This window comes from Actinoplanes couchii (genome assembly GCF_016862075.1).
GTDB classification, from domain to species: domain Bacteria; phylum Actinomycetota; class Actinomycetes; order Mycobacteriales; family Micromonosporaceae; genus Actinoplanes; species Actinoplanes couchii.
Map to the genome: position 1 here is coordinate 1 of NZ_BOMG01000030.1, position 51,591 is coordinate 51,591.

Genomic DNA, 51,591 nt, shown 5'->3' on the forward strand with positions numbered 1-51,591 from the left:
CTCACAGGTTGGAAACCACCTCAGGCGTCACCTCAGTGATCGCCTTGACTACCAACTTCGCTCCGGCCAGAGCATCCTCGGCCGCCGGGTAGACGCCGTGCGGGACGGCGATCACGGTCAGCCCGGCCGCGGCCGCCGAGCGCAGCCCGTTGCTGGAGTCCTCGATCGCGGCGCAGACACCAGGGGTCAGGCCCAGTTTCGCGACTGCCTCCAGGTAGACGTCCGGAGCCGGCTTGCCGCGCGGCACCTCCTCGGTGGAGAGCGTCACCTCGAACTCATCGGTCAGCCCGGCGGTCGCCAGCACCTGGTCGATCAGGATCCGCGCCGACGAACTGGCCAGCGCCAGCCGGTAGCGGCCACCGAGCGCCCGGACCGTGTCGGCCGCGCCCGGGATCAGCGGGAGGTCCTGCCGGTACCGCTCGGCCATCCGGCCCAGCACGTCGGCGGCGACCTGCGGCGCGGTCCGCGGGACGCCCACCTCGTCGGCCAGGTGCGCCGACCACTCCCCGGTGCTCATCCCCATCATCCGGTCCTGGGAGTCGGCGAGGAACTCCCGGCCGTGCTCGGCGACGTACCCCCGCCGGACCTCCTCCCACACCTCCTCGGTGTCGATGATCACGCCGTCCAGGTCGAACACCACCGCTTCGATACTCACATCGATCACCCTACCCTCTCTTACCTGTACGCAAAGTAATCAACACACGATGAAAACCCGGTAGTCGGCCACCCTCATCCGAAGGGCCAGGTTGCCAAACGGTTGCTGGACGGTAGCTTCGGCCTCAGCAAAGACGCCGAACCGGGGAGCTTCACCACATGCCGACGCCGCACCGACCCGGAGAACGCCAACCGTCACCCTCCGTGAGTGTGGTGATCCCGGCCGCACCCGCACCGGACGAGCACCTGCCGGTTCTGGTCGCCGGGCTGCCCCCGGTCCACGAGGTGATCGTGGTGGTCGGGCCGGGCGAGGACGTCACCCGCGCCCTGCCCCGGCCGGCCCGGGTGATCCGGCAGACCCGCACCGGCCACGGCAACGCCCTGGCCTGCGGCGCCGCCGTGGCCACCGGCGACGTGGTGGTGACCCTGCCCGGCGACGGCTCCGGTGACCCGGCCGACCTGCCGCGGCTGGTCGAGGCGCTGCGGACCGACGCCGACGTCGCCGAGGCCACCCGGCCCGCCGGACGGTTCGGCCTGGTCCTGCTCTGGTTCATGAACGTGCTGCTGGGCTGCCGTCCGCACGGCGCCGCCACCGGGTACCGGGCGTTCTGGCGCCGGCACACCGGCCGGATCGGCCTGCCCCGGGTCGCCGGTGTCGACCCGGTCCGCGGCGACGGGCCGGACGGCGAACCGCTGATCGCCGTGCGGAGCCGGACCGCCGGGCTGCGGGTGGCCGAGGTGCCTGTCGACGGCCGGGCCCGGACCGACCTGCTGTCCGGGGTCCGCGCGGTGGCCGGCGAGTGGCGTGCGCGCCGGCAGGACCGGCGGGCCGCCACCGAGGAGAGCATCGTGGTGCTGACCGGGCGGTCGGCCGGCCCGATCCCGGCCCCGATCGTCACCGGTCCCGGCGCGACCGGGACGCGGAGCCTGGACCTGCGGCTCGGTGCCGTCCGGACGGCCGGCGCCCCGATCAACCCGCCGCGTGCCATGGCTGCCGACCGGCAGTACTTCGAGCAGGCGCTGCAGCGCTGGCCGGCCCCGAACCGGACCGCCACGCCCCGGCTCGAGCCACTGAACGGCACCATGCCGGCCGTCACCCCGGCGATCGCACCGGCCGGTGAGCTGATGAACCGGCGGCGCTGGCGGGACAACCGCGGCGACCAGGACCGCACCCGGCCGCGCACCCAGGGCCGCCCCAACCTGCGGGTGATCAACGGCGAGGGCGGCGACCCGGGCGGCGGCCGGGGAAACCTGCGATCGGTCTAGGACCTGTTGCGCAGCTGCGGCAGGATCTGCTCGGCGTAGAGCTTCAGGAAGCGCTCCTGGTCCGGGCCGGGCGCGTGGAAGACCAGGTGCTTGAAGCCCATGTCCAGGTACTCCGCGACCTTGGCGGCGTGCTCGGCCGGGTCGGAGGAGACGATCCACCGGGTGGCGGTCCGCTCCACCGAGAGGGCATCGGCGAGCCGCTGCATCTCGATCGGGTCCTCGACGCCGGTCTTCTCCTCCGGCGACAGCGCGAGCGCGCCCCAGTAGTGGGTGTCGTTGCGGGCCCGCTCGATGTCGTCGTCGAACGAGACCTTGACCTCGATCATCAGGTCCACGTCGTCGATCTTGCGACCGGCCTTCTCGGCGCCCTCGTTGACCGCCGGCAACAGGGTGTCGGTGTAGAGCCCGTGCCCCTTGCCGCTGGTGGTGATGAACCCGTCGGCGATCCGGCCGGCCAGCCGGGTCGCGGCCGGGCCGGACGCGCCGATGTAGATCGGCACCGTCTGCTCGGGCTTGTCGTAGATGGTGGCGTTCTCGGTCTTGTAGAACTGGCCCTCGTAGGTCACCCGGTCCTCGGCCCACAGCTTCTTGATCAGCAGGACCGCCTCCTTGAGCCGGGCGAACCGCTCCTTGCCGTCCGGCCACCGGGTGCCGAGCAACACCTCGTTGAGAGACTCGCCGGAGCCGACACCGAGGATCGCGCGGCCCGGGGCCAGGCAGCCCAGGGTGGCGAACGCCTGCGCGACCACCGCCGGGTGGTAGCGGAACGTCGGCGTCAGGACGCTGGTCCCGATCAGCACCCGCTCGGTCCGCGCGGCCAGGGCACCCAGCCACGGCAGCGCGGCCGGGGCGTGGCCGCCGTCGTGCCGCCACGGTTGCAGGTGGTCGCTGACGAAGACCGAGTCGAAGCCCAGCTCCTCCGCGAGAATGCCGTACTTGAGCAGCTCCGCCGGCGCGAACTGCTCCGCCGACGCCTTGTACCCGAACCGAATCATGCTCGAAGACTAACCCGCTTCGCGGTACGCCTCACCCGCCTCGGTGGGGCTGTCGCCGTCGGTGTACAGGCCGAAGTCCACGCTGTCGCCGACCGCGGGCAGGCCGAACCAGGCGTACCGCTCGACGTACCGGCGCTTCTCCAGCCCGGCGGTCGCGCCCTTGATGAAACGGACCTTCTGGGCGTCGCTCGGGTATCTCGGTGAGCCGCCGAAGTTCATCAGGCCGAACTCGGTGATCCAGATCGGTTTGCCGTACCGCTCGTGGACGGCGTCGACGTACCCCAGGAACTGGTTCACCGACGCGGCACTGAAGTCCGAGCCGTACCAGTGCAGGGCGATCGCGTCGACCGTCAGGTTCTTCGCCTTCGCCCCGGTCATGAAGCGGTCCAGCCAGCCGCCCGCGGTGTCCCCGCCGAACGCGACGGCCGGGCTGACCAGCTTCATCCCGGTCGCCTGCAGGCGCGGCCAGGCGGCGAGGGCGTCCTCGACGGACATGTTCGACTGCTCGGCCAGGTCCGGCTCGTTGAAGCCGAGCAGCACGTCGCCCTCGGACTTCGCCTTCCTCAGGGTGGCGTCGGTGAGGTCCTTCGCGCCCCAGATCATCGGGACGAACTCGACACCGGCCGGGCCGGGCACCTCGTCGTCGTGCGGGGCCCAGTCGTAGTACCAGCCCGCGCCGACGTCCTTCAGCGCGCCCTCCGAACCGGCGAACTTCCAGACCCCGACACCCTTCTTGGCCGAGGTGGTGGCGGTCGCCGGGGCCGGGGCGGCCTTGGGTGTCGCGGAGGGCGGGACGCTGCGGGAGGCGGACGGCGAGATCGGCGCCGAGGGCGACGGAGAGGCCGCGGCCGATGCGGCAGGTGAGGTCTGCGGGGCCACCACGGCGGCCGGCACGCTCGGTTCACCCGGATTGCCGCGGTACGCCGAGACCGCCACGCCCGCACCCGCGACAGCAGCCGTGGCGAGCACTCCGGCCAGCAGTTTCGGCATCAGCGAGACACCGGTCTTCACCCCGGCGGCGGTGCCCCCGCCCCCGCTCGCACCGGCGGCGCTCTGCACCGGCGTACCGGCGGCAAAGGTGTTGATCGTGAGGTCGCCGACGGCGGAGCCGAGGCCGGGCGGCAGGGGGACCAGCGCCATGCCGGCCAGCAACCGCTCCGCCTCGACCAGGTGCTGCCAGGCCGGGGCGCACTCCCGGCACTCGCGGGTGTGCCGGGCGATCCGCTTGCGCCAGAGCGCGCCGGGCCGGCCGTCCCAGCCGGTGAGCACCAGGGAGAGCTCCGGGCAGGGCGGCGTCCGCTGGAGCGACCGGACCACCGCGCGGGCCGTCTCCAGCTGCGCCTTCATCCGCTGGATCCGCACCGCGGCGTGCTGGCGGCCCAGCCCGGAGGCCTCCACGATCTCGTCCCGGGTGAGTTCGCCGGACGCCTCCAGCCACCAGAGCGCGAGCAGCTCCCGGTTCTCCTCGTCGAGCCAGCGGGTGGCCTCGGCGGTCTCCCGGCGTTGCCCGGACAGCTCCAGCCGGGTGATCGCCAGGTCGGTGAAGTCGGCGCCGGGATCCCGCAGGTCCGGGTCCAGCCGCTCGGCCGGGGGCCGCCCGCGGAACCGCTCGCGCACCTGGCGCACCGTGATCGCCACCAGCCAGGACCGGAAGGCGGCCGGATCGCGCAGCTCGCCGAGATTGCGCAGGACCCGGATCATCACCTCCTGGACCACGTCGTCGACATCCGCGTGCCCCTCCAGGGCCCGGCCGACGATCGTGTAGACCAGCGGCAGGTAACCGGCCACCAGCCGGTCGATCGCCACCGGGTCGCCGGCCCGCGCGGCCACCACGGTCGCGACGTCGGGTTGTGCCACCATCCGCCTGCTCTCCTCCTGGTCCGGGCGCCGTCCGCGCCGATCAGGGAGACGGAACACGGGGCACATGGATAACACGAACCCACCGTGTGATCACAGCCTCACGGTTAGGCCGGGCCCGGAGAGGGCAAGAAAAAGGCATGCGTATGTCGGTCCGGCTCAATCTGCCCCGTGAGGTGGACAGCGTTCCCGCCGTGCGCCGGTTGTTGCGCTGCGCGCTGACGATCCTGCGAGTGGATCGCCAGGCCGGCACCGATCTGGAGATCGCCCTCACCGAGGCGTGCGCCAACGTGGTGAAGCACGCCGACGGGGCCGAGAAGTTCGAGGTCCACCTCGACGTGGCCGAGGACCGTTGCTCGATCGACGTGGTCGACGACGGGTCGGGTTTCGACCCGGCCGCGGAGGCGGTTCCCTCCGCGACCAGCGAGCGGGGGCGTGGGCTCTTCCTGATCAGGGCGCTGGCCGAGAACGTGCGCATGCACTCCAGCCCGCGCAGCGGAAGCCTGATCCACTTCGAGAAGTCCTTCGCCTGAGAAGCTCGAAAGATCACCACCACCATCGCTTGAGAGGGCACGCCGGAGCCGCCCCTCGGGTGGGGGGTGGCTCCGGCGTGAATTTGCTTGCCGTATAACAAATATCTGCGGTTGGTGTCGCTTGCCCCTGGAAGGAGTCCGTCATGTCCGATCAACCGGTTCCCCTCGGCTCCCTGCTGAGGGCCGCGCCACCCGACCGGCTGCCCGAGGTCGCCGCCGAGCATCTGCGACGGCAGTATTCAGCCGACGTCGTCGACGTCCTGGTGCCCGATCTGACCAGCACCCGGCTGCTGTCCCTGCTGCCCACCGGCGAGGCCCCCGCTGAACAGGCCGTTCGTTGCTTCGCCAGCCAGCGCCTCGGCGCCGAGCAGCACCCGTCCGGTTCGGCCCGGCTGCACCTCCCGCTGAACTGCTGGGGCGAGCGGGTCGGCGTGCTGCGCCTGGACCTGCCCGCACCGCCCGGCGCGGAGACCGTCGAACGACTCGGTGTCGACGCCGACGACCTGGCCCTCGCGATCCGCGCCGCCCGCGGCGCCACCGACCGGTACCACCGGGTTCAGCGTCAGGCCCGGCTCACCATGGCCGCCGAACTCCAGTGGGACCTGCTTCCCGGCCGGTCCCTCGGGGACGAGCGGTTCCTGGTCGCCGGGCAACTGGAACCGGCGTACGACGTGCACGGCGACCACTTCGACTGGTCCCTAGACGGCGACCGGCTGACCCTGACCGTGCTCAACGGGCACGGCGACGGGATGGAGGCGGCCCTGCTGACCTCGCTGGCCGTCAACGCCATGCGCAACGCCCGGCGCTGCGGCGCCGACATCGTCGAACAGGCCGAACTCGCCTCGGACGCGCTGCACACCAGGTACAACGGCGAGGCGCACGCCGCCACCCTGCTCCTGGAAGTCGACCTGGTCAGCGGCGAGGTAGCGGCGGTCGACGCCGGTTCGCCGCACTGCTTCATCGCCCGGGCCGGCGAGACCGAGCGGGTCATGCTCGAACAGCAACTTCCCCTCGGCATGTTCGGCGAGGCCCACTACGAGATCCAGCGTTTCGCTCTGGAACCCGGCGACCGGATGCTCGTCGTCAGCGACGGCGTCCACGCGGCCGCGCCCGGAGGACTCCCCCGTTACGGCGAATCTGCGCTGCTCAGCACGCTTCGCCGGACACGGCTGCAGCCCGCCACCGAAGCGGTCGGTACGGTGATGCGGGGCCTTCGTGACTACCATGCGGGCACCGAGCCGGGGGACGACGCGGTCATGGTCTGCCTTGATTGGCGGCGTTGACGTTTGCCGAGCCCCCGGCCGGGTATGCGTTCAGGTTCACAGGTCCGGCACCGGCTCCCCGGTGCACAGGCCCGCGATCCGCGAGAACGACGGGAAATCGGGATGGAGCGTGCCACCGAGGTCGCCGCGGCTGTCGAGTCGTCGGTCGATGCGCTCGTGGCTGTCCTGGAACGGGCCAGGACCGCCCAGCAGCCCGCGCTTCCGCCCGCCCAACTCCGGGTGCTGACCATCGTCGCCGGCAACCGGCACACCAACATGAGCCGTCTCGCCGAGGCCCTCGACGTGGTGCCCTCCTCCGCCAGCCGCCTCTGCGACCGGCTGGAGGCCACCGGGCTGCTGCGCCGGGTCGCCGACCCGCGGGACCGGCGGGAGGTCCGGCTGCTGCTCACCTCGGCGTCCCGGCGGCTCCTCGCCGACCTGCAGGAGCGCCGCCGGGACGCGCTGGCCGAGGTGCTGGAGAGGATGCCGGCCGGGGCCCGGCAGGACCTGCTGCGGGCTCTGCAGGCGTTCGAGGCGGCCGCCGCGCCGGACGCGGTGACCGAGGCCGACCGCCGGACCGCCTGAGCCCTTCTCCGGCCGCCCTTTTCCTACCGCTGGGCTGCGGCTCGGCTGCGGCTTTCCGGGCGCTAGGCTGCGGCGATGCGTATCGGCATCGTGATCCTTCCCGACCAGCGCTGGGCCGAGGCGAGCCGGCGCTGGCGGCTCGCCGACGAGTGGGGCTTCGACCACGCCTGGACCTACGACCACCTCGGCTGGCGCGACCTGATCGACGGACCCTGGTTCGACGCGGTCCCGACCCTGACCGCGGCCGCCACGGTCACCTCCCGGATCCGGCTCGGGACCTACGTGGCCACCCCGAACTTCCGGCACCCGGTGCGCTTCGCGCGGGAGGCCACCGCCCTGGACGACATCTCCGGCGGGCGGCTGATCCTGGGCCTGGGCGCCGGCGGCACCGGCTTCGACTCGGCGGTCCTCGGGGATCCGGAGATGACCCCCCGCGCCCGCGTCGACCGGTTCTCCGAGTTCCTGCAGCTGTTCGACACGATCCTGCGGCACCCGGCGACCACCTGGTCCGGCGAGTGGTACTCGGCGATCGACGCCCGCAGCATCCCCGGCCCGGTCCAGCAGCCGCGGCCGCCGTTCGTGGTGGCCGCCAACGGCCCCCGGGCGATGCGGCTGGCCGCCCATCACGGCGACGGCTGGGTCACCACCGGGCCGCAGGCCGACACCGCCGGACAATGGTGGGAGGCGGTCGCCGGGATCCGGGACCGTTTCGAGGCGGCCTGCGAGGCGGCCGGCCGACAACCGGAGTCGATGGACCGTTATCTGAACCTGGACACGTCACCGATCTTCTCGATGAGCAGCGTCGAGGCCTTCACCGATGCGGTCGGCCGGGCCGCCGAACTCGGCTTCACCGACGTCATCACGCACTGGCCGCGGAAGTCGAGCTGGTACGAGGGTGACGAGAAAGTGCTGGAGGCGGTGGCGGCAGAACTGCCCCGTCTCCGTGGGGTTTTCGGGTAAAGGCGCTTTCCGTCCAATTCGGAGTGGGATTTCTCACCCCGGCCACCGTCCACCGTGCCGGAGCAGTCGCCTCCGGCACGGTGAGAACCGCACCGAATCAGCGCCCGTGCGCCGCCCGGTAGGCGCCGCTGACCTCGGCCGGAATGCGGCCCCGCTCGGAGATTTTGTGCCCGTTGCGGGTCGCCCACTCACGGATCAGCCGGTTCTCGTCACGCGAACCGGCGGTGCGGACCGGCGCCGCGCCACGCGACGGGATGCGGCCCGAGGTGGTCCGGCCCAGACGGGTGCCCGCGCTGATGAACGGGTCCAGAGCCTTACGCAGCTTTCCGGCATTGGCCTCGGAAAGGTCGATCGTGTAGCTGACGCCATCGAGACTGAACTCGACCGTCCGATCCGCCTTCTTGCCGTCCAGATCGTCGATCAGGGTGGTGATTACCTGCCGCGCCATAACGACTCCCGAGAAGAATAAATCAACCGCGCCCAGTCTTGCGCGCGATCGGTCCGCGGCGCAACTCCTGCCCGCGATCCGGCAATTCTTTCTACCCGGTTATCGGAATGGCGCCCAGCAAAAAAGGAGCAGAATCCCGGAAAGCCCGGTTGACCGGTGCCCGGAGTCTCGCGTTAGGGTCGGCGCCATGCAGGACGAGCAGGCCGCCTGGCGGGAAGAGCAACGGCACGCCGTCGCGGTCCGCGCCGCCGCGCTCGAGGCGGACCGGGCCGCGGAGGCACGCAAGGCCGGCGCGCTGCTCGACGACTTCGTCCGCCGGGCCGCCGAGGCCGGTCTCCGGCCGCATCCGCTGGTGGCACGCAGCCTGGACGGGCGCTCCACCTACAAGACCCACGCCCGCGGGTGGTACCTGAAGTCGGACCGTTCGGTGGCCGTCGGCGAGGACGGGGACTATCTCGTGCTCACCGTTCCGCCGTCGCTGCGGGCCCGGTTCACCGGCGCCGACCTGTCGCCGAGCACTGCCCGGCTGATCGTCGGCGCGGGCGGCGGCGACGGTGAGACGATCCCGCTGGAGACGCTGCTGGAGCGGCGCCTGACCGCCGGGGACCACTGGCCGTGAGAACCCCTCTGACTCCTCTTGCGGCGATGACCGCGGCGGTCCTGGCCTTCTCCATCCCCGGTACGGCGGCGGCCGCCTCCCCCACGCGCTCCGCGTCGGCCTCCTCGGCACTTTCCGCGGCGTCGTCCTTCTCTGCGCTCTCCGCGAAGCCGGCCGCCGCCTTCTCTGCGCTCTCCGCGGAGTCGGCCGCCGCCGAGGTGCCCTGTCCCAAGCCCAAGATCGCCAAGCCGAGCGCCCCGCCCCGGCCGGTGCCCCCGGCCGACGTCGCCGCGGACATGGCGGTCGGTGGCGCGGCCCTGGCCACCCACGGCCTGGTCGTCCCGCCCGGCAGCCCGGCCGCCCCGGCGCTCACCGCCACCACCTGGATGGTCACCGACCTGGACACCGGTGAGGTGCTCGGCGCCTGCGGCCCGCACGTCCACCAGACCCCGGCCAGCGTGCAGAAACTGCTGCTGGTCGCGACCGCGATCGACAAGCTGGACCCCACGCAGCGGGTCACCATCACCGAGGGCGACCTGAACATCGAGCCGAACAGCTCGGCGGTCGGCATCGTCCCCGGCGGTGTCTATCCGATCTCGACGCTGTGGCTGGGCCTGCTGCTCAACTCCGGCAACGACGCCGCCAACGCGCTCGCCCGGATGGCCGGCGGTGGTGGCGACGACGGGCTGGCCAGGACGGTGGCCGCGATGAACGACAAGGCGGCCTCGATCGGCGCCCGGCAGACCCACGCGGTCACGCCGTCCGGATTGGACGGCAAGGGCCAGTTCACCAGCGCGTACGATCTGGCCCTAATTGCCCGGGTCTGTTTCGCCAGCGCCGATTTCCGTAAGTATGCGCTGACCGAGATCGCCAAGATGCCGGCCCAGAAGAAACCGAAGGTCGGCGGTTTCCAATTCCAGAACGAGAACAAGCTGATCTACAACTACCCGGGCGCGCTCGGCGGGAAGACCGGATTCACCACCGTCGCCCGGCACAGTTACGTCGGCGCGGCCACCCGCAACGGGCGGACCCTGGTGGCCACCCTGCTCGGCGCCGAGGCCCGGCCGAAACGCGGCTGGGAACAGGGCGCGGCCCTGCTCGACTGGGGTTTCTCGCTGCCCGCCGGTACTTCGGTCGGCAAGCTGGTCACGCCGGAGGAGGTCGCCGCCGCGGCGTCGTCCGCGCCCGCCGCCGAGGCCGGGGCTCCGGCCGGGGGCGGGTCCGCCGCCGCTCAGCAGGCCGGTCCCGGTGGTCCGACCGGGTTCACCGTGGTCGCCGCGGTGGGGGTGGCCGGGATCCTCACCGTCACTCCCCTGCTCCTGCTGCTGACCCAGCGCCGGCGCCGCCGGATGGAAGCCGCCGCCAAGCAGTAGCCAGGTCTGCCACACCGAACCTAGGCGAAGGCCAGGCCGAACAGCCAGACCACCGCGATCAGCAGGGCCGCCGCCAGCTCCACCAGCAGGGAGAGCCCGACCGCGGCGATCGCCCGGCGGGTCGACGGCCAGGCCTTCTCCATGCCGAGCCGGTTCAGCTCGACCAGCCACACCCCCAGCACGAACCCGAGCACCAGGCCGACGACCGGCACCACGAAGAAGCCGATCACGCCCAGCACGCCACCGGCCAGCAGCGCCGACGTGGGCACCGTGTTCCGCAGTTTTTTGCCCGGCCACAGGAACTTGATCACGATCCCGAGGCCGAAGATCACCGTGGCCAGGATCGCGACGAGCGTCCGTGACCCACCGGGAGCATCCCCGAGCAGCGCCCACAGCAGCGCGCCCACCCAGGTCAGCACCAGGCCGGGGAGCACCGGCATCAGCACGCCGATCACCCCGGTCAGGATCACCAGGCCGGAGAGGATGTTGACCAGCGTGCCGGTGTCGCTCAGTTCCATGCGGGACACCCTGCCGTACCGGCGCAAGAAGTCTCAAGCGGGCTTGCCCGCCGCCGATGGAAGGCCATCGCCGGGAACGTCCGGCCGAAGCACCCGGCACGCAACCGAGCGTGACCGGTAGCTGCACCCTCCGGAGCTGAATCTTTCTCCTGTCAGCCGGTGCCCACCCAGCCAGGGGCGCCGACAACAACCGGGAGAAACAGACATGACCAGCACCGTGACGACCGCTGCCGACTTCGCCGCCGACACCGCCACCGCCACGCCCGTGCTCACCGCGCGGGAGCAGGAGGACCTGATCCGCCAGCACATGCCGCTGGTCGGGCACCTGGTGCGGGACATGCTCAGCCGGATCCCGAACCACATCCACCGCGACGACCTGACCAGCGCCGGCCTGCACGCCCTGGTCACCGCCGCCCGCGGCTGGGACCCGCAGCGCGGCGTCCCGTTCCACCGCTTCGCCGGCACCCGGATCCGCGGCGCCCTGCTCGACGAGCTGCGCGCGCTGGACTGGGCGACCCGCTCGGTGCGGTCCAAGGCCCGCAACACCGACGTCACCCGTCAGCAGCTCACCACCACGCTGGGCCGCACCCCCACGCCGGAGGAGCTGGCCCAGGCGCTCGGCACCACCACCTCCGAGCTGCACCAGACCGACACCGACGTGCAGCGCGCCACCGTGCTGTCGCTGCAGGGCTTCACCACCAGCAGCGCCGACGACCTGGTCACCGAGCGTGAGCCCGGCCCGGAGGAGATGCTGCTGCGCCGGGAGCAGATCGGTTACCTGCACCACGCGATCAGCTCGCTGCCGGACCGCCTGCAGACCGTGGTGACCGAGTACTTCCTCAAGGAGCGCCCGATGGCGGACATCGCCGACGACCTCGGCGTCACCGAGTCGCGGGTCTCCCAGCTGCGGGCCGAGGCGCTGTCGCTGCTCAAGGACGGTCTGAACACGCATCTGAACCCGGAGATGGCCCCGGTTCCGGACAACCCGGAGAGCATCACCGCCCGCCGCCGCGCCACCTACTACGCCACCATCGCCGGCAACACCACCATGCACAGCCGGCTGGCCATGACCAACGCGCACGGTCACACCGCGTTCGGCCACGGCCGTACGCCGGCCGCCGCCTGACGTACCTGACGGGCCCGATGTCCCCCGGCATCGGGCCCGTCGTCGTCAGCCGAGTTCCAGGGTGGTCACGCCGTAGATCCCGGCGCGGTCCACCTCGGGGACGTCGGCGGTGTACATCCGCACCGTCTGCCCGGCCTCCTTGAGCCCGGCCCGGACCGCCAGCTTGTTGGCCGGGCGGTTCACCGACGGCACGTCGAGCAGCACCGGCACCGCGCCGCCGACCGATTCGGCCAGTGCCGCCAGCAGCGCCTCGGCGATCTCCGGGGAGTCGGCGAAGAGCGGCCCGATCCGGTCCACGTCGCCGGCCGGGCGGCGTACCGCGAACCCGACCACCGAACCGGCCCGCCGCGCGATCACCGCCCGCCGCCCGGACGTGGTGATCCACAGGGAGAGGAAGGCGTCGCGTTCGGCCGGGAAGAACCGGCGGTCGTACCGGGCCAGCTCGTCGAACCCGGCACTGCGGGCGTCGGCGATCTCCAGCCCGGCCGGCCGTTGCGCCCCGGTCAGTTCGCCCTGGTAGCGGACCGTCCGCCAGGCGTCCCGGAACCCCGCCTCGCGGTACTTGTCCTGCTGGGCGGGCATCCCGTCCAGGCCGATGATCCGGCCGGCCAGCCGGCTCATCCCGGCCTGCCAGGTCCGCAGGCCGTAACCCTGCCCCCGGAACTCCGGAATGGTCAGGTACAGGCCGATGAATCCGCGCTCGCTGCCCTGCCGGACCGCCGAGATCGACGTGATCGGCTGCCCGTCCAGCCGGCCGACGAGGAACCCGCCCGGATCGGTGGGATGGAAGATCGTCTCGTCGCCGTCGCCGGGACACCAGCCCTCGGCCGCCGCCCATCCGGCGATCAGCCGTACCTCGTCCGCGCTGGCCACGGACACCTTGAACTCAGCCACCCGGTGACTCTATGCGGACATAACAGACAAAGTGTGCGTTTTCCCCCGGTGGTGGTGGCACCGGGGGAACATCCGCGTCAGGACAGCGAGGTCAGCACCTTCGGGAGATCCGCGGTGTGCAGGACCCCCAGCCGCCGGGTGGCCCGGGTGACCGCCACGTAGAGATCGGACAGCCCGCGCGGCGACTCGGCGATGATCTCGTCCGGGGCCACCACCAGGACCGAGTCGAACTCCAGGCCCTTCGCCTGGCGGACCGTCATCAGCACCACATGGTTGAGCAGGTCGGGCTGCTCCCCCACGGCCGCGCCCGGCACCGCCGCCACCAGATCGGGGCCGAGGACCGGCTCCAGGCTCTCCGGCACCAGCACCCCGAGCCGGCCCTCCTCGATCAGGGCGGCCTCCTTGCGTACCTCCTCGATCAGCTCACCGGCGAGAGCGGACGCCTCGACCCGCCGGGCCCAGGGCGGCACCCCGGACGACCGCACCGACCGGGGCGGGCGCAGGGCCGGGTCGACGGCGGCCAGCACGTCGGCCGCGACCGCCATCACCTCGGCCGGCGTGCGGTAGTTGACGCTCAGCTCGACCAGACGCCAGCGCTGCGCCACGTACGGCTCGAAGACCTGCTCCCAGGTGGTGGTGCCGGCCAGTTCCGAGGTCTGCGCGACGTCGCCGACCGCGGTGATCGACCGGCTCGGGCAGCGGCGCATCAGCAGGCGCCAGGCCATCGGCGACAGCTCCTGCGCCTCGTCGACGATCACGTGCCCGAACACCCAGGTCCGGTCGGCGGCCGCCCGTTCCGCCGCGGTCCGGGTGTCGATCACCTCATGCCGCTCGACGAACGCGCCCGCGTCGACCACGTCCAGCGCCGACAGCACCTCGTCGCGCTCGGCGCCCTCGTCCTCGAAGTCCAGCGACCGGGAGCCCTCGACGATCTCCAGCACACCTTCCGCGTACTCGATGGCGGCCTTTCTCTGCCTCTGCTGCTCACGGACCTTGAGCGTGTCGTCGACACCGAGCAGCTCGGCCAGCTCGTCGAGCAACGGGACGTCCGCCGGGGTCCAGCCGGCCGACCGCTCCCGCAGCAACGCCGGCGGCAGACCGGCCGACTCCAGGCGATCGGCGTCGCTGAGCAGATCGCGCAGCACCTGCCGCGGGGTCAGGACGGGCCAGAAATCGAAGAGCGCCTGTTGTACGTCCGGATCCTCGCGCAGTTCCCGGCGGGTCTCGGCGAGATCGGCCTCGGACAGCAGGTTGTCCCCGCCGAGCGGGTCGGCGCCGATCCGCTCGGCGATCTGCCGGGAGAGCTGGTGGATCGCCTCGGTGACGAACAGCTGCCGGGCCACGTTGTGCGGGCGGCCGGAGCGGCGGGCCACGGTCCGGGCGGCGAGCAGCACGTCGTGGTCGATGCGCAGCGGATAGCCGTCGTGGTCGACCTCGACGAAGTCGTCGGGCAGGGTCTGCCGGTCGGCGACCGCGTTCTCCAGGGCGTCCAGCATGTCGAGCCCGCCCTTGTAGGCGGCGACCGACGGCGCCTCGACGGCGTGCGCGCGCAGCCCGGGGAACATGTCGCCGAGGGTGGCCAGCAGCACCCCGGTCTCGGCGAGCGACGGCAGCACCTGGGAGATGTAGCGCAGGAACGTGGTGTTCGGCCCGAGGATGAGCACACCGGTCCGGGTGAGCTGCTCGCGGAAGGTGTAGAGCAGGTAGGCCGCCCGGTGCAGGGCAACGGCGGTCTTGCCGGTGCCCGGGCCGCCCTGGACGACCAGCACCCCGGGCAGCCCGGAGCGGATCACCTCGTCCTGTTCGGCCTGGATGGTCTCGACGATGTCGCGCATCCGGCCGGTCCGGTTCGCGGTCAGCGCGGAGAGCAGCGCGGCCTCGCCGGTGACGTCCTCCCGCCCGGTGCCGTCGCCGGCCTCGATGTCGAGCGTCTCGTCGTCGATGCCGGTGAGCACCCGGCCGCGGGTGCGGATGTGCCGGCGCCGGGTGACGCCGTCCGGGTTGACCGCGGTCGCCAGGTAGAACGGGCGGGCCGCAGGAGCACGCCAGTCGACCAGCATCGGGTCCTGGTCGCGGTCCTCGGCGAACAGCCCGATCCGGCCGATGTAACGGGGGTTTCCGGCGGCGAAGTCGAGGCGGCCGAAGAGCAGGCCGTTCTCCACCGAGTTGAACTGGGCCAGCTGCTCGGCGTAATGGCTGCGGGTCGCCTCGCGCTGGGCCCGGCCCTGCGGGGTGCCGCCCGCTTCCAGAAGGATCGCCCGCAGCCGGCCGTCGGCCTGCTCGCGCAATTGATCCAGTCGCTGGTAGAGCGCGGTCAAGTACGCCTGTTCGGAATCGATCTCGGCGTTCGAGCTTGACAAAGTCGCCCCTTTTCGTGCTATCATTCCGGCAATCTGATCGAAATATCCGGGCAGCCATTTTTATGGTTGCCTTTTTTGTTTGCCGCAAGACATTCGGCAAACGACCAGAATAGCCGAGGCCCGGCGGGTTACGGCCCCCGGCGCGAGTGTCCGGAACATGTCTCGACACGCCGAGACCGTTACGCCCGGCCGTCACGCGACTTTAACCGGGACATGGACACACGCCACCCGATTCGACGTCTCGGCGCCCTGACCCTGACCCTGGCCGCCACCATCACCTTCGCCGCAGCGTGTTCTGAGGAACCCGAGAAGACCCCCGGCAACGCCGCCGCGGCGGGCGCCGGCGGGCCCGAGCCGAAGACCCTCGACGGTGCCCGAGCCGCCGCGCAGACCGTGTTCGACAGGTTCAGCGGCGGGGACTTCGCCGGCGCGTGGGAGATGTACACCTCGGCCGGCAAGCAGTCGATCAGCAAGGACGACTACATCAAGCTGAACACCGCCTGCTCCCGCAAGGGCCTGGCGATCCAGCTGACCAGCGCCCGCCTGGAGGGCGCCGACAAGGCCATCGTGATCGCCAAACAGCTGGTCGCGGCCCAGTCGTACACCATGGTCTACGAAACCGACGCCTGGAAGCTGGAACCGGCCAAGGAGGGCCTGGCCCTCTACAAGCTGGGCGCGGCCAAGGCGATCGCCGCCCAGAAGAAGGCCGGCACCTGCGCCAGCGCCTGAGACGTGCCGGGGCCCGCCGCGAACCGCGACGGGCCCCGCTACCCACTTGTTCAGGCGGCCACCAGGGGCAGGCCGTCCGGACCGGTCATGGCCAGACGGGACTGCAGCGTCCCCCGGCTGGCGATCTTGTCGTAGTAGGCGGTCCGCCGCCGGGCCACACAGCCGTCCTTCGGCGGGTTCTCGGCCGCCAGCGCCGGGTCCAGGTGGGTGTTCATCCCGTCCCGGAGCAGGACCAGCGCCTCGGCACGCAGCTGCGACACCCGGGACTCGCTGACCCCCAGCTCGGCCGCGATCTGGGCCATCGGCCGCTCGTCGAAGAAGTAGCCGCGCACCACCACCCGCAGCCGCTCCGGCAGCGAGTCCACCGCGTGCCGCAGATAACCGAACCGCTCCCGGCGCAGCAGCATCTCCTCCGGGCCCGCACCCGGCTCGGTGACGATGTCGTCGGCCGTCGCCGTCGCGAACCCCTGCAGACTGAACACCGTCGCCCGGTGCACGTCGCCCTCGCCGTGCTCGATGTCCTCCACCGTGCAGCCGAGCTTGTCGGCCACCTCCTGCACGGTCGGCGTCCGGCCCAGCGTCGCCATCAGCTCCTCCCGGGCCGAGTCGGTCCGCCGGGCCCGCTGCCGGACCGACCGGCTCGCCCAGTCCAGGCCGCGCAACTCGTCCAGCAGCGCGCCGCGTACCCGGGCCGCCGCGAACCGCGGGAACGGCACCCCGCGCTCCGGGTCGAACCCGCGGGCCGCCGCCACCAGCGCGGCGTACCCGGCCGACAGCAGGTCGTCGCGGTTCACGTGCGAGGGAACCCGGGCCAGCATCTCCCGGACCAGATGCCCGACGAGCGGCATGTTCGCCCGGACGATGTCCTCGCCACGCCGCTCGATCGCAGGTGTCAAAGCGCTCATCAGGGGGTCTCCTCAAAACCGAGCCGGTCAGGGGGTCGTCCGGCGCTGAGGGAAAAGATGAGGCGCGTTGAGTGCGATCCGGTTCGCCTTCGGGTGCAAGGCGGTTGCGGAGGGTGGCCGGTACAATGATCGGTACGCGGTCTCCCTGATGTGCGGACCGCCCCTCGGATCGGCCGTCCCGTGTCAGTGCCGGGGCGGGCGACCTCATAGACACCGGGAGTTCCCAACTTCATGACGACCTTCACCGAGCTCGGCGTGCCCGCCGTCCTCACCACGGCACTCACCCGGCTCGGGATCGACAGCCCGTTCCCCATCCAGGCCGCGACCCTGCCCGACTCGTTGGCCGGCCGCGACGTGCTGGGGCGTGGGCGCACCGGCTCCGGCAAGACGTACGCCTTCGTCATCCCGCTGGTGGCCCGTCTCGCCGCCGCCGCGAAACGACCGCAGCCGGGCCGCCCCCGGGCGCTGATCCTCGCGCCCACCCGTGAGCTGGCCACCCAGATCGAGGCGACCCTCAAGCCGCTCGCCGAGGCGGCCGGGCTGCGCACCCTCGTCGTCTTCGGTGGTGTCGGCCCCAACCCGCAGATCAAGGCCCTCCGGGCCGGCGTCGACGTGCTGGTGGCCTGCCCCGGCCGGCTCGACGACCACATCCGCGGCGGTCACGCCCTGCTCGACGCGGTCGAGGTGACCGTGCTCGACGAGGCCGACCACATGGCCGACCTCGGCTTCCTGCCGGTGGTGCGGCGCCTCATGTCGCAGACCCCGGCCGGCGGCCAGCGGCTGCTGTTCTCCGCCACCCTGGACAACGGGGTCGACGTGCTGGTGCAGAAGTTCATGCGCCGGCCGGTCACCCACCACGTCGACTCGGCCGCGCAGGCGCCGGTCGAGATGGACCACCACGTGCTGCACGTTCGGGAGGACGACAGGTTCGGCATCCTCGTCGAACTGCTCGCGGCGCCCGGCCGCTCGGTCGTCTTCACCCGGACCAAGCGGCGCGCCAAGGTGCTGACCCGCCAGCTCAACACCGCCGGTGTGCCGGCCGTCGAACTGCACGGCAACCTGGCGCAGAACGCCCGCAACCGCAACCTGTCGGCGTTCTCCGACGGCAGCGCGGGCACCCTGGTCGCCACCGACATCGCCGCCCGTGGCATCCACGTCGACGACGTCGCGCTGGTCATCCACGCCGACCCGCCGGTCGAGCACAAGGCCTATCTGCACCGGTCGGGGCGTACCGCCCGGGCCGGCGCCCGGGGCACCGTCATCACGCTGATGACCGACGAGCAGCAGGCCGACGTGCGGGATCTCGCCCGTAAGGCGGGCATCCGGCCGGTCACCACCCGGACCCGGCCCGGGGACGCCCTGCTGGCCGAACTGGCCCCCGGTGAGCGGACCTTCGTCGCCCCCGTCGCCGCGGTCGCCCCGGCGTCCCGGCCGGCGGCGTCGACCCGCCCGGCATCCCCGGAGTCCACCGGCGAGGCCGGCCGCACCCGTGCCCGCCGCCCCCGCCGGGGCCGTGGTCAGGGTGCCGCCGCCGGCGCCTCGGCGACCGGCACGTCCTCCACCGGCCGGTCCTCCGGCGGTGGAGCCGGCACCGGCCCGCTCTTCTCCAGCTCGGACACCGCAGGCGCCGCTTCCGGTGGCCGGGGCCGGCGGGGTGGCCGGGGCCAGGGCGAGAGCCAGGAGCAGAGCACGGGTCAGGCCGGCGGCGGTCGCGGCCGGAGCGCGGGCCAGGCGCGGGCCGGCGGTCAGACGCGCGGGTCCGGGCAGTCCCGGGGTGCGGCTGGTTCGGGCCGTTCCGGTACGCCCCAGCAACGGGCCACCACGGCCGGCTCCTCCTCCGCCACCGTTTACACCTCCACGTCCACCGGTTCCGGGGGCGGGGCGGCGGCGTTCTCGGCACGCGGAGGCGGCCGCCGCTCCGGCCGCTGATCACCACTCACTGATCACCACTCACTGATCACCACGTAACGGCCGGCCCCGGGTTTCCCGGCGGCCGGCCGTTACGCATCGAGGTCCGGACCCGCAGTGCTGCCGGGTGGGTCAGGCCTCCGGAACCCGGACGGCCAGTTCGTCGCCCAGCTGGTAACCGGGGCACAGTTCCAACTCGTCGCCGCTCCAGAAACGGCCCGGGTCGTACCAGTTGGCCTTGCGACCGCGCGGCAACAACCCCATGTCCTCGTAGGTCACCGCGACCACCTCGGCGCAGTACGCCTTCTCCAGCGTCGCGTCGCTGACCCGGTCACCCTTCTTCCAGGGCAGCTGGATCTGCGGCACCCGCCCGCGCGCCCACCGGAACGCGAGCTGGGACGTCGACGGGAACGGCGTGCCGTCGAGACGGGCGACCGTCTTGAGGGCCTTGTCCTCCATGGCCCGGGTGACACCGGGATCCAGCTGCCGCAGCCAGCCGCGCTGACCGTAACGGCGGGCCCACACGGTGACCGCGTCGCGCAGATCGTGCAGCTGGACGCCGCGCTGGAATCCGCCGGACCACATGTCCGGCAGGGATCTGCCCAGTTCGGCGTGCCACATGAGCGGCGGCATGTCCTCGATCACGATGGACATCCCGACGTGGTTCACCGGGCTGTTGGTGAGAGTCTGGATGGCACGGTCCGGGCCGGAACGGCCTCGGAAGATCCAGATGTCTCCCGTACGGGTCAGGTCCATGGCCTCATCGAGGCTGAGTTCGGCAACCACGGGCTCTATTCTCGGCTGATGCGTTGGTGGAAGATAGCGGGACTGGCAGGGCTGGCGGGCGTGGCGGCGACCGGGGCGGTGATCGCCCGGGCGGAGCGCAAGCGCCGCTCGTATTCCCCGGAGGAGATCCGGAGCAAACTCCACGAGCGGGTGGCCGAGGCGTCCACCCGCCCTGAGCTGGACAAGAGTTAGTCGCAGCTCAGTTCTTGACCACCGATTCGGGTCTCGTTTCCGGACCACCGGTTCGGTGTCTCGTTTCCTGACCACCGGGTTCGGTGTCTCAAATCTTGGCCGCCGGTTCGGTGTCTTATTTCTTGACCACCAGTTCGGTGTCGCGGAGCAGCGACCAGAGACCCGCGCCGTCGGGGGCCGAGAACCAGGTCTTGCCCCCGGAGGGCACGACCTCGGCGGTCTCCGACGGGCCGGGGATGGCACCGGCGAGCACGGCCTGGGCCGGGGACAGCCGCCGGATCGCGATGGCCGCCACATTCTCCGGGTGCTCCCGGGCGAACTCGGAGTAGATCTCCTGGTCGTGCTGCCCGTCGTCGCCGATGAGCAGCCACCGGACGTCCGGGAACTCCTTGGCCAGCCGCCGCAGCGACTTGCGCTTGTGCTCCTGGCCACTGCGGAACCAGCGGTCCGGCGTGGGACCCCAGTCGGTGAGCAGGATCGGCCCGGCCGGGTAGAGGTGCCGGCTGAGGAACCGGGTCAGGGTGGGCGCCACGTTCCACGCGCCGGTGGAGAGGTAGACCACCGGGGTTCCCGGGTTGGCGTGCACCATCCGCTCGTAGAGGACCGCCATGCCGGGGACCGCGGCGCGGGCGTGCTCGTCGAGGACGAACGTGTTCCACGCGGCGAGCAGCGGACGCGGCAGAGTGGTGACCATCACCGTGTCGTCGATGTCGGAGATCACCCCGAACTTGACCGACGGATCGATCACCCGGATCGGGGCGTCGACCGGGACGGTGCCCTCAGTGGAGAGTTTGGCGCTGCCCCAGCCGGGGTCCAGATCACCCTTGACGATGCAGTCGAGGTAGCCGCTGCGGTCGGTGCGCGCCTCGGTGACGGTGCCACCGAGCTCGATCCGGACCAGGGCGCTGCTGACCGGGGTGGTGGTGAAGCTGCGCCAGCCGCGGACCTTCTCACGCCGTTTGCGGACCATGCCGGGGCGGGCGAGCAGCACCCGGCCCATCACCCGGGCCCAGCCGGGGGCGCCGTAACCGGTGTACGCGGTGATGTACGGCTTCCAGCCGCGCCCGCGCAGCCGGCGCTCGACGATCTCGTGGACGGCGTCCTCGATCAGCGCTGCCCGGTGGATCCGGACCACAGGCGAGGATCCACCCGCGGGAGTAATCGTCACCATCGCCTCCTTGCCGATACCGTTCCGCCGTCCGCCCGGCCACGTTACCGGGCGGTTGTCACGGTCCGCTGGGAACGGTGAGCACCCTTCAGTTGGCCATCAGGCGGCCACGGGGAGTTCGGCGGGTGCCCACTGTTCCGCCCACCACTGCTGATCCGTGGTTTCCGCTTCCGGGCCGCGCAAACGTGCGGTGGCGGCTTCGGCTCGCAGACCGCGCACGGTCTCAGCTGCCGCTTCGGCGCCGCGCCAGGCGGCGCGTTCCTTCTCGACCGCTTTCCGGTACGCCGCGAACCGGTGCTCCCGGACCGCGTTGCGCAGTTCGGCCTCCTGCTGGACCGGATGCAGCCGGGGATTCCAGCCGCGGTGCGCGTAGACGTCGTTGAGCTGAGCGATGGACAGATCCTGGGAGCGGCACAGCTCGGTGGCGACCCGGTGCAGGTAGCGCTGCCGGTCGACGTTCTCGCCGGGCTTACGACGACGGCTCATCAGCGGAAACGCGGTGGCCGAGCCGATCCGCCGGGCCGTCTCGGAGGCCTGTTCGTAGGCAGTCCAGGCCCCGTCGACGGCATCCTGCGCGGCGGCCCACTCGACACGGCGCCGCCCGGCGGTCTCGGCGGCTTCGGCAGCGGCGGCTTCCAGGGTCTCGGCGAACCGGTTCTCCTCGTCAGGAATCCCACCCACCCGGACACCCCGGGGCAGCGAAGCGGCGGCCACGGCGACGGCCAGCGCGAGCAGGATGATCAGCCAGATGGCGGTGGCCTGCGGCACCGCTCCGAAAAAGCTCTGCAGTACGGATTCCATGGTGCACCCCCAAGAAGTGGAACGACGGCCGGCACAAACGGGGTCGCCCCCGTCACCGCCCCGGCGGTGCCCGAGACCCGTGTGCCCCACCAAGAGCCACCAGGGAAAGAAGGGTGGCGAAAATCACGACCATCAACCCATCGCCGAGATCAACAGCGATAGAGAAGACAGGCGGGGCAGAAAAGAAGACAACCGACCCCGAGGAGGAGACAGCACTCACAGCAGTCCGCACAGCAGAGACGACAACCGGCACGGCCAAGGAGGCAGCAACCCCAGCGGCAACCGGAGCAGAGGAGGTGACCTCATCAGAGACCGCCGCGAAGGAGGCAACCGACGTGGAAACGGCTGACGCGGGAACGAGCGCTGCGGCGGACGGTGCTGCGGCGGTGGGCACTGCGAGGGTGAGCGCTGCGACGGACGGTGCTGCGGCGGTGGGCACTGCGGGGGTCGGTGCTGCGGCGGACGGTGCTGCGGCGGGAGCGGCCTCGACCGCCGGAGCAGGGCCGGGAAGGCGCAGGGTGACGGCGAGGGCCAGCATCGCGAGGCTGGTCAGAAAACGCAGAATCCGCTGCCCGTCCCCAGGACGTGCTGCTGGCTGCGCCACCGCGATCACAGTCGTCAACCTACTGGCCGTCCCTGGTCAGCCCGCCGGACGAACGCGTCGGGTCACTCGGAAGAAGGAGCCCGGAAAGGACAGACCCAAGACCCCGGCAACACAGGCGAGACCAGAGTCAGACGCAGTTGCCCCGCCCTTGCCTCCAGCCCTGCCCCGAGCCTCGTCTCCCAATTTGCCCTGACCCAAGTCTCCGAACTTGCCCTGAACCGCATTCCCGAACTCGCCCGCACCGTGTTTCCGAACTCGCCCGCACCGTGTTTCCGAACTTGCCCGCACCGTGTTTCCAGACTTGCTCTGAACCGTGTTTCCAGACTTGCTCCCGGCCCTGCTCAAGCCCCTCCTCCCACCCCCGACCCGCGCCTTGCCCACCGCGCTGCCCACGCCGTCCCGCGGCGCTACCCACACCTTGCCGCCTTGCCCACACTTTGTCCGCCTTGCCTACCTCTGCTTACATATCGTCCCCTTTGCATGCTCGTGCCTGCATCTCGGTCGCCCCGCCCACCCCTCGGCCCCTGCTCCCACCCCACATGGACGCGAGTTCCGGGCGCGGCGGGAGCAGGGGCCGAGGGGTGGGCGGGGCGAGGGACCATGGTGGGATGGACCTTCAGGTGGTGGAGCAGGTGGCGCGGCTTGACGAGTGGGTCGCCGAGGGTGGCGTGGCCGTGCTCAGTGGCGCCGGGCTCTCGACCGATTCGGGGATTCCGGACTATCGGGGGCCTTCGGGGTCGGCTCGGCGGGGGTCGCCGATGACCTATCAGACGTTCACCGGGGATGTGCTGGCCCGGCGGCGGTACTGGGCTCGCAGCCATCTCGGGTGGCGCACCATCGGGGACGCGCGGCCCAACGACGGGCACCGGGCGGTGGCCCGGCTACAGAAAAACGGGCTGCTGGCCGGGGTGATCACGCAGAACGTGGACGGGCTGCATCAGGAGGCGGGCGCCCGGGACGTGAACGAACTGCACGGCAATCTGGGCCGGATCGTCTGCCTGGACTGCCGGGATCTCAGTGGGCGGACCGAGCTGGAGGAGCGGCTGACCGCTGCCAATCCGGGGTTCGCGGCGGTGGCGACGTCGGTCAACCCGGACGGGGACGTGGAGCTGGACGAGTCCGAGGAGGCCGGGTTCCGGGTGGTGGACTGCCGGGCTTGCGGCGGGATGCTGAAACCGGACGTGGTCTATTTCGGCGAGACGGTGCCGGCCGACCGGGTGTCCCGGGCGTTCGCGACGGTGGCGGCGGCGCGCACGCTGCTGGTTCTCGGGTCGTCACTGACCGTGATGTCGGGGCGACGGTTCGTGTTGCGGGCGGTGCGGGACGGGATCCGGGTGGCGATCGTGAACCGGGGCGTGACCAGGGGTGAGCCCTATGCCGACCTGATGATCGACGCCCCACTCGGGGTGATCCTCCCGAATCTCGCGGTAACTGCCGATGCGTACGTATTCAACAACGCGGTTACCTCTTTGAAATCGAAATAGGTCGCTCGGCACGTTGACGTGACCGCCCTCACTGAGGTTGACTGCCGAAACCGGTACCGAAACCGGTTCCGAAACTCTCCGGCAACACCATCGGAAACATGATCGGAAAGAGGAACGAGCGTGGCCATCACCATCGCCGACGTGGCGGCCCAGGCCAAGGTCAGCAAGACCACGGTGTCCCGGGTTCTCAACGGCAAGGGTGAGCTGGACGAATCGACTGCCGCCCGGGTGCGGGCGGTCATCGAGGAACTCGGCTACGTTCCCAGCGCCCGCGCGGTCAACCTGGCCCGGGGCCGCACCCGGGTGGTCGCCATGCTCGTGCCCTCGCTCACCTGGCCGTGGATGGGCGAGGTCGTGCAGGGTGCGGTCGACGTGCTGGAGGCCGAGGAGTACGGCCTGCTGCTCTTCACCGCCAACCGGGGCGCGGACTCGATGCGCCAGTTCAACGCCCAGGTCGCGGCGAAGTCGTTCGACGGGCTGCTGGCGATCGAGCCGGAGGGCACCCTCGACTACATCGCCACCCTGCACTCGCGGGGCCTGCCGATGGTCCTGATCGACGATCGGGACCAGATCGCCGGGCAGATCCCGACGATCGGCACCACCAACCACACCGGCGCCGGCGAGGCCGCCCGGCACCTGATCAGCATCGGGCGCACCCGGCCGCTGATGATCACCGGCCCGGCCCGGTTCGGCTGCACCCAGCAGCGCCGGGACGGGTTCGCCGCGGTGTACGCCGAGGCCGGCCACCCGATCAGCGACGACCGGGTGCTGCTCGGCGACTTCAAGCACGCCTGCGGTGTCGAGACGATCCAGCGGGCGATCGCGGCCGGCGTGGAGTTCGACGCGGTCTTCTGCCACAACGACATCTCCGCGGCCGGCGCGATGCAGGCGCTGTTGGAGGCCGGCCGGCGCATCCCGGAGGACGTCGCGGTCGTCGGTTTCGACGACATCCCGATGGCGGCCCAGACGCATCCGCCGCTGACCACGGTGCATCAGCCGATGCGCGAGATGGGTGAGGCGGCGGCCCGCACGCTGCTGGCCCACTTCGAGGGCAGCCCGCTGCCGAACCGCCCGACGATCATCCCGGCGACCTTCACCGTCCGAGACTCCACCCGCTAGCCGAACGCCCCCGAAAAGCACCCCCCGCCAAAAAGACGCCCCACAAAAAGCCCCGCACAGAAGCCCCGCAGGAGCGACGCACAGAAGCCCCGCAGAAGCCCCGCCGGAAAGCACGCCGGCTGTGGAAGCACGCCCCGCCGAAGAAAGTACGAAGCCTCCACCCCCTACCAGAAGTCTCTTTCTCGACTCTAAAGTTTCCTAACCATCACCAGCGACACCCGCGACACCCTCACCAGCGACGTCCGTGACCGGCCCCGGCCCGTCACGCGATGCCGCACGCCTCTGAAACCCCGTCATGTGATCCCGAGGAGATTTTTCGATGCAGCGACGACAGCTTTTCGCGGTCGCCCTGGCGGGCGTGCTCGCCGGTGGTGGGCTCGCCGCCTGTGGTGACTCGCCGAACGCCAACAAGAACGCGGCGAACGGCGCGAAGACCGACTTCCTCTCGATCGGCATGCCGAACGGCACGGTCACCGAGAACAACAACCCCTTCGTCGGTACGTCGGCGGGCGCCTCGCTCGGCTACAAGTGGATGATCTACGAGCCCCTCGGCATGTGGAACAACGTCAAGCCGTCCGAGCCGCCGGCCCCGTGGCTGGCCAGCAAGATCACCTGGTCGCCGGACTGGAAGACCGTCGACCTGGAGATCCGGACCGACGCGACCTGGTCGGACGGCCAGAAGCTGACCGCCGAGGACGTGGTGTTCACGCATACCATGATCAAGAACAACAAGGCGCTGAACACCTTCGCGATACCGTACGACACGATCACCGCCGACGGCGACAAGGTGAAGATGACGTTCAAGACGTCGCAGTTCACCACCCAGCACAAGGTCATCTCGCAGATCCCGATCGTGCCGAAGCACATCTGGGAGAAGATCTCCGACCCGGCGACCGACCCGATCAAGGAGCCGGTCGGCAGCGGCCCGTACACCCTGAAGACGTTCAGCCAGCAGGGCATCACGCTCAGCGTCCGGGAGAGCGGTTACTGGCAGCCCGCGCCGGCCGTCAAGGAGCTGCGCTACACCTCGTACGCCGACAACAACGCTCAGACCACGGCACTGGCCACCGGCGCCTCGGAGTGGAGCTTCGTCTTCATCCCGAGCTACGAGCAGACCTTCATCTCGAAGGACCCGGCGAACTACAAGATGTGGGCCCCGGGCGTGCTCGGCATCCACGGCCTGTACATCAACACCACGCAGAAGCCGTTCGACGACCCGAAGCTGCGCCAGGCGATGAACATGGTCGTCAACCGGGCGGACATCTTCACTCAGGCCGAGGCCGGCTACTTCCACCCGGAGATCAAGAGCATCACCGGCCTGCCGGAGGGCGCCGGTGACGCCTACATCGCCGACGAGTACAAGGGCAAGACCTTCAGCGTCGACGTCGCGGGCGCGAAGAAGCTGCTCACCGACTCGGGCTACACGCTGGACGGCACCACGCTCAAGGACAAGTCCGGCAAGCCGGTCACCATCAAGCTGAGCGACCCGGCGCCGTGGTCGGACTACCAGACCACTCTGGAGATCATCAAGAGCAACTTCGCCGAGATCGGCATCGCCGCGACGGTGGAGAAGCCGAACCAGAACGTCTGGGACCAGAACGTCCAGAAGGGCGACTTCGGCGCTGTCGTACGCTGGACCAACGGCGGTTCGACCCCGTTCGACATCTACCAGACCGTGATGGACGGCGACCTGTACAAGCCGCTCGGTGAGCTGGCCCAGCAGGGCAACTTCGGCCGCTTCCAGAGCCCCGAGGCGACCGCCGCCCTGAAGGCGTACTCCGGTGCCGCCGACGACGCCGCCCGTGCCACCGCCCTGGCCACGCTCCAGAAGATCTTCGTGGAGCAGGCCCCGATGCTGCCGATCGGCGCCGACAACGTCGGTGGCGCGTACAGCACCAAGAACTGGGTCGGCTGGCCGTCCGACGCGGACCCGTACGCCCCCCTGCAGCCCACCCAGGCCGGCGCGCTCGCCGTCGTGCTGCGGCTGAAGCCCGCCAACTCCTGATCGCTCCGCGGGCGCCCTCCGGCACAGGGGGCGCCCGCGGACCCCCCTCTGCACGAAGGAATCCGGCATGACGTCGATCCCCGACGCGAAGGCGCCGGCCGGCGAGGTGGTGCTCGAGGCAGTCGGCCTGACCAAGCACTTCCCCGTCCGCCGGCGTCTCAAGGACGTCTTCTCCCGCACACACAAAGCCGTGCACGCCGTCGACGACGTGCACCTGACGCTGCGGCGCGGTCAGGTGGTGGCCCTGGTCGGCGAGTCCGGCTCGGGCAAGTCCACGGTGGCCCGGCTGCTCGCCCAGCTCTACCCACGCACCGGCGGCGACATCCGGTTGCACGGCGAGACGACGAAGGTGACGTCGGGATCCTCGTTCCGCCGGTACGCCGCCCGGGTCCAGATGATCTTCCAGGACCCGTTCGCGTCACTGAACCCGACGCATACCATCAGGTACCACCTGACCCGCCCGTTGAAGATCCACGGGACGGCCGGTGACGACCTGGAGAAGTCGCTGCACGAGCTGCTGGAGCGGGTGTCGCTGACCCCGCCGGAGCGGTACCTGGACAAGTTCCCGCACGAGCTGTCCGGTGGCCAGCGGCAGCGGGTGGCGATCGCCCGCGCGCTCGGCGCCCGCCCGGAGGCGCTGCTCGCCGACGAGCCGGTGTCGATGCTGGACGTGTCGATCCGCCTCGGCGTGCTGAACCTGCTGCGGGATCTGAAGGAGCGCCTCGACCTGGCGATCCTCTACATCACCCACGACATCGCCTCGGCGCGGTACTTCGCCGACGAGACGATGGTGATGTACGCCGGCCGGATGGTCGAGGGCGGCGACAGTGAGACCGTCACACAGGCGCCTGCCCACCCGTACACCCAGTTGTTGATCGAAAGCGCGCCGGACCCGGACCGTCTCGCCGGCGCGGCCGATGTCGCAGACGAGGACCGAGGCAACGGCGAGCCGCCCAGCCTGATCAACCCGCCGACCGGCTGCCGCTTCCATCCGCGCTGCCCGAAGGCGATGGCACGCTGCTCGACCGACGAGCCGGTCCGGCTGGAGATCGGCGACGTCCCGGGCCACTGGGCCGCGTGCTGGCTGTACGACAAGAACGAGGTGGCGAAGTGAAGTACTTCCTGCAGCGCCTCGCCTTCTACGTCTTCACCGCCTGGGCCGCGATCACGCTGAACTTCTTCATCCCCCGGATGATCCCCGGCGACCCGGTCCAGGCGCTGATCACCAAGTACCAGGGACAGCTCAGCAGCCAGGCCATCGAGTCGTTGTACGTCCTGTTCGGCATCGACAAGGACCGCGGCCTCTGGTCGGAGTACGTCGACTACTGGAAGCAGCTGCTCTCCGGCGATCTGGGGCTGTCGTTCACGTTCTTCCCGACGCCGGTCTCCGAGATCCTGTCCGACAGCCTGCCGTGGACACTGACCCTGATCGGTGTCACCACGGTGATCAGTTTTGTGCTCGGCACCGGGCTGGGCGTGCTGGCCGGCTGGCGGCGCGGCTCGTGGGTGGACGGCCTGCTGCCGGTGACCACGTTCCTGTCGTCGATCCCCTACTTCTGGCTCGGCATCATCGCGATCTACCTGCTCACCGGCCCGGACAGCTTCTTCCCGTCGTCCGGCGGTTACGACATCGCGCTGGAGCCGGCCTGGGACCAGTGGTTCATCCCGAGCGCCATCCAGCACAGTCTGCTGCCCGCGCTGACCATCCTGATCTCGTCGGTCAGCGGCTGGATCCTCAGCATGCGCAACATGATGGTGACCGTCGCGTCGGAGGACTACATCACCGTCGCGCACGCCAAGGGCCTGCCGGAACGCCGGGTGGCCCTCGGGTACGCGGCCCGCAACGCGCTGCTGCCGAACGTCTCCGGCTTCGCGCTGTCGCTCGGTTTCATCGTCGGCGGCACGCTGCTCGTGGAGATCGTCTTCTCGTACCCGGGTGTCGGTTTCCAGCTCTTCCAGGCCCTGGGCGCCCAGGACTATCCGCTGATGCAGGGCGTGTTCCTGGTCATCACCATCTCGGTGCTGGTGGCGAACCTGCTGGCCGACGTGGCGTACCTGCTCCTCGACCCGCGCACCCGCAAGGAGGGCTGACCGGTGTCCATCCCCACCTCCAGCATCGAGCAGGTCATCCCGGTCCAGGGCGCGATGGCCCAGCCGGCGAAGAAGGCCAGGCGCAACAACTTCCGGTTCGTCAGCAACAAGAAGGCCGCGGCCGGGCTGATCATTCTCGGTATCTACGTGCTGCTGGCGATCATCGGGCCGTGGATCGCGCCGTACGACCCGGGCGCCCGCGGTGACCAGCTGGTCGCCCCGCCGTCCGCCGACCACTGGATGGGCACCACCCACCTGGGCCAGGACGTGTGGAGCCAGCTCCTGGTCGGCACCCGCAGCGTGATGTTCGTCGGTTTCCTCGCCGGGATCGTCGCCACCGTGCTGTCGGTGCTGGTCGGGGTGTCGGCCGGGTACATCGGCGGCAAGACCGACGAGACCCTGTCGGTGTTCTCCAACGTCTTCCTGGTCATCCCGGCGCTGCCGCTGATCATCATCATCACGTCGGTCCTGGAGAACGCCGACGACTGGCTGATCGCCATGGTCATCGGCCTGACGTCGTGGTCGTGGAACGCCCGGGTGCTGCGCGCGCAGACCCTGTCGCTGCGCCGCCGGGACTTCGTCGAGGCGTCCCGCGCCACCGGTGAGAAGACCTGGCGGATCATCGGCTTCGAGCTGCTGCCGAACCTGACCGCGGTGATCGCGTCCGGGTTCGTCGGCACGGTCATCTTCGCGGTGCTCTCCGAGATCACCCTGGCGTTCATCGGCGTCACCTCGAACACCACCTGGAACTGGGGCACCATCCTGTTCTGGGCGCAGGGTCAGCAGGCCCTCGCGCAGAACGCCTGGTGGTGGTTCGTGCCGGCCGGTCTGGCGATCGCCCTGCTCGGCACGGCGCTCTCCCTGATCAACTTCGGCATCGACGAATTCGTCAGCCCCCGCCTGCGCAGCGCCGGCAAAACCAAGATCAAGACAACGTCCGGCCGTACGGTCCGGATGCGCATCGGTTTCACCCCGGTGATCCAGAAGGAGGCCAGCCGTGACTGAGCCGGTCCTCGAGATCAAGAATCTCAACGTCGACTACGGGCTGGGTGACCAGTCCGTGCACGCGATCCGCGACGTCAGCCTGACCCTGCACCGCGGCGAGGTGCTGGGGCTGGCCGGGGAGAGCGGCTCCGGCAAGTCCACCCTCGCCTACGGGATGACCCGGCTGCTGCCGCCGCCCGGCGTGATCACCGGCGGACAGGTGATCTACACCCCGGAGAGCGGCGATCCGTACGACGTGCTCCAGCTCACCGACCGGCAGCTGCGCGGCTTCCGCTGGTCCGAGACGGCGATCGTGTTCCAGGGCGCGATGAACTCGCTCAACCCGGTCCACAAGATCTCCACCCAGCTCACCGACGTGCTCCGCGCCCACGAGCCGAAGATGAGCGAGAGCAGCCGCAACGCCCGCGCCCGGGAGATGCTGAAGCTCGTCGGGATCGCCGCCGACCGGATGGACGCCTACCCGCACCAGCTCTCCGGCGGCATGCGCCAGCGCGTGATGATCGGCATGGCGCTGATCCTGCAGCCGCAGGTGGTCATCATGGACGAGCCGACCACCGCGCTCGACGTGGTGATGCAGCGGCAGATCCTCGGCCAGCTCATCGAACTGCGCGAACGGCTCGGCTTCTCGGTCATCTTCATCACCCACGACCTGTCGCTGCTGGTGGAGTTCTCCAACCGGATCGCGATCATGTACGGCGGCCGGATCGTGGAGGAGGCGCCCGCGTCCGCCCTGTACCGGGACTCTCTCCACCCGTACAGCCAAGGGTTGCTCGGCAGCTTCCCGGCCCTGCGCGGGCCGCGCCGCGAGCTGACCGGCATCCCCGGCTCACCGCCCGATCTGAAGGGCATGCCGAGCGGGTGCTCGTTCCACCCGCGGTGTCCGAAAGCGTTCGACCCGTGCGCGACCGAGATCCCGGTGCTGACCGCGCACGGCGACCGGTCGGCGGCGTGCTGGCTGGTGGAGCGCTGATGGACTTCACCTGGGGAGTCGCCACGTCGGCGTACCAGATCGAGGGGGCGGCGTCCGAGGACGGCCGGACCGCGTCGATCTGGGACACGTTCGCCCGGGACGTCGTCGGCGAGACCGGGGACGTGGCCTGCGACCACTACCACCGGATGCCGTCCGACGTGCAGATGATCAAGAGTCTCGGGGTGAACGCCTACCGGTTCTCGGTGTCGTGGACCCGGGTGCAGCCCGGTGGGCGGGGGCCGGCGAATGCGCGGGGTCTCGATTTCTACGACCGTCTCGTGGACGAATTGCTGGCGGCGGGAATCGATCCGTGGGTGACGCTCTATCACTGGGATCTTCCGCAGGAACTGGAGGATGCCGGGGGCTGGCCGAATAGGGATACGGCGTACCGATTCGCGGATTTCTCGTCTCTTGTCGTCGACCGTCTCGCCGATCGGGTGCAGAACTTCTCGACGATCAACGAGCCGTGGTGTGTCGCCTACCTGGGCTATGAGCACGGGGTTTTCGCGCCCGGGCGCCGTGATTTCGGGGCTGCGCTGGCCTCTACCCACCACCTTCTGCTGGCGCATGGTCTTGCTGCTTCTCAGCTGCGCATTCTGGGCAAAACGGTCAGCATTCCGCTGAACATCGGAACCGCCACGCCCGCCTCGGATGATCCGCTCGACATCGCCGCCGCCTGGCGGGCCGACGGGAACGTGGCGCGGATCTTCCTGGACCCGCTGCGGCACGGGCGCTACCCCTCGGATGTAGTGGCTGATCTTGCTGCACGTGGTCACTCGCTGCCGGTTCAGCCCGGCGACATGGAGATCATCTCGACGCCCATCGACCTGCTCGGGGTCAACTTCTACTTCGGGCAGGACTTCGCCGGGCGCGATCCCGACGGCAACACCGTGGACGCCGCCGGGCAGCCGGTGGTCCGGGAGATCAAGCCGGATGTGCCGCAGACCGATCTGGGCTGGCCGATCACCCCCGACCGGTTCACCACGCTGCTGCTGCGGCTGCACCGGGACTACGGCTGGCCGCTCGTGGTCACCGAGAACGGGGCGGTCTTCCCCGATCACCCGGACGCCGACGATTTCGTCGAGGACACCGAACGGATCGCCTACCTGTCGGCGCACATCGACGCGGTCGGTGCGGCGCGGGCGCAAGGTGCGGACGTACGCGGCTATTTCGCCTGGTCCCTGATGGACAATTTCGAATGGGCCGAGGGTTATGCCAAGCGGTTCGGCCTGGTCCGCGTCGATTATCAGACCCAGCGGCGTACGCCTAAACGAAGTGCGCTCTGGTTCCGGGATCGTTTAACGTCCGCTCCATGACCGATTATCTCGACCTGAACCGGGCCAACTGGGACGACCGCGCGACGGCCCACGCCGCCTCCCCGGACTACCGGGTCTCCCGCTTCGCCGAGGATCCGCATTTCCTGAGTGACGTGGTCCGGTTCGATCAACCCCGGCTCGGCGACGTGGCCGGGCTGCGCGGGGTGCATCTGCAGTGTCACATCGGCACCGACACCCTGTCGCTGGCCCGGCTCGGCGCCACCATGACCGGTCTGGACTTCTCCAGCGCCTCCCTGGCGTCCGCGCGTTCGTTGTGTGCGCGGGCCGGCGCCTCGGTGGACTTCGTGGAGAGCGACCTCTACTCGGCCCGTTCGGCTCTCACCGGCGAGTTCGACCTGGTCTACACCGGGATCGGGGCGCTCTGCTGGCTGCCCGACATCAGACGCTGGGCGCGCACCGTCGCGTCGCTGCTGGCGCCGGGCGGGCGGCTCTTCATCCGGGAGGGCCATCCGGTGCTCTGGTCGCTCGACTACGACCGCACCGACGGACTGCTTTCGATCACCGAGCCCTACTTCGAGCAGACCGAACCCCAGATCTACGACGAGGCGTTCACGTACGTGGCGACCGATCACGTCTTCACCCACACCGTCACGCACGAGTGGAACCACGGGATCGGCGAGATCGTCACCGCCGTACTGGAGGCCGGTCTCGTCCTCACCGGCCTGGAGGAACACCGGAGCGTGCCGTGGAACGCCATCAACGGCCGGATGCACCACATCGGCGACGGCGAGTACCAGCTCAGCGACCGGCCGGCCCGTCTGCCGCACACCTACACCCTCCAGGCGGTCCGTCCCGCCGTTTAATGATCGCCGCAGCCGGGGTATGTGCCGCTCATTCCCCGGCTTTGGAGGCTCTCGATGCGTATCGGTGCGGTAATCCTCGTCATCTGGCTCATCCTCGGCGGCATCGCCGCTTACGAACGCGGTTACTTCTCGGACACCGAGGACGCGAGCTGCGCCGAAGCCGGCACGGTCATCGTGACCACGGTCGCGGGCCCCCTGAACTGGATGGGCGTCAACCCGAAGATCAAGTGCGACGTGCCCGAGCCGAGCAAGTAATCACTCACCGCAGAAAGCCCCGCTCGTCGACATGTCGGGTGGGCCCGCCGAGAAACAGCTCCGGATCGGCCGGGCCCACCGCGATGTTCATCGTGTCCGAGCGGTAGACCCAGTACCCACCCTCGTCTTGATCTGGTGCGCGCTCCAGGTTCTACCGTCGTCGACGTCAGACCTACGACGAGAGGGGAACGTCATGGAGACACGGGATTTCGGGCGCCTGGGCCGGATCAGCGCGCTGACTCTCGGCGGCGGCGGTATCGGCGGTGTCTGGGGCGGCACCGACCGCGCGGAGGCGGTGGCGACCGTCCACGCCGCAATCGATGCCGGCATCACCATGCTGGACCTCGCTCCCAGCTACGGCACCGATTTCGAGTCCGAGCACGTGGTCGCCGAAGCCCTTCGCGGCTCCGCCCACGAGGTTCACATCACGAGCAAAGTTCAACTGCCCGACGATGACGTACGTGATTTCGCCGCCCGCATCCGCCGCAGCCTGCACCACACCCTGCGCAGACTGAACCGCGACCACCTCGACGTGTTCCTGCTGCACACCCAGTTCCGGCCGGACGGCACCGCCCTCCCGGGCACCGTCACGCCCGCCGACTACCGGGCCGAGATCGCCCCCGAGTTCGCCCGGCTGCGCGACGAGGGCCTGATCCGGGCCTGGGGCATCAGCGCGGTGGGCGACCCCGCCTCGGTCCGGGAGGCGTTCCGCACGGCTCCCGCTCCGGACGCCGCCCAGATCGTGGTGAACGCGCTCGACCAGAACGGCGACATGTGGATCCACGGCGACACGGCGAGCCCTGACAACGAGGCCCTGCTGACCGCGGCGGCGGAAGCCTCGGTGGCCGTGATCGCCATCCGCGCGGTCGCGGCCGGCTCCCTGACCAGCGCCCTGGACCGTCCCGTGGCGCCGGACCATCCCGCGGCGATCGACTTCGCCCGGGCGGCCCCGTTCCGGGAACTGGCGGCGGCCCGCGGCGAATCCCCCGCCGCCCTGGCGCACCGCTACGCCCTGTCGGTCCCCGGCGTGTCCACCGTGGTCCTGGGTGTGAAGAACCGCGACGAGCTGGCCGAATGCCTGAAGGCGGAGTCCCAGCCCCGCCTGGCCCCCGAGGAGTTGGCCACCATCCGGGCCCTGGCGTAGCGACAGCCCCTACCAGGTCGGGCGGATCCGCCCGGGGGTGGCCAGCTGTCGCAGAGCGGTTCGCAGAGCCTGTTTCTGCGAACCGGTCAGGGCCCGCCCCAGCGGTTCCAGGGTCGCCACCGCGGCGGCATCCGCGGCTCGCGTGCAGGCATGACCCTTCTCGGTCAGAGTCAGCAGCCGGGCCCGGGCATCCGTGGGGTGCGGAGACCGTTGCAGATAGCCCTTCCGGATCAGCTCCTCGGCCATCTGACTGGCCGCCTGCTTGGTGATCTCCAGATGCTCGGCGAGCTCGGTGACGGTGGCACCCGCCCCGGAGACCCGGGCGAACGCGAACCCGTGCGCGGGCCGGATGTCGTCGAACCCGGCCGCCCGGACCCGCCCGTCGATGCCGTCCACCAGCGCCCGGGCCGCACTGAGCAGGAGCACCGGGATGTCCTGAAGATCGTCTTGCACCTCCCCAGTTTGACATGAAGGTCAAGCTGCCTGACTATTTAGTCAGGCAGCTTGACCAAATTTGGAGGAGCGATGTCCGTTTACCGAGGAACCGAGGCGGTGGCCCACCACATGGACGGGGTGGTCTTCCACGCCTACGCGTCCCCGTCCACCGGCAGCCGGGAGCTCTGCACGTGGCGCCTGGAGGTGGCGCCCGGCACCACCGGCTCCGCACACCGGGTGAGCCGGGACGAGGTGCTGATGATCCAGTCCGGCACCCTGACGTTCCGCCTGAACGAGACCGAGGGCCGGGCCGTCCCGGGCGACGTGCTGGTCGTCCCGTCCGGCGCCGAGTTCCGGGCGGGCAACAGCGGCGACACCCCGGTCGAGGCCTGGGTGACCACCAGCGCCGGTTTCACGGCGACCATGCCGACCGGGGAGTCCATCACCCCGCCCTGGGCGTCCTGACCCTCACTTCCGGTCACCGGCTGACACATCGGTGAGGCGTTCGGAGACCTCCCAGAGACGGCGCGCCGATTCGGAGTCCAGGGCCACTCCCGGCGTGGGCACCGGTTTCGGCGCGCCGTACATCTGCATGATCCCGGGCCCCACGAAGGTCCCGCCGGGGATGTCCGCGGTGGCGGCGTACAGGCTCGGCCGCGCACCCGCCTCCGCCGAGGACGCCAGCAGCGGGGTGCCCAGCCGCAGCATCGCCGGCAGGAGACCGCGCCCCGCCGACAGCGCTCCGGTCGCCGACCACCCCGGGTGGGCAGCGGTGGCGATCACCGTCGACCCGGCCGCCGCCAGCCGCCGCTGAAGCTCGATCGTGAACAACAGCACGGCCAGCTTCGACTCGTTGTAGGCGCGGGACGCGTGATACGGGCGGCGCTCCCAGTTCGGGTCGTCCAGGTCGAGGCCCGACGCCAGGAAGCGCGACGAGACGGACACCACCCGGCCGGTCAGGTGCTCCCGCAGAAGTCGGGTGAGAGCGAAGTGCCCGAGGTGGTTGACACCGAACTGGGCCTCGAACCCGTCCCGGGTCCGGGTCAACTCGGGCGGATAGACCACCCCGGCGTTGTTGACCAGCAGCGAGATGTCCCCGGTCCAGTCCGCGGCGAAGCGCCGGACGGACGACAGGTCGGCGAGGTCGAGCAAACGAACCTCAACCGGCCCTGCCATCCGCTCCATTCTTTTCATCCGCGCCGCGGCGTCACGCCCCCGGTCCAGGTCGCGCACCGCCAGAACGACACGCGCCCCGGCAGCACCGAGCGCCCGCGCGGTCTCGAACCCGAGCCCACCGGTCGCCCCGGTGACGATCGCGGTCCGGCCGGCGAGATCAGGAAGTTTCCCGGCAGAAGAATCCGACATGCCGTCAATCTAGACACTGACTAGAAACTTGGCAATGACAAGATTGGCTAGCATGACGTCATGCCTGCCGCCGCCCGCGCCTACCACCACGGCAATCTGCGCGCCGAACTCCTGGACGCGGCCGAGCGCAGTATCGAGAAATCCGGAGCCGACCAGCTGTCGCTACGGGAGCTGGCCCGGGAAGCGGGCGTGAGCCACGCGGCCCCCCGAACCCACTTCCCCGACCGCCAGGCGCTGCTGCAGGCCCTGGTGGAGCGCGGTTTCACCCACCTGGGCGCCACGTTGAGAACCGCCAGAGACCAGGCCGCCCCGGACCTGGAGGCCCGGCTGCACGCGGTGATCGCCGCATTCGTGACCTTCGCCGCCACCAGACCGGCCCTGGTGAACCTGATGTTCGCCACCAAGACAACGGCCGACGAGCCACACCAAAAGGCAGCAGCCGATACGACAGCCGTGGTGTACGACCTGATCAACGAGGGCGTGCAGACCGGAGCCCTGGCCGCGGGCGACCCCGAGCGTTACGGCTTGCTGCTGTACGCCTGGGCGCAGGGCCTGGCAACCCTGACCGCCACCGGCAACCTGCCCCCCGAAACCGCGAACACCCTGGTAGCCGAAGCGGTGTCAACCTTCCTCCGAGGAAACACCCCCCTGCCGTGAAGTCCGGCCGGCGCCGCGGCGCGACTCAGCCGCCGGCAGAAGGGGTGCTCGGATCGGCCGGGTCGACGATGACGGCGGCGAGGGTAGAGGCCCTGGTGACGCCACCGCCGGGATGATGCCGCCGCCGACCCGCTCGATGACCTGCCGGCCGAGTTCGGGCCGTCCTCCGTCGACTCCGACCGCCAACACCGACCACAACCTGCGCCGTAAAGAGAAAACTGCTCAGTAAGCGGCACCCCGCCTACACCAGTCGCCGATCGTGTTCAACGATGCCGAGCCGAATACAGAAACCACACCCCGGCAACCATAGCCCCATCCCCGGAACCCGCGGGGAAACCGCACCCAAAAACCCACCAGGCGCGGCCGCCAGCTGACTACCAATTGCGCTTGTAAGGATTAAATTCGTAGAAGCAAAAATAGAAAAACAGGAGGCGCCACACCAACCCCAACCACGCAAGGTTTTGGGGCGGCGGTGGCCACGGAGGGATCAAGCCTGACCGCCCGGAGTGGCCACCGCCGCCCCAAAACCGTCCCACCCCGGGCAAATACAAGAAACCCGGAGAAAGGACCAAAACCTAATCCCGCTCGATCAGATGCCCAATGATCTGCGGCCCCATGATAACGGCATTCCCAGACCCATCCCGCCGAGCATCAGGCTCAGGAAGCTCAACCGGATCCCCGGTCTCAGAGGCACCAACAGGCCGAGGCCCAACCCAGGCAACGGTAAGTCGAGTCTCCCCCTTGAGGAACCGCTGAACCCGAACCCCGCCGGTAGCCCGCCCCTTGGCCGGATAGGAGGCAAACGGAGAAACCTTGACCTGAGTCCCGGTAGACGTGACCACCATCGGAACCCCATGCTGATCATCAGAGGTCGAGACGACGTTGAACGAAATGACCTCGGAATCCCCGGAAAGGTTCACCCCAGCCATTCCCCCACCCTTGAGCCCCTGTGGTCGGACAAGCTTGGCCGGGAACCGCAGCAGACTGGCGTCAGAGGTGACGAACACCAGGGACTCAGCCCCATCGGTCAGCCACGTGGCCTGCAGAACCTCATCCCCGTCCTTCAGCGTGATCACTTCGAACTCGTCGGAGCGGACCGGCCATTCCGGGGCACAGACCTTGACGATTCCCTGCTTGGTGCCCAGCGCGATTCCCGGTGATTCGCCGTTGGTGAGCGGCGCCATGCCGACGACCTTCTCGCCCTTGTTGAGCGGCACCACCTCGGAGGCGGACATGCCGCCGCGCAGCGACACGGTCCCGGACTGGTCGGGCAGGACCGGCAGGGTGAGCACGTCGGTCTTGAAGGCCCGCCCCAGGTTGGTGACGAGAAGAATGCGGCCACGCGCCGTGGAGTGGATGATCGCGCGGACCGCGTCGTGTTTGGTGCGGCCGCTGCGGCTGGTGGCCTCGGTGGACTCCTCGCTCTCGGCGGCGGTGCGGGCGATCAGCCCCGACGCGGAGAGGATGACCTGGCAGGGGTCGTCGGCGACTTCGAGCGGCCCGGCCGGCACCGAGGCGGCGAGCACCTCCTTGAGGTCACCGTCGATGAGTGTGGTGCGGCGGCGCGCCCCGAACTCCTTGGTGACGGCGGCGAGCTCGTCGGAGACGACCTTCTTGAGGACCGCCTCGTCGTCGAGGATCCGGCTGAGTTCGGCGATCTCGCCGCGCAGCCGCTCCTGTTCGGTTTCGAGCTCGATCCGGTCGAAGCGGGTGAGGCGCCGCAGCGGGGTGTCCAGGATGTAGCTGGCCTGGATGTCGGAGAGACCAAATTCGGTCATCAGCCCGGTCTTGGCGGCGGCCGCGTCGTCGCTGGCCCGGATCAGCGCGACCACCCGGTCGATGTCGATCAGCGCGATGAGCAGGCCGTCGACGAGGTGCAGGCGGTCCTCGCGCTTGGTCCGGCGGTACAGCGTCCGGCGGGTGACGACGTCGTAGCGGTGCTGGACGAAGACCTCGAGCATCGCCTTGAGCCCGAGGGTGCGCGGCTGCCCGTCGACCAGGACCAGGTTGTTGATGCCGAACGAGCTCTCCAGGGGGGTGAGCCGGTAGAGGTCGGCGAGCAGGGCCTGCGGGTTGACGCCGACCTTGCACTCGATGACCAGGCGGGTGCCGTGCTCGCGGTCGGTGAGGTCCTTGACGTCGGCGATGCCGGTGAGCCGGGCGGGCTGGCGCTGGCCACGCCGGGGACCGGAAGTGATCACCTTGCCCTTCACCTCGTCGGTGATCGCCTCGATGATCTTCTCGGAGCCGATGCCGTAGGGCAGTTCGGTGATCGTGATCGCCTGCCGCCCACGGCCGCCCTCGAGCAGGCCGGTCTCGGCGCGGGCCCGGATCCGGACCACACCACGACCGGTCTCGTACGCCCGGCGGACCTCGTCGAGGCCGAGCAGCTGACCGCCGGTGGGCAGGTCGGGGCCGGGCACGTAACGCATCAGCTCGTCCAGGCTGGCGCCGGGCTTGCGGATCAGCAGCTTGGCGGCGGCCACCACCTCGCCGAGGTTGTGCGGGATCATGTTGGTCGCCATCCCGACGGCGATCCCGGACGTGCCGTTGACCAGCAGGTTCGGGAAGGCGGCGGGCAGCACCTTGGGCTCCTGCTCGGAGCCGTCGTAGGTGGGCTTGAAGTCGACGGTACCCTCGCCCAGCTCGCCGACCAGCAGCATCGCCTCGCGGGACATGCGCGCCTCGGTGTACCGCGCGGCGGCGGGGCCGTCGTCCGGCGAGCCGAAGTTGCCGTGGCCGTCGATGAGCGGCGTGTTGAGCGAGAAGTCCTGGGCCAGCCGGACCAGGGCGTCGTAGATCGCCACGTCACCGTGCGGGTGGTACTTACCCATCACGTCACCGACGACGCGCGCCGACTTGACGTAGGGCCGGTCGGGGCGCTGGTTCTGTTCGGACATCGACCAGAGGATCCGGCGGTGCACCGGTTTCAGCCCGTCGCGGGCGTCGGGTAACGCCCGGGAGTGGATCACCGAGTACGCGTACTCCAGATAGGAGTCCTCGACCTCGGTGACCAGCGGGTTGTCGATGACGTTGGCGCCGGCCTGGTCGAACGCTGACAGATCGACGCGCTTGTCGGTTTTGCGGCGTGCCATGGGTAGCGGACCTCTCAGGCGTCGATGGTCTCTTGGTCGATCCGGCCGGCGGCCTCGATCAACCAGTTCTTCCGGGGCTCGACCCGTTCACCCATCAGCAGTTCGAGGGTGGCTTCGGCCTTCTCGGCGTCCTCGATGGTGATCCGCCGGACGGTCCGCTCGGCGGGGTTCATCGTGGTGTCCCACAGCTCGTCGGCGTCCATCTCACCGAGACCCTTGAACCGGGGTACGGGTTTCTGCACCTGCTTGCCGGAGCGCTCCAGCCGGCCGACGGTGCTCTCCATCTCCTGCTGGGTGTAGGTGTAGAGGGTCTCCGCGTTGCGGCCCTTGGTCACCACCTTGTGCAGGGGAGGCATCGCGGCGTAGAGCCGGCCGGCCTCGATCACCGGCCGCATGTACTTCGCGAACAGCGTGATCAGCAGGGTCCGGATGTGCGAGCCGTCGACGTCGGCGTCCGCCATGATCATGACGCGGCCGTAACGCATCGATCCGATGTCGAACGTGCGGCCCGAACCGGCGCCGAGGACCTGGACGATCGCCGAGCACTCGGCGTTGTCGAGGACCTGCTGCAGGCTCGCCTTCTGCACGTTGAGAATCTTGCCGCGGATCGGCAGGAGCGCTTGATATTCCGAGGAGCGGGCCATCCGGGCGGTGCCGAGCGCCGAGTCACCCTCGACGATGAACAGCTCGGAGCGGTCGATGCCGATCGCCCGGCAGTCCACCAGTTTCGCCGGCATCGACGCGCCCTCCAGGGCGGTCTTGCGGCGGGCGGCGTCCTTCTGCTGCTTCTGGGTGAGACGGACCCGGGCCGCGTCCACCACCTTCTGCAGGACGGTCCGCGCCTCGGTCTTGGTCTTCCGGTCGTCGACCCACTGCTTCAGGTACGACTCGACCAGGCTCTGCATCACCCGGGTGATCCCGGCGGTGGACAGCTCGTCCTTGGTCTGCGAGGTGAACTGCGGCTCCGGCACCCGCACGTGGATGACCGCGGTCATGCCCTCCAGGAAGTCGTCCAGGACGGGCGGCTCCTCCTTGGGCTTGAGCAGCCCGCGGGTGTTGCGGATGGCGTCGGTCAGCGCCCGCACCAGGGCCCGCTCGAAGCCCTTGCGGTGGGTGCCGCCGTGCATGTTGCGGATCGTGTTGGTGAAGCACTCGACGTTGCGCTCGTAGCCGGTGCCCCAGCGGAACGCGACCTCGATCTGGGCGTGCCGAACCACGTTCGACTGCATCACGCCGTTGGCGTCGGCGGCGTTCTCCTTGTAGGTGCCCTCACCGAGCGGCAGCAGCATCCCGGAGACCGGCTTGTCCGACGCGGGGGTCAGGAACTCCACCATGTCGGAGAGGCCGTTGGGGTAGTGGAAGGTCTCGGTGGCCGGTTCCTCGGCGGTGGCGTCGAACAGCGTGTACTGCACGCCGGGGACCAGGAACGCGGTGTTGCGCAGCTTGGTGCGGACGGCGTCGACGTCGAGCTTGGCGCCGGTCTCGAAATAACGGGCGTCGTACCAGTACCTGATCGAGGTACCACTGGGCTCGCCGCGTTTCATCCGGCGGGCGACCCGCAGGCCCGGCTCGCGGGTGAACGGCGCGTCCGGCCCGGGGCCGTCGAAGACACCGGGGACACCACGCTGGAACGAGATCTCGTGGACCTTGCCGTCCCGCTTGACGATCACGTCGAAGCGCAGTGCCAGGGCGTTGACGGCGGAGGCGCCGACGCCGTGCAGGCCGCCGGACGCCTTGTAGCCGGAGCCACCGAACTTGCCGCCGGCGTGCAGGCGGGTGAGCACCAGCTCGACACCGCTCAGACCGGACTTGGCGTGCACGTCGGTGGGGATGCCCCGGCCGTCGTCGTCGGCCTGCACCGAACCGTCGGCGTGCAGGGTCACCGCGACACGGGTGGCGTGACCGCCGACCCCTTCGTCGGTGCAGTTGTCGATGATCTCGTTAGCCAGGTGGTTGATACCCCGGCTGTCGGTGGAGCCGATGTACATGCCCGGGCGTTTGCGGACAGCGTCCAGCCCTTCGAGGTGCGTGAGGTCGTCAGCCCCGTACAAGGTCTCTGGTTGCGCGGTCACGAGGCGGCACTCCCGATCGGCCATGGTGGTCAAGGACGGCGCGAGCCTACCCGGCGCCCCCGACACTTCTGCCCCAGGCGAGGCAGGTTCAGACCAGTCCGTGGCCGAAAAGGGGATGATCAACACCAAAAAGTGCGCTACACCACACTTGCCAACGGAGCGGTCTGCGGCTGAAGCGCTCGCCACAGGTCCAGCGGATAGGGCTTGCCCGGAACCGACACCGGCGGCAGTTCCTGGTAGGCGATGAGCTCGTCGGTCACCTCGCGGGTGGCCGAGCAGACCACCACGGTGCCGTGCGGTGCGTACGCCTGCAGACGAGACGCTGTACTCACCACGCTGCCGCTGATCATCCCGTACCCGCCATCGAAGGTCGCCATCGGGTCGACGATCACCTCCCCGGTGGCCAGCCCGACCCGGGTCCGGACCGGGAACCTGCCGGCCAGGAGGCGCCCCCTCAACGCCTCCTGCACCGACAGGCCCGCCCCCACCGCGGCGGCGGCCGATTCCGGACCGAAACCGCCCTCCGCGGCGCCGAACACCGCCATCACCGCGTCGCCCACGTATTTCTCGACGATCCCCCCGCACGCTCGGACCACCTCGGACACGACCGAGAAGTAGTCCCTCTGCAGCGCGCGGACCTCCGCACAATCCAGCCGGTCCACCAGAGCGGTGAAGCCGACGATGTCGATGAACAGCACGGTTACGGTCTGTCGCCGCTCCTGAACGACGCTGGTGACGGTGCTCATGTCTTCGCTCCCCCAGATCAATCGCGTTGACCGGGAGTACGGTGCCAGGAGGCGTCCACGCAGGGATCCGCAGAACGACGTATCTCTGACAGCATCGAATTCCGTCGTTTTTGTGACGCAGAACAGTCCGAACCGACGACATAGTGATAGGCGGATACGGATTAGGCTGCCGGACATGGCTGGCCTGGGGGACGAAGGACCGCTTGTCGGGCGAACCGGCACTCTGGCCGACATGCAGTCCTACCTGCGCAACGTCGGTCCGGGCGGGACTTCCGCGGTCTTCGTGACCGGGGAGAGCGGTGTCGGCAAGAGCCGGCTGCTGCGGGAGACCGCCGACGCGCTGCGCGGCGGTGGCTTCGCCGTGCTCTTCGGGACATGCCTGGACATCGGGGACGCCTCGCCGCTGCACCCGGTGCTGCAGGCGCTGCGCCGGCACGACGACAGCACCCGGTCCACCGCGGCCGACGACGCCGGCGCCCTGCTGGAGCGGGTCTCGCACGACCTGCGGGCGATCGCCGGCGACCAGCAGCTGCTGCTGGTGCTGGACGATCTGCAGTGGGCCGACCGCAGCACCCGCCAGCTCCTGCTCTACCTGCTGGCCGGCCTCGGCGACGTCCGCGTGTCGGTGCTCGCCGCGATCCGGGCCGAGGCCCTGCACGGCACCCACCCGCTGCGCCGGGTGCTGGCCGAGCTGCGCCGGCTGCGGTCGGTGCGGGTGGTCGACCTGGCACCGCTGGACCAGGAGCAGACCCACGAGCTGGTGGCCGCGATCGTCGGGCGGACCCCGGCCGTCGAGGACGCCGACCGGGTCTTCAAGCGCAGCGGCGGCAACCCGTTCGTCGTCGAGGAGCTCTCCCGGGACCTGCGCGACGGCCGGGTCGAGCTGTCCGACACGCTGCGCGAGATCTTCCTGTCCCGGGTGGACGAGCTGCCGCCGAAGGCGCACACCGTGGTGCACGCGATCGCCGCCGGGGTGGAGCCGATCCACCACTCGGTGCTGGCCCGGGTGGTCCCGTTCGACGAGGACCAGCTCATCGAAGCGGTTCGGGCCGCGGTCACGCACCGGTTCGTGGCCAGCGACGGCGACGGCTACAAGCTGCGGCACCGGCTGGTCGCCGAGGTCCTGGAGCAGGAGGTGCTGCCGGCCGAGGCGGCGTCCCTGCACCGGCGGTACGCGGAGGCCCTGGAGTCGTTCGAGGGCGAGCCGGACAACGCCCGGCTGGCCTTCCACTGGCAACGGGCCGGCGAGCCGGGCCGGGCGCTGGACCCGGTGGTCGCGGCCGCCCACGCCGCCGAGCGGATGTACGGGTTCACCGAGGCGCACCGCTACTGGACCATCGCGCTGCAACTGTCCACCGAGACCGATCCACGCCGGACCGAGCTGCTGGGCAGCGCCGCCGAGTCGGCCCACCACTGCGGTGAGCACCTGCTCGCGCTGGCCCGCCTGGAGGAGCTGGCCGGGCGGCCGGACGCACCGGGGCAGTCCGACGTGCACCTGCGCCGGGCCCGTTACCTGGCCGCGGCCGGGCGGTCGGCGACCGCCGAGGTCGAGTACCAGCGGGCTCTGGAGGCGCCGGACTGCACCCCGCGGCGGCGGGCGTCGGCGGCGGCGTACCTGGCCGAGCTGTTGTTGCACCTGGGCCGGTACGCGGACGCCAACCAGCACGCCCGGGAGGCCCTGGAGCTGGCCGCGGTCAACGGCGCCACCACCGATCTGGTGCGGGCCAGCGCCGCCCTCGGGTTCAGCGCCGCGTTCCGGGAGGACCCGGACGCCGGCCTGGCCGTCATCCGGCACGCCGTGGAGATCGCCGAGCGGTCCGGTCACCCGGACGACCTGGGTGTGGCCTACCTGCACCTCGCCGAGCTGCTCACCGGCCCGCTGAACAGCATCGAGGAGGGGGTCCTGGTGGCCCGCCGGGGCGCCGAACAGCTGGCCGCCCGCGGGGTCGGCCGGACCTATCAGACCCGGCTGCTGGCGATCGCCGCGAAGGGACTGTTCCGGACCGGTCAGTGGGCCGAGGCGTCGGCGGTGCTGGAGACGGCGATGCGGCACCGGCCGTCCGGCGCCGACGCGGTCGAGCTGCTGCTGTCCCGCTCCCAGCTGTGGGTGGGTTTCGGCGAGGTCGACCACGCCCGCCGGGACCTGGACGCGATCGCCACCCTGCTGGCCGGCGGCGGCGCCCGGCACGTGCTGCCGATGCTGACGCTGCGGGCCGGGCTGGCCATGTGGCAGGGCGAGTACGCCGACGCCCGGGCCGCCGTCCAGCGTGGCGTGACCGAGACCCGCTCCGACGACCTGGTGCTGCTCGGGGTGCTCGCCTGGCACGGTCTGCGGGCCGAGGCCCAGGCGCACGTGGCCGGGCAGCCGGTCGACCCGGGTGCCGTCCGGCGCCTGCGGACGGTGATGGATCGCCTGGTCAAGGGCGTGGTGGACGCGCCGCCGGCGGTGCGCGCGGTGGTCGACGGCTATCTCGACCTGTGCACCGCCGAGCTGAGCCGGGTCGAGGACCGGCACGATCCCGAGCCGTGGGCGCGGGCGGCCGCGATCTGGGACCGGCGCCAGCAGCCCTACCCCGCCGCGTACGCCCGGTTGCGGCACGCCGAGGCGTCCCTGCAGCGCCGGGTGCGGCGCACGGCGGCGATCAACGGCCTGCGGCAGGCGTACGCCACCGCACAGGCGATGGGGGCCAAGCCGTTCGCGAACGAGATCGCCGGGGTGGCCCAGCGGTTCCGGATCGCGCTCGGGGACGGGGATCCGGCGGCCGCCGCCGTCGTGGAGCAGGCCGCCGGGGAGCTGGCGGCACTGACCGGGCGGGAGCGTGAGGTGCTCGCCGCGGTGGCCGAGGGCTTGACGAACCGGGAGATCGGTGAGTTGCTGTTCATCAGCGAGCGCACCGTGGGTGTCCATCTGGGACACATCTTCGACAAGCTGCAGGTACGTAGTCGGGTTCAGGCCAGTCGCGTATTCCTGACAGCAGCCTGACCAGGTGTTCGTTATCTTGCCGTGACATACGTATGTGGAATACGTAGTTCTACCGATCCCACGGCGGACCCCCCGTGGAAATGTGACCGCCACGGGGGAGCACCGCCCGGTTCCAGGGGGAGAAGCGCGGAGCCGGGCGGTGCTGGGGGCCCTCCGCTGTCTTTGTTTCATCCACGGAGGATCCGATGACCCAGCCCATCTGGGGCCCCGTTCAGCAGGATATGTCCGATATCCTGCAACGGCATCCCGACGACGTTCCCGGAGTGGTCGACCAGCTAGCCGAACTGCAGAAGGTCCTGTGCCGGGTACCGCCCTTGCTGGACAGCAATCCGGTGGCCGATTTCAACAAGCTCTACCTGACGATCACCGAGAACGTGCTGGAGCGTCTCTACGCCGGCAAGTTCAAGGATCCCGGGTTCCTGTCCCGGCTCGATGTCGAATTCGCGGCCCGCTATTTCGACGCCCTGCGCTACTGGACCGAATGCAGCGCCTCGTGTCCCGGCGTGTGGGCCGGGCTGTTCAGCCGGGTTCCCGGGCCCGACCCACGCCCGCTGCCGTCGGCGGTCGCCGGGGTCAACGCGCACATCAACTTCGACCTGCCGTTCGCCCTGGTCACCACCTTCGACCACCTGGGCAGCGACCCGATCGACGGCAGCGACCAGCACCACGACTACCTACAGGTCAACGACATCTTCGCCGAGGAGATCCCGGGGCTGCGGCGCGGTTATCTGGACCGCTGGCAGTTGCTCATCGACACGATGAACGGCGATCTGGACGACTGGTGGCAGGGCGAGATGGTGGAGTACACCCGCAACGTCGCCTGGCGCAACGCACAGAAGATCTGGGCGATCCGGCACGACATGATCGCCCTGGACAAGGAACGCCGCCGTCTCGACAACACCGCCACCGGCCTCGGCAAACTGCTGCTGTCGCCGTTCGGCGGTTTTCTGCAGTGACGACACTTTTGCACCGGTGAGCCCGGCGGGCCGGCCGGTCTCGACCGGGTGACCGGCAGTGACCGCCGGGCCGCCCGGAACCGCCCGGACATGTCCGTCTGAGCTGCAACCGGGCATAAGTGGGCACGCTCCCAGAGAGAGACCGGAACCGCTTTCGCAACATGCTATAAAGGCGACTGGCGCCCAGGTTTCGGGCGCCCCGCGAGCCTCAGCGCGAGCGTGAGCCGGGCGAGGCGTCACACACGGGGGGATGCCTCGCCCGGTTGTTGCGCCCAGCGGCAGTCGCCGGGGCGGCTATTCGCCGAAAGAGGGATGGGCCGGCCGCCGAGCGGGAATCGTTACCGGCATGGCTTACCTGAATCCGGCGGGAGAGTTCACCCGCGACCAGCGGTACATCGCCACCCGGATCACCGCCGACGGGCGTGACGGATTCCCGGTCGAGGCCGGGCGGTACCGGCTCGTGGTCAGCCGGGCCTGCCCCTGGGCGAACCGGGCGATCATCGTACGGCGGCTGCTGGGTCTGGAAAATGCCCTCTCGATGGGTGTCACGGGACCGACCCACGACGAGCGGAGCTGGACGTTCGACCTGGATCCGGACGGGCGGGATCCGGTGCTCGGCATCGAACGGCTGCAGGAGGCGTTCCTGAAGCGGTACCCGGACTACGACAAGGGCATCACCGTTCCGGCGATCGTGGACGTGCCGACCGGCGAGGTGGTCACCAACGACTTCCCGCAGATCACCCTCGACCTGTCCCTGGAGTGGACGGCGTTCCACCGCGACGGCGCGCCGCGACTCTGGCCCGACGAGCTGCGGGAGGAGATGGACCAGGTGAACGCCGTCGTCTTCAAGAACGTCAACAACGGCGTCTACCGGGCCGGGTTCGCGGGCACCCAGGAGGCCTACGAGAAGGCGTACGACCGGCTGTTCGCCCGGCTCGACTGGCTCTCCGAGCGTCTGGGCAGACAGCGCTACCTGGTCGGCGATCAGATCACCGAAGCGGACGTACGCCTGTTCACCACGCTGGTCCGGTTCGACGCCGTCTACCACGGCCATTTCAAGTGCAACCGGCAGAAGCTGTCCGAGATGCCGGTGCTGTGGGCGTACGCGCGGGACCTGTTCCAGACCCCCGGTTTCGGCGACACCATCGATTTCACCCACATCAAACGGCACTACTACCAGGTCCACCGCGACGTCAATCCGAGCGGGATCGTCCCGTCCGGCCCGGATCCGAGCACCTGGACGACGGCGCACGGCCGCGAGGAACTGGGTGGCCGGCCCTTCGGCGACGGCACTCCCCCGCCGCCGCCACCCGCGTCAGAGGCCGTTCAGGAGAGCGCGTAACAGGGTGCTCAGCTGCGCCCGCTGGTCCGCCGGGAGGTGGGCGAGCAGGCGCTGCTGCTCGGCCAGGCCGGCGGTGACCGCGTCGTCGGCCAGGGTGTGCCCGCGCGGCGTCAGCCGGACCAGGACGGCCCGGCGGTCGTCCGGGTCGGGTGAGCGGGTCACCAGGCCGGCCTTCTCCAGCCGGTCCAGGCGGGCCGTGGTGCCGCCGGTGCTGAGCATCATCGAGGCGGCCAGCGCGCCGGGGGACAGCTGGAACGGGGCGCCGGAGCGGCGCAGCGTGGCCAGCACGTCGAACTCCGGGCGGCCGATGCCGAACGGGGCGTAGGCGCGCTCCACGGCGTCGCCGGCCACCCGGGCCAGCCGGAAGACGCGTCCGAAAATGCCCATGGCCTCGGTGTCCAGGTCGGGGCGCTCGGCGGCCCACTGGGCGAGGATGCGGTCGATGTCGTCGGTCACGTTCCCCATTTTCTTGATGACGAGCTTCTCGACAAAGTTTATCTTTACGTCGAGATACTTGATGGCAAGGGAAGTGGTGGATCATGCGGCTACTGCTGGTGACGGCACTGACCCCCGCGCTGTGGGGGACGACCTACGCGGTGACGACCGAGTTCCTGCCACCGGACCGGCCACTGCTCAGCGGCACCCTGCGGGCCCTCCCGGCCGGGCTGGTGCTGCTCGCCATCACCCGGGAGCTGCCGCGCGGCGCCTGGTGGTGGAAGTCCGCGGTGCTCGGCGCCCTCAACATCGGCATCTTCTTCGCGTTGCTCTTCGTGACCGCATACCGGTTACCAGGAGGCATGGCTGCGGTGCTCGGAGCGGTCCAGCCGGTCCTCGTCGCCGGGCTGAGCGTGCTGCTGCTCCGGGACCGGGTCGGTGGACGTACCGTGATCGCGGGGTTGATCGGCGCCCTGGGGGTGGCCCTTGCCGTGCTGACCTCGGCAGCCCGCCTCGACACCGTCGGCATCCTGGCCGGACTCGCCGGAGCCGCCTCCATGGCCCTCGGGCTGGTGCTCACCAAACGCTGGGGGCGGCCGGACGTCTCGATGCTCACCGTCACCGGCTGGCAGCTCACCGCGGGCGGTCTGCTGCTGGTCCCGGTCACCCTGCTGGCGGAGGGTCTGCCCGGCTCACTGACGGTCACCAACCTCGGCGGGTACGCCTACCTGTCACTGATCGGGACGGCACTCGCGTACACCATCTGGTTCCGCGGGCTGGAGCTGCTGCCCGCCGCCCGGGTGTCGCTGCTCAACCTGTTCGCCCCGCTGACCGCCACCCTGATCGGCTGGGCGGCGCTCGGCCAGGCCCTGACCCCGGTCCAGCTGGCCGGCATGATCGTCGCCTTCGGCGCGGTCGTGTGGGGACAGTCAGTGCATGTCGGCCGTCGCCACGATCCGCTTCACGTAACCGCCACGCGCCGCCCGCAGCATCGCCCGGCCGATCTCGTCGGTGGTGGTGACATAGCGGGGCGCGACCCGGCGGAACAGCGGGACCATCGGGGCGAGCACCGTGTAGGCGGCGTCGTACCACCTCGTCTTCGACCGGACACCGTGCGTCGGCTGGATGAAACCGGGCCGGAACGCGAAACCGTTCCGGAACAGGTCCATCACCTCCCGCTCGGTGCGGGCCTTGACCCGGGCCCACATCTGCCGGCTGTTCGCCCCCGTGCTCTCCCCCGAGACGTAGACGAACGTCATGTCCGGGCTCAGCGGGGCCAGGGTGCGGGCGGCGGCCATCGGGAAGTCGTAGGAGATCCGGGTGTAAGCGGCCTCGTCCATCCCCACCGATGAGACGCCCAGGCAGTAGAAACAGGCGTCCCAGCCGGTCAGCTCGCCCTCGATCGGGGAGAGATCGGCGAAATCGGCCAGGATGACCTCACGCAGCCGCGGGTGCCGCAGCCCCGTCGGCGACCGGGTCACCACCAGAACCTCGGTCACGTCCGGCGCGAGCAGGCACTCCCGCAACACACCCTGACCCACCATGCCCGTCGCCCCGAAAACGATCACCCGCATGCCTCCAGTGTGCCGCGTGCGGCAGGGGAAAACGTCGTACCCCACGCCTAGGGTCATGGCGTGTCCAGCGAAAAGCGGTCCACCACGGCCTCGTCCGCCCAGGCCGCTCCCGCCCCGCCTTCTCCTACCCCGCATTCTCCCGCCCCGGCTCCTACCCCGCCTTCTCCCGCCCCGGCCGCTCCCGCCCCGGCTTCTCCTGCCCAAGGCGGCCGTGCTCGGGGTGAGCGGGCTCTGGCGCGGGTCGATCGGGTTGCCGGGGGCATGGCCGAGCTGCGGCGATGGCTCGACGACCAGATCGAGCAGGGGTTGGCGGTGACCGGGCGGGCCGGTCCGGGTTCGTTCGAGACGATGGCGGCCCGGCTGGTCGACGCGCAGGCGCCCGGTGCCGCCGCCGTCGTCCGCCGGCTCGCCGAACTGGCCGGGTCCGGCCCGCACTGGGCGGACCGCCTGCTCGGCGAGTTGTCCCTGCTACGACTGCTGGTCACCGGCCACGACCGACTGGCCCCGGCGGCCACCAACCACAACCGGCTCGACCCGACGGACATCAACCACAACCGGCTCGACCAGACCGACACCAGCCACGACCGGCTCGACCCAACGGTCACCGACCACAACCGGTCAGACCCGACGGACACCAGCCACGACCGGCTCGACCAGACGGCCGCCAGCCACGACTGGCTCGACCCGGCGGTGGCCGCGATCGTCCGCGCCCGCATCGGCTTCCCCACCACCGCCGAGGAGGTCCTGGCCGGGCCGCGGGTCCTGGATCGCTGGCAGACCCTCGGCCAGGTGGAGACCGACGAGGGCCCGCTGACCAGCCGCCGGACCTGGCTGCGGGGAGTGGACACCGGCCGGTTCGCGCTGATCCTGACCTATGCGGCGCCCGGCCGGCCGATGCCCACCGATCTGATACCCGGCACCGAGTTCCGCGGCGAGGTCTGCTTCTATCCGGGCGCGGCGCCGCTGCGGGCCCTGGTCGCCACGCGCCTCTCGGCCACCACGCCTCTAGAAACCCCGCAGGGCGGAGGGTCCATCCGGGCGGCCCTGTCCCGGTGGTCGTCTTTCCTGGCCACCGACCCTTGGCGGTACGAGGGACCGATGCTCCTGTCCGCCGTGACCCTGTCCGCAGCACCCCCATCCGCTGTGAACCTGTCCTCAGCGCCCCCACCCGCTGTGACCCTGTCCTCAGTACCCCC

46 protein-coding genes are annotated in these 51,591 nt (G+C 70.3%); 29 read left to right on the forward strand and 17 right to left on the reverse strand.

Annotation, left to right across the window (positions count from 1 at the left end; genetic code table 11):
- Nucleotide 1: 1 nt before the first annotated feature.
- On the reverse strand, nt 2–655 hold the full coding sequence (locus Aco03nite_RS09305; protein ID WP_203794387.1) for an HAD family hydrolase: 654 nt from the start codon (nt 653–655) through the stop codon (nt 2–4).
- A 203-nt stretch (nt 656–858) separates the two neighbouring features.
- On the opposite strand from Aco03nite_RS09305, the gene Aco03nite_RS09310 reads away from it, so the two are divergent.
- Entirely contained in the window at nt 859–1,920 is a 1,062-nt protein-coding gene (locus Aco03nite_RS09310; protein WP_203794388.1) for a glycosyltransferase, read from the forward strand.
- On the opposite strand, the gene fgd is transcribed toward Aco03nite_RS09310, so the two are convergent.
- On the reverse strand, nt 1,917–2,915 hold the full coding sequence (gene fgd / locus Aco03nite_RS09315) for a glucose-6-phosphate dehydrogenase (coenzyme-F420) (RefSeq protein WP_203794389.1): 999 nt from the start codon (nt 2,913–2,915) through the stop codon (nt 1,917–1,919). The genes Aco03nite_RS09310 and fgd overlap by 4 nt on opposite strands.
- A 9-nt stretch (nt 2,916–2,924) precedes the next feature.
- On the reverse strand, nt 2,925–4,775 hold the full coding sequence (locus Aco03nite_RS09320; RefSeq protein WP_203794390.1) for a sigma-70 family RNA polymerase sigma factor: 1,851 nt from the start codon (nt 4,773–4,775) through the stop codon (nt 2,925–2,927).
- 137 nt (nt 4,776–4,912) lie between these two features.
- On the opposite strand from Aco03nite_RS09320, the gene Aco03nite_RS09325 reads away from it, so the two are divergent.
- From Aco03nite_RS09325 to Aco03nite_RS09340, 4 genes are all read left to right on the forward strand, one after another.
- Nucleotides 4,913–5,305 carry an ATP-binding protein gene (locus tag Aco03nite_RS09325; protein WP_203794391.1) on the forward strand — a complete coding sequence of 131 codons (393 nt, stop codon included), beginning with the start codon at nt 4,913–4,915 and terminating at the stop codon, nt 5,303–5,305.
- Between the two features lie 143 nt (nt 5,306–5,448).
- A complete protein-coding gene (locus Aco03nite_RS09330) occupies nt 5,449–6,588 on the forward strand; it encodes a PP2C family protein-serine/threonine phosphatase (RefSeq protein WP_203794392.1) in 1,140 nt (379 codons plus the stop codon).
- Between the two features lie 102 nt (nt 6,589–6,690).
- Nucleotides 6,691–7,152, forward strand: coding sequence for a MarR family transcriptional regulator (locus Aco03nite_RS09335; protein ID WP_203794393.1), 462 nt, complete (start codon nt 6,691–6,693; stop codon nt 7,150–7,152).
- A gap of 75 nt (nt 7,153–7,227) precedes the next feature.
- A complete protein-coding gene (locus Aco03nite_RS09340) occupies nt 7,228–8,112 on the forward strand; it encodes an LLM class flavin-dependent oxidoreductase (RefSeq protein ID WP_203794394.1) in 885 nt (294 codons plus the stop codon).
- A 97-nt stretch (nt 8,113–8,209) separates the two neighbouring features.
- On the opposite strand, the gene Aco03nite_RS09345 is transcribed toward Aco03nite_RS09340, so the two are convergent.
- On the reverse strand, nt 8,210–8,560 hold the full coding sequence (locus tag Aco03nite_RS09345) for a histone-like nucleoid-structuring protein Lsr2 (protein WP_203794395.1): 351 nt from the start codon (nt 8,558–8,560) through the stop codon (nt 8,210–8,212).
- A 187-nt stretch (nt 8,561–8,747) separates the two neighbouring features.
- On the opposite strand from Aco03nite_RS09345, the gene Aco03nite_RS09350 reads away from it, so the two are divergent.
- Nucleotides 8,748–9,179: a hypothetical protein gene (locus Aco03nite_RS09350; RefSeq protein ID WP_203794396.1), complete on the forward strand. Its 432-nt coding sequence runs from the start codon at nt 8,748–8,750 to the stop codon at nt 9,177–9,179.
- A 26-nt stretch (nt 9,180–9,205) separates the two neighbouring features.
- Entirely contained in the window at nt 9,206–10,531 is a 1,326-nt protein-coding gene (locus Aco03nite_RS09355; RefSeq protein WP_203794397.1) for a D-alanyl-D-alanine carboxypeptidase family protein, read from the forward strand.
- 20 nt (nt 10,532–10,551) lie between these two features.
- Here the strand turns inward: Aco03nite_RS09355 and Aco03nite_RS09360 are convergent, their stop codons facing one another.
- Nucleotides 10,552–11,049, reverse strand: coding sequence for a DUF456 domain-containing protein (locus Aco03nite_RS09360; RefSeq protein WP_203794398.1), 498 nt, complete (start codon nt 11,047–11,049; stop codon nt 10,552–10,554).
- A gap of 205 nt (nt 11,050–11,254) precedes the next feature.
- Between Aco03nite_RS09360 and Aco03nite_RS09365 the strand changes: the two genes are divergently transcribed.
- Nucleotides 11,255–12,175, forward strand: coding sequence for a sigma-70 family RNA polymerase sigma factor (locus tag Aco03nite_RS09365; protein ID WP_203794399.1), 921 nt, complete (start codon nt 11,255–11,257; stop codon nt 12,173–12,175).
- A 45-nt stretch (nt 12,176–12,220) separates the two neighbouring features.
- Here Aco03nite_RS09365 and Aco03nite_RS09370 read toward each other — a convergent pair whose 3' ends face one another.
- Nucleotides 12,221–13,069: a GNAT family N-acetyltransferase gene (locus Aco03nite_RS09370; protein ID WP_203794400.1), complete on the reverse strand. Its 849-nt coding sequence runs from the start codon at nt 13,067–13,069 to the stop codon at nt 12,221–12,223.
- A gap of 77 nt (nt 13,070–13,146) precedes the next feature.
- Nucleotides 13,147–15,453 carry a HelD family protein gene (locus tag Aco03nite_RS09375; protein ID WP_203794401.1) on the reverse strand — a complete coding sequence of 769 codons (2,307 nt, stop codon included), beginning with the start codon at nt 15,451–15,453 and terminating at the stop codon, nt 13,147–13,149.
- Nucleotides 15,454–15,642: 189 nt separating this feature from the next.
- On the opposite strand from Aco03nite_RS09375, the gene Aco03nite_RS09380 reads away from it, so the two are divergent.
- Nucleotides 15,643–16,158 carry a hypothetical protein gene (locus Aco03nite_RS09380; RefSeq protein ID WP_203794402.1) on the forward strand — a complete coding sequence of 172 codons (516 nt, stop codon included), beginning with the start codon at nt 15,643–15,645 and terminating at the stop codon, nt 16,156–16,158.
- Nucleotides 16,159–16,208: 50 nt separating this feature from the next.
- On the opposite strand, the gene Aco03nite_RS09385 is transcribed toward Aco03nite_RS09380, so the two are convergent.
- On the reverse strand, nt 16,209–17,063 hold the full coding sequence (locus tag Aco03nite_RS09385) for a sigma-70 family RNA polymerase sigma factor (RefSeq protein WP_203794403.1): 855 nt from the start codon (nt 17,061–17,063) through the stop codon (nt 16,209–16,211).
- Nucleotides 17,064–17,294: 231 nt separating this feature from the next.
- Here Aco03nite_RS09385 and Aco03nite_RS09390 point away from each other — a divergent pair, with 231 nt between their 5' ends.
- The gene (locus tag Aco03nite_RS09390) at nt 17,295–18,992 is read left to right on the forward strand and encodes a DEAD/DEAH box helicase (RefSeq protein WP_203794404.1); all 1,698 of its coding nucleotides are present in this window, start codon (nt 17,295–17,297) and stop codon (nt 18,990–18,992) included.
- A gap of 111 nt (nt 18,993–19,103) precedes the next feature.
- Here Aco03nite_RS09390 and Aco03nite_RS09395 read toward each other — a convergent pair whose 3' ends face one another.
- Nucleotides 19,104–19,757, reverse strand: a complete 654-nt coding sequence (locus tag Aco03nite_RS09395) for a hypothetical protein (RefSeq protein ID WP_203794405.1) — start codon at nt 19,755–19,757, stop codon at nt 19,104–19,106.
- A gap of 18 nt (nt 19,758–19,775) precedes the next feature.
- Here Aco03nite_RS09395 and Aco03nite_RS09400 point away from each other — a divergent pair, with 18 nt between their 5' ends.
- Nucleotides 19,776–19,949 (forward strand): hypothetical protein, encoded by a 174-nt coding sequence (locus tag Aco03nite_RS09400; RefSeq protein ID WP_203794406.1) that lies wholly within the window; start codon nt 19,776–19,778, stop codon nt 19,947–19,949.
- A 115-nt stretch (nt 19,950–20,064) separates the two neighbouring features.
- Here the strand turns inward: Aco03nite_RS09400 and Aco03nite_RS09405 are convergent, their stop codons facing one another.
- Together Aco03nite_RS09405 and Aco03nite_RS09410 are read right to left on the reverse strand one after the other, a co-directional pair.
- Entirely contained in the window at nt 20,065–21,120 is a 1,056-nt protein-coding gene (locus tag Aco03nite_RS09405; RefSeq protein ID WP_203794407.1) for an App1 family protein phosphatidate phosphatase, read from the reverse strand.
- A gap of 96 nt (nt 21,121–21,216) precedes the next feature.
- Entirely contained in the window at nt 21,217–21,918 is a 702-nt protein-coding gene (locus Aco03nite_RS09410) for a hypothetical protein (protein ID WP_203794408.1), read from the reverse strand.
- A 1,212-nt stretch (nt 21,919–23,130) separates the two neighbouring features.
- Between Aco03nite_RS09410 and Aco03nite_RS09415 the strand changes: the two genes are divergently transcribed.
- The 11 genes from Aco03nite_RS09415 to Aco03nite_RS09465 all read left to right on the forward strand — a co-directional run bounded on the left by Aco03nite_RS09415 (nt 23,131) and on the right by Aco03nite_RS09465 (nt 34,735).
- Nucleotides 23,131–24,006 carry an NAD-dependent protein deacetylase gene (locus Aco03nite_RS09415; protein ID WP_203794409.1) on the forward strand — a complete coding sequence of 292 codons (876 nt, stop codon included), beginning with the start codon at nt 23,131–23,133 and terminating at the stop codon, nt 24,004–24,006.
- A gap of 120 nt (nt 24,007–24,126) precedes the next feature.
- Nucleotides 24,127–25,125 (forward strand): LacI family DNA-binding transcriptional regulator, encoded by a 999-nt coding sequence (locus Aco03nite_RS09420; RefSeq protein WP_203794410.1) that lies wholly within the window; start codon nt 24,127–24,129, stop codon nt 25,123–25,125.
- Nucleotides 25,126–25,444: 319 nt separating this feature from the next.
- Nucleotides 25,445–27,130 (forward strand): ABC transporter substrate-binding protein, encoded by a 1,686-nt coding sequence (locus Aco03nite_RS09425; protein WP_203794411.1) that lies wholly within the window; start codon nt 25,445–25,447, stop codon nt 27,128–27,130.
- Nucleotides 27,131–27,197: 67 nt separating this feature from the next.
- Nucleotides 27,198–28,244, forward strand: coding sequence for an ABC transporter ATP-binding protein (locus tag Aco03nite_RS09430; protein ID WP_203794412.1), 1,047 nt, complete (start codon nt 27,198–27,200; stop codon nt 28,242–28,244).
- The gene (locus tag Aco03nite_RS09435; protein ID WP_203794413.1) at nt 28,241–29,221 is read left to right on the forward strand and encodes an ABC transporter permease; all 981 of its coding nucleotides are present in this window, start codon (nt 28,241–28,243) and stop codon (nt 29,219–29,221) included. The genes Aco03nite_RS09430 and Aco03nite_RS09435 overlap by 4 nt, the downstream gene beginning before the upstream one ends.
- Nucleotides 29,222–29,224: 3 nt before the next feature.
- A complete protein-coding gene (locus Aco03nite_RS09440) occupies nt 29,225–30,226 on the forward strand; it encodes an ABC transporter permease (protein WP_203794414.1) in 1,002 nt (333 codons plus the stop codon).
- A complete protein-coding gene (locus Aco03nite_RS09445) occupies nt 30,219–31,196 on the forward strand; it encodes an ABC transporter ATP-binding protein (protein WP_203794415.1) in 978 nt (325 codons plus the stop codon). The genes Aco03nite_RS09440 and Aco03nite_RS09445 overlap by 8 nt, the downstream gene beginning before the upstream one ends.
- Nucleotides 31,196–32,512, forward strand: a complete 1,317-nt coding sequence (locus tag Aco03nite_RS09450) for a GH1 family beta-glucosidase (RefSeq protein ID WP_203794416.1) — start codon at nt 31,196–31,198, stop codon at nt 32,510–32,512. Before Aco03nite_RS09445 ends, Aco03nite_RS09450 begins: the two co-directional genes overlap by 1 nt.
- Complete coding sequence (locus tag Aco03nite_RS09455; protein ID WP_203794417.1) at nt 32,509–33,336, forward strand: class I SAM-dependent methyltransferase; 828 nt, start codon at nt 32,509–32,511, stop codon at nt 33,334–33,336. Before Aco03nite_RS09450 ends, Aco03nite_RS09455 begins: the two co-directional genes overlap by 4 nt.
- A 54-nt stretch (nt 33,337–33,390) precedes the next feature.
- On the forward strand, nt 33,391–33,591 hold the full coding sequence (locus tag Aco03nite_RS09460; protein WP_092554820.1) for a hypothetical protein: 201 nt from the start codon (nt 33,391–33,393) through the stop codon (nt 33,589–33,591).
- A gap of 193 nt (nt 33,592–33,784) precedes the next feature.
- Nucleotides 33,785–34,735 (forward strand): aldo/keto reductase, encoded by a 951-nt coding sequence (locus Aco03nite_RS09465; protein ID WP_203794418.1) that lies wholly within the window; start codon nt 33,785–33,787, stop codon nt 34,733–34,735.
- A 9-nt stretch (nt 34,736–34,744) separates the two neighbouring features.
- On the opposite strand, the gene Aco03nite_RS09470 is transcribed toward Aco03nite_RS09465, so the two are convergent.
- Nucleotides 34,745–35,188, reverse strand: coding sequence for a MarR family winged helix-turn-helix transcriptional regulator (locus tag Aco03nite_RS09470; protein ID WP_239145026.1), 444 nt, complete (start codon nt 35,186–35,188; stop codon nt 34,745–34,747).
- A gap of 72 nt (nt 35,189–35,260) precedes the next feature.
- Between Aco03nite_RS09470 and Aco03nite_RS09475 the strand changes: the two genes are divergently transcribed.
- On the forward strand, nt 35,261–35,635 hold the full coding sequence (locus tag Aco03nite_RS09475; protein WP_203794419.1) for a cupin domain-containing protein: 375 nt from the start codon (nt 35,261–35,263) through the stop codon (nt 35,633–35,635).
- A 3-nt stretch (nt 35,636–35,638) separates the two neighbouring features.
- Here Aco03nite_RS09475 and Aco03nite_RS09480 read toward each other — a convergent pair whose 3' ends face one another.
- Nucleotides 35,639–36,535, reverse strand: coding sequence for an oxidoreductase (locus Aco03nite_RS09480; protein WP_203794420.1), 897 nt, complete (start codon nt 36,533–36,535; stop codon nt 35,639–35,641).
- Nucleotides 36,536–36,595: 60 nt separating this feature from the next.
- Between Aco03nite_RS09480 and Aco03nite_RS09485 the strand changes: the two genes are divergently transcribed.
- Complete coding sequence (locus tag Aco03nite_RS09485; RefSeq protein ID WP_203794421.1) at nt 36,596–37,192, forward strand: TetR/AcrR family transcriptional regulator; 597 nt, start codon at nt 36,596–36,598, stop codon at nt 37,190–37,192.
- A 575-nt stretch (nt 37,193–37,767) separates the two neighbouring features.
- Here the strand turns inward: Aco03nite_RS09485 and Aco03nite_RS09490 are convergent.
- From Aco03nite_RS09490 to Aco03nite_RS09500, 3 genes are all read right to left on the reverse strand, one after another.
- Entirely contained in the window at nt 37,768–40,287 is a 2,520-nt protein-coding gene (locus tag Aco03nite_RS09490; protein WP_203794422.1) for a DNA gyrase/topoisomerase IV subunit A, read from the reverse strand.
- 14 nt (nt 40,288–40,301) lie between these two features.
- Nucleotides 40,302–42,383 carry a DNA gyrase/topoisomerase IV subunit B gene (locus Aco03nite_RS09495; protein WP_203794430.1) on the reverse strand — a complete coding sequence of 694 codons (2,082 nt, stop codon included), beginning with the start codon at nt 42,381–42,383 and terminating at the stop codon, nt 40,302–40,304.
- Between the two features lie 113 nt (nt 42,384–42,496).
- Nucleotides 42,497–43,105: an adenylate/guanylate cyclase domain-containing protein gene (locus Aco03nite_RS09500; protein WP_203794423.1), complete on the reverse strand. Its 609-nt coding sequence runs from the start codon at nt 43,103–43,105 to the stop codon at nt 42,497–42,499.
- Nucleotides 43,106–43,280: 175 nt separating this feature from the next.
- Between Aco03nite_RS09500 and Aco03nite_RS09505 the strand changes: the two genes are divergently transcribed.
- The 3 genes from Aco03nite_RS09505 (at nt 43,281) to Aco03nite_RS09515 (ending at nt 48,386) form a co-directional block, all read left to right on the forward strand.
- Entirely contained in the window at nt 43,281–46,088 is a 2,808-nt protein-coding gene (locus Aco03nite_RS09505) for an ATP-binding protein (RefSeq protein WP_203794424.1), read from the forward strand.
- Between the two features lie 185 nt (nt 46,089–46,273).
- Entirely contained in the window at nt 46,274–47,044 is a 771-nt protein-coding gene (locus tag Aco03nite_RS09510; protein WP_203794425.1) for a DUF5995 family protein, read from the forward strand.
- Nucleotides 47,045–47,390: 346 nt separating this feature from the next.
- Nucleotides 47,391–48,386: a glutathione S-transferase family protein gene (locus tag Aco03nite_RS09515; RefSeq protein WP_203794426.1), complete on the forward strand. Its 996-nt coding sequence runs from the start codon at nt 47,391–47,393 to the stop codon at nt 48,384–48,386.
- Here the strand turns inward: Aco03nite_RS09515 and Aco03nite_RS09520 are convergent.
- Nucleotides 48,360–48,851 carry a MarR family winged helix-turn-helix transcriptional regulator gene (locus tag Aco03nite_RS09520; RefSeq protein ID WP_203794427.1) on the reverse strand — a complete coding sequence of 164 codons (492 nt, stop codon included), beginning with the start codon at nt 48,849–48,851 and terminating at the stop codon, nt 48,360–48,362. The two genes, Aco03nite_RS09515 and Aco03nite_RS09520, sit on opposite strands and share 27 nt — an antisense overlap.
- A 74-nt stretch (nt 48,852–48,925) precedes the next feature.
- Between Aco03nite_RS09520 and Aco03nite_RS09525 the strand changes: the two genes are divergently transcribed.
- Entirely contained in the window at nt 48,926–50,173 is a 1,248-nt protein-coding gene (locus tag Aco03nite_RS09525) for a DMT family transporter (protein WP_203794428.1), read from the forward strand.
- 483 nt (nt 50,174–50,656) lie between these two features.
- Nucleotides 50,657–51,591 (forward strand): SWIM zinc finger family protein (locus tag Aco03nite_RS09530; protein WP_507762611.1); only part of this gene is annotated, 935 nt, incomplete at its 3' end.

Coding starts and splice junctions, on each gene's coding strand:
- fgd (WP_203794389.1), bottom strand. CDS start 2,915: ATGATTCGGTTCGGGTACAAGGCGTCGGCGGAGCAGTTCGCGCCGGCG.
- Aco03nite_RS09320 (WP_203794390.1), bottom strand. CDS start 4,775: ATGGTGGCACAACCCGACGTCGCGACCGTGGTGGCCGCGCGGGCCGGC.
- Aco03nite_RS09325 (WP_203794391.1), top strand. CDS start 4,913: ATGCGTATGTCGGTCCGGCTCAATCTGCCCCGTGAGGTGGACAGCGTT.
- Aco03nite_RS09330 (WP_203794392.1), top strand. CDS start 5,449: ATGTCCGATCAACCGGTTCCCCTCGGCTCCCTGCTGAGGGCCGCGCCA.
- Aco03nite_RS09335 (WP_203794393.1), top strand. CDS start 6,691: ATGGAGCGTGCCACCGAGGTCGCCGCGGCTGTCGAGTCGTCGGTCGAT.
- Aco03nite_RS09340 (WP_203794394.1), top strand. CDS start 7,228: ATGCGTATCGGCATCGTGATCCTTCCCGACCAGCGCTGGGCCGAGGCG.
- Aco03nite_RS09345 (WP_203794395.1), bottom strand. CDS start 8,560: ATGGCGCGGCAGGTAATCACCACCCTGATCGACGATCTGGACGGCAAG.
- Aco03nite_RS09350 (WP_203794396.1), top strand. CDS start 8,748: ATGCAGGACGAGCAGGCCGCCTGGCGGGAAGAGCAACGGCACGCCGTC.
- Aco03nite_RS09355 (WP_203794397.1), top strand. CDS start 9,206: ATGACCGCGGCGGTCCTGGCCTTCTCCATCCCCGGTACGGCGGCGGCC.
- Aco03nite_RS09360 (WP_203794398.1), bottom strand. CDS start 11,049: ATGGAACTGAGCGACACCGGCACGCTGGTCAACATCCTCTCCGGCCTG.
- Aco03nite_RS09365 (WP_203794399.1), top strand. CDS start 11,255: ATGACCAGCACCGTGACGACCGCTGCCGACTTCGCCGCCGACACCGCC.
- Aco03nite_RS09375 (WP_203794401.1), bottom strand. CDS start 15,453: ATGATAGCACGAAAAGGGGCGACTTTGTCAAGCTCGAACGCCGAGATC.
- Aco03nite_RS09380 (WP_203794402.1), top strand. CDS start 15,643: ATGGACACACGCCACCCGATTCGACGTCTCGGCGCCCTGACCCTGACC.
- Aco03nite_RS09385 (WP_203794403.1), bottom strand. CDS start 17,063: ATGAGCGCTTTGACACCTGCGATCGAGCGGCGTGGCGAGGACATCGTC.
- Aco03nite_RS09390 (WP_203794404.1), top strand. CDS start 17,295: ATGACGACCTTCACCGAGCTCGGCGTGCCCGCCGTCCTCACCACGGCA.
- Aco03nite_RS09400 (WP_203794406.1), top strand. CDS start 19,776: ATGCGTTGGTGGAAGATAGCGGGACTGGCAGGGCTGGCGGGCGTGGCG.
- Aco03nite_RS09405 (WP_203794407.1), bottom strand. CDS start 21,120: ATGGTGACGATTACTCCCGCGGGTGGATCCTCGCCTGTGGTCCGGATC.
- Aco03nite_RS09410 (WP_203794408.1), bottom strand. CDS start 21,918: ATGGAATCCGTACTGCAGAGCTTTTTCGGAGCGGTGCCGCAGGCCACC.
- Aco03nite_RS09415 (WP_203794409.1), top strand. CDS start 23,131: ATGGACCTTCAGGTGGTGGAGCAGGTGGCGCGGCTTGACGAGTGGGTC.
- Aco03nite_RS09425 (WP_203794411.1), top strand. CDS start 25,445: ATGCAGCGACGACAGCTTTTCGCGGTCGCCCTGGCGGGCGTGCTCGCC.
- Aco03nite_RS09430 (WP_203794412.1), top strand. CDS start 27,198: ATGACGTCGATCCCCGACGCGAAGGCGCCGGCCGGCGAGGTGGTGCTC.
- Aco03nite_RS09450 (WP_203794416.1), top strand. CDS start 31,196: ATGGACTTCACCTGGGGAGTCGCCACGTCGGCGTACCAGATCGAGGGG.
- Aco03nite_RS09455 (WP_203794417.1), top strand. CDS start 32,509: ATGACCGATTATCTCGACCTGAACCGGGCCAACTGGGACGACCGCGCG.
- Aco03nite_RS09460 (WP_092554820.1), top strand. CDS start 33,391: ATGCGTATCGGTGCGGTAATCCTCGTCATCTGGCTCATCCTCGGCGGC.
- Aco03nite_RS09465 (WP_203794418.1), top strand. CDS start 33,785: ATGGAGACACGGGATTTCGGGCGCCTGGGCCGGATCAGCGCGCTGACT.
- Aco03nite_RS09475 (WP_203794419.1), top strand. CDS start 35,261: ATGTCCGTTTACCGAGGAACCGAGGCGGTGGCCCACCACATGGACGGG.
- Aco03nite_RS09480 (WP_203794420.1), bottom strand. CDS start 36,535: ATGTCGGATTCTTCTGCCGGGAAACTTCCTGATCTCGCCGGCCGGACC.
- Aco03nite_RS09485 (WP_203794421.1), top strand. CDS start 36,596: ATGCCTGCCGCCGCCCGCGCCTACCACCACGGCAATCTGCGCGCCGAA.
- Aco03nite_RS09490 (WP_203794422.1), bottom strand. CDS start 40,287: ATGGCACGCCGCAAAACCGACAAGCGCGTCGATCTGTCAGCGTTCGAC.
- Aco03nite_RS09495 (WP_203794430.1), bottom strand. CDS start 42,383: ATGGCCGATCGGGAGTGCCGCCTCGTGACCGCGCAACCAGAGACCTTG.
- Aco03nite_RS09500 (WP_203794423.1), bottom strand. CDS start 43,105: ATGAGCACCGTCACCAGCGTCGTTCAGGAGCGGCGACAGACCGTAACC.
- Aco03nite_RS09505 (WP_203794424.1), top strand. CDS start 43,281: ATGGCTGGCCTGGGGGACGAAGGACCGCTTGTCGGGCGAACCGGCACT.
- Aco03nite_RS09510 (WP_203794425.1), top strand. CDS start 46,274: ATGACCCAGCCCATCTGGGGCCCCGTTCAGCAGGATATGTCCGATATC.
- Aco03nite_RS09515 (WP_203794426.1), top strand. CDS start 47,391: ATGGCTTACCTGAATCCGGCGGGAGAGTTCACCCGCGACCAGCGGTAC.
- Aco03nite_RS09520 (WP_203794427.1), bottom strand. CDS start 48,851: ATGGGGAACGTGACCGACGACATCGACCGCATCCTCGCCCAGTGGGCC.
- Aco03nite_RS09525 (WP_203794428.1), top strand. CDS start 48,926: ATGCGGCTACTGCTGGTGACGGCACTGACCCCCGCGCTGTGGGGGACG.